The 57,671-nt window shown below is 37.9% G+C and carries 49 protein-coding genes and 1 pseudogene; 41 read left to right on the top strand and 9 right to left on the bottom strand.

What is annotated here, in order from left to right; translation table 11 throughout:
- Nucleotides 1-220: 220 nt before the first annotated feature.
- The 3 genes and pseudogenes from AB7942_RS18255 to AB7942_RS18245 all read left to right on the top strand — a co-directional run bounded on the left by AB7942_RS18255 (nucleotide 221) and on the right by AB7942_RS18245 (nucleotide 1,009).
- Nucleotides 221-490: a hypothetical protein gene (locus tag AB7942_RS18255; protein ID WP_098932227.1), complete on the top strand. Its 270-nt coding sequence runs from the start codon at nucleotides 221-223 to the stop codon at nucleotides 488-490.
- Between the two features lie 84 nt (nucleotides 491-574).
- Nucleotides 575-802: pseudogene (locus AB7942_RS18250) on the top strand (4-oxalocrotonate decarboxylase); the annotation flags it as partial.
- 24 nt (nucleotides 803-826) lie between these two features.
- The gene (locus AB7942_RS18245; protein ID WP_214716441.1) at nucleotides 827-1,009 is read left to right on the top strand and encodes a 4-oxalocrotonate tautomerase; all 183 of its coding nucleotides are present in this window, start codon (nucleotides 827-829) and stop codon (nucleotides 1,007-1,009) included.
- A gap of 175 nt (nucleotides 1,010-1,184) precedes the next feature.
- Here the strand turns inward: AB7942_RS18245 and AB7942_RS18240 are convergent, their stop codons facing one another.
- Complete coding sequence (locus tag AB7942_RS18240) at nucleotides 1,185-3,005, bottom strand: helix-turn-helix domain-containing protein (RefSeq protein WP_369447979.1); 1,821 nt, start codon at nucleotides 3,003-3,005, stop codon at nucleotides 1,185-1,187.
- 246 nt (nucleotides 3,006-3,251) lie between these two features.
- Between AB7942_RS18240 and AB7942_RS18235 the strand changes: the two genes are divergently transcribed.
- The 9 genes from AB7942_RS18235 to AB7942_RS18195 all read left to right on the top strand — a co-directional run bounded on the left by AB7942_RS18235 (nucleotide 3,252) and on the right by AB7942_RS18195 (nucleotide 13,068).
- Nucleotides 3,252-4,391 carry an acyl-CoA dehydrogenase gene (locus AB7942_RS18235; protein WP_369447978.1) on the top strand — a complete coding sequence of 380 codons (1,140 nt, stop codon included), beginning with the start codon at nucleotides 3,252-3,254 and terminating at the stop codon, nucleotides 4,389-4,391.
- A gap of 144 nt (nucleotides 4,392-4,535) precedes the next feature.
- Nucleotides 4,536-6,503, top strand: coding sequence for an acetate--CoA ligase (locus tag AB7942_RS18230; RefSeq protein WP_369447977.1), 1,968 nt, complete (start codon nucleotides 4,536-4,538; stop codon nucleotides 6,501-6,503).
- Between the two features lie 212 nt (nucleotides 6,504-6,715).
- Nucleotides 6,716-8,077 (top strand): acetyl-CoA carboxylase biotin carboxylase subunit, encoded by a 1,362-nt coding sequence (gene accC / locus AB7942_RS18225; RefSeq protein ID WP_369447976.1) that lies wholly within the window; start codon nucleotides 6,716-6,718, stop codon nucleotides 8,075-8,077.
- 11 nt (nucleotides 8,078-8,088) lie between these two features.
- A complete protein-coding gene (locus tag AB7942_RS18220) occupies nucleotides 8,089-8,301 on the top strand; it encodes an acetyl-CoA carboxylase biotin carboxyl carrier protein subunit (protein WP_369447975.1) in 213 nt (70 codons plus the stop codon).
- Between the two features lie 32 nt (nucleotides 8,302-8,333).
- Complete coding sequence (locus AB7942_RS18215; RefSeq protein ID WP_369447974.1) at nucleotides 8,334-9,260, top strand: hydroxymethylglutaryl-CoA lyase; 927 nt, start codon at nucleotides 8,334-8,336, stop codon at nucleotides 9,258-9,260.
- A gap of 13 nt (nucleotides 9,261-9,273) precedes the next feature.
- Nucleotides 9,274-10,056: an enoyl-CoA hydratase gene (locus AB7942_RS18210; RefSeq protein WP_369447973.1), complete on the top strand. Its 783-nt coding sequence runs from the start codon at nucleotides 9,274-9,276 to the stop codon at nucleotides 10,054-10,056.
- A gap of 28 nt (nucleotides 10,057-10,084) precedes the next feature.
- The gene (locus AB7942_RS18205; protein ID WP_369447972.1) at nucleotides 10,085-11,629 is read left to right on the top strand and encodes an acyl-CoA carboxylase subunit beta; all 1,545 of its coding nucleotides are present in this window, start codon (nucleotides 10,085-10,087) and stop codon (nucleotides 11,627-11,629) included.
- A gap of 57 nt (nucleotides 11,630-11,686) precedes the next feature.
- Complete coding sequence (locus tag AB7942_RS18200; RefSeq protein ID WP_369447971.1) at nucleotides 11,687-12,388, top strand: CoA transferase subunit A; 702 nt, start codon at nucleotides 11,687-11,689, stop codon at nucleotides 12,386-12,388.
- A gap of 29 nt (nucleotides 12,389-12,417) precedes the next feature.
- The gene (locus tag AB7942_RS18195) at nucleotides 12,418-13,068 is read left to right on the top strand and encodes a 3-oxoacid CoA-transferase subunit B (RefSeq protein ID WP_369447970.1); all 651 of its coding nucleotides are present in this window, start codon (nucleotides 12,418-12,420) and stop codon (nucleotides 13,066-13,068) included.
- Nucleotides 13,069-13,297: 229 nt separating this feature from the next.
- On the opposite strand, the gene AB7942_RS18190 is transcribed toward AB7942_RS18195, so the two are convergent.
- A complete protein-coding gene (locus tag AB7942_RS18190) occupies nucleotides 13,298-13,843 on the bottom strand; it encodes a TetR/AcrR family transcriptional regulator (protein WP_369447969.1) in 546 nt (181 codons plus the stop codon).
- 240 nt (nucleotides 13,844-14,083) lie between these two features.
- On the opposite strand from AB7942_RS18190, the gene AB7942_RS18185 reads away from it, so the two are divergent.
- Nucleotides 14,084-17,167, top strand: a complete 3,084-nt coding sequence (locus AB7942_RS18185; RefSeq protein WP_369447968.1) for an MMPL family transporter — start codon at nucleotides 14,084-14,086, stop codon at nucleotides 17,165-17,167.
- A gap of 238 nt (nucleotides 17,168-17,405) precedes the next feature.
- Here AB7942_RS18185 and AB7942_RS18180 read toward each other — a convergent pair whose 3' ends face one another.
- Entirely contained in the window at nucleotides 17,406-18,104 is a 699-nt protein-coding gene (locus tag AB7942_RS18180; protein WP_369447967.1) for a hypothetical protein, read from the bottom strand.
- A 496-nt stretch (nucleotides 18,105-18,600) separates the two neighbouring features.
- On the opposite strand from AB7942_RS18180, the gene AB7942_RS18175 reads away from it, so the two are divergent.
- Both AB7942_RS18175 and ftsZ read left to right on the top strand, forming a co-directional pair.
- Nucleotides 18,601-18,771, top strand: a complete 171-nt coding sequence (locus AB7942_RS18175) for a YuzK family famiily protein (RefSeq protein ID WP_369447966.1) — start codon at nucleotides 18,601-18,603, stop codon at nucleotides 18,769-18,771.
- Between the two features lie 368 nt (nucleotides 18,772-19,139).
- The gene (ftsZ, locus tag AB7942_RS18170; RefSeq protein ID WP_369447965.1) at nucleotides 19,140-20,291 is read left to right on the top strand and encodes a cell division protein FtsZ; all 1,152 of its coding nucleotides are present in this window, start codon (nucleotides 19,140-19,142) and stop codon (nucleotides 20,289-20,291) included.
- Nucleotides 20,292-20,798: 507 nt separating this feature from the next.
- Here ftsZ and AB7942_RS18165 read toward each other — a convergent pair.
- Entirely contained in the window at nucleotides 20,799-21,905 is a 1,107-nt protein-coding gene (locus AB7942_RS18165; RefSeq protein WP_369447964.1) for a GntR family transcriptional regulator, read from the bottom strand.
- A 297-nt stretch (nucleotides 21,906-22,202) separates the two neighbouring features.
- On the opposite strand from AB7942_RS18165, the gene AB7942_RS18160 reads away from it, so the two are divergent.
- The 5 genes from AB7942_RS18160 to ystJ all read left to right on the top strand — a co-directional run bounded on the left by AB7942_RS18160 (nucleotide 22,203) and on the right by ystJ (nucleotide 27,516).
- Nucleotides 22,203-22,490, top strand: a complete 288-nt coding sequence (locus tag AB7942_RS18160) for a putative quinol monooxygenase (RefSeq protein ID WP_088086698.1) — start codon at nucleotides 22,203-22,205, stop codon at nucleotides 22,488-22,490.
- Between the two features lie 304 nt (nucleotides 22,491-22,794).
- Entirely contained in the window at nucleotides 22,795-24,198 is a 1,404-nt protein-coding gene (thrC, locus tag AB7942_RS18155) for a threonine synthase (protein ID WP_369447963.1), read from the top strand.
- Between the two features lie 463 nt (nucleotides 24,199-24,661).
- On the top strand, nucleotides 24,662-25,942 hold the full coding sequence (locus AB7942_RS18150) for an MFS transporter (protein ID WP_369447962.1): 1,281 nt from the start codon (nucleotides 24,662-24,664) through the stop codon (nucleotides 25,940-25,942).
- 42 nt (nucleotides 25,943-25,984) lie between these two features.
- Nucleotides 25,985-26,143, top strand: a complete 159-nt coding sequence (locus AB7942_RS18145) for a hypothetical protein (RefSeq protein ID WP_179195767.1) — start codon at nucleotides 25,985-25,987, stop codon at nucleotides 26,141-26,143.
- Nucleotides 26,144-26,268: 125 nt separating this feature from the next.
- Nucleotides 26,269-27,516, top strand: a complete 1,248-nt coding sequence (ystJ, locus tag AB7942_RS18140) for an NADP-dependent malic enzyme (RefSeq protein ID WP_098932217.1) — start codon at nucleotides 26,269-26,271, stop codon at nucleotides 27,514-27,516.
- Between the two features lie 151 nt (nucleotides 27,517-27,667).
- Here the strand turns inward: ystJ and AB7942_RS18135 are convergent, their stop codons facing one another.
- Nucleotides 27,668-28,957: an MFS transporter gene (locus tag AB7942_RS18135; RefSeq protein ID WP_369447961.1), complete on the bottom strand. Its 1,290-nt coding sequence runs from the start codon at nucleotides 28,955-28,957 to the stop codon at nucleotides 27,668-27,670.
- A 275-nt stretch (nucleotides 28,958-29,232) separates the two neighbouring features.
- On the opposite strand from AB7942_RS18135, the gene AB7942_RS18130 reads away from it, so the two are divergent.
- The 14 genes from AB7942_RS18130 to AB7942_RS18065 all read left to right on the top strand — a co-directional run bounded on the left by AB7942_RS18130 (nucleotide 29,233) and on the right by AB7942_RS18065 (nucleotide 43,060).
- The gene (locus AB7942_RS18130) at nucleotides 29,233-30,048 is read left to right on the top strand and encodes an IclR family transcriptional regulator (protein ID WP_098932215.1); all 816 of its coding nucleotides are present in this window, start codon (nucleotides 29,233-29,235) and stop codon (nucleotides 30,046-30,048) included.
- 361 nt (nucleotides 30,049-30,409) lie between these two features.
- The gene (locus tag AB7942_RS18125) at nucleotides 30,410-30,943 is read left to right on the top strand and encodes a cupin domain-containing protein (protein ID WP_369447960.1); all 534 of its coding nucleotides are present in this window, start codon (nucleotides 30,410-30,412) and stop codon (nucleotides 30,941-30,943) included.
- 121 nt (nucleotides 30,944-31,064) lie between these two features.
- Nucleotides 31,065-31,988 (top strand): VOC family protein, encoded by a 924-nt coding sequence (locus tag AB7942_RS18120; RefSeq protein ID WP_369447959.1) that lies wholly within the window; start codon nucleotides 31,065-31,067, stop codon nucleotides 31,986-31,988.
- Between the two features lie 41 nt (nucleotides 31,989-32,029).
- Nucleotides 32,030-32,821, top strand: a complete 792-nt coding sequence (locus AB7942_RS18115) for an SDR family oxidoreductase (RefSeq protein ID WP_369447958.1) — start codon at nucleotides 32,030-32,032, stop codon at nucleotides 32,819-32,821.
- Nucleotides 32,822-32,851: 30 nt separating this feature from the next.
- Nucleotides 32,852-34,540: a thiamine pyrophosphate-binding protein gene (locus AB7942_RS18110; RefSeq protein WP_369447957.1), complete on the top strand. Its 1,689-nt coding sequence runs from the start codon at nucleotides 32,852-32,854 to the stop codon at nucleotides 34,538-34,540.
- Between the two features lie 13 nt (nucleotides 34,541-34,553).
- Entirely contained in the window at nucleotides 34,554-35,999 is a 1,446-nt protein-coding gene (locus AB7942_RS18105; RefSeq protein WP_369447956.1) for an aldehyde dehydrogenase family protein, read from the top strand.
- Nucleotides 36,000-36,014: 15 nt separating this feature from the next.
- Nucleotides 36,015-36,800 (top strand): aspartate dehydrogenase, encoded by a 786-nt coding sequence (gene nadX, locus AB7942_RS18100; protein WP_369447955.1) that lies wholly within the window; start codon nucleotides 36,015-36,017, stop codon nucleotides 36,798-36,800.
- Nucleotides 36,801-36,837: 37 nt separating this feature from the next.
- On the top strand, nucleotides 36,838-38,139 hold the full coding sequence (locus tag AB7942_RS18095; protein ID WP_369447954.1) for an aromatic ring-hydroxylating oxygenase subunit alpha: 1,302 nt from the start codon (nucleotides 36,838-36,840) through the stop codon (nucleotides 38,137-38,139).
- 21 nt (nucleotides 38,140-38,160) lie between these two features.
- Complete coding sequence (locus tag AB7942_RS18090) at nucleotides 38,161-38,670, top strand: aromatic-ring-hydroxylating dioxygenase subunit beta (RefSeq protein ID WP_088086710.1); 510 nt, start codon at nucleotides 38,161-38,163, stop codon at nucleotides 38,668-38,670.
- Nucleotides 38,671-38,716: 46 nt separating this feature from the next.
- A complete protein-coding gene (locus tag AB7942_RS18085) occupies nucleotides 38,717-39,499 on the top strand; it encodes an SDR family NAD(P)-dependent oxidoreductase (protein ID WP_369447953.1) in 783 nt (260 codons plus the stop codon).
- Nucleotides 39,500-39,672: 173 nt separating this feature from the next.
- Nucleotides 39,673-40,488, top strand: coding sequence for an alpha/beta fold hydrolase (locus AB7942_RS18080; RefSeq protein WP_369447952.1), 816 nt, complete (start codon nucleotides 39,673-39,675; stop codon nucleotides 40,486-40,488).
- Nucleotides 40,481-41,914 (top strand): aspartate ammonia-lyase, encoded by a 1,434-nt coding sequence (gene aspA / locus AB7942_RS18075; protein WP_369448060.1) that lies wholly within the window; start codon nucleotides 40,481-40,483, stop codon nucleotides 41,912-41,914. Before AB7942_RS18080 ends, aspA begins: the two co-directional genes overlap by 8 nt.
- 610 nt (nucleotides 41,915-42,524) lie before the next feature.
- Entirely contained in the window at nucleotides 42,525-42,788 is a 264-nt protein-coding gene (locus AB7942_RS18070) for a pyridoxamine 5'-phosphate oxidase family protein (RefSeq protein WP_369447951.1), read from the top strand.
- Nucleotides 42,785-43,060 carry a reverse transcriptase domain-containing protein gene (locus tag AB7942_RS18065; protein ID WP_369447950.1) on the top strand — a complete coding sequence of 92 codons (276 nt, stop codon included), beginning with the start codon at nucleotides 42,785-42,787 and terminating at the stop codon, nucleotides 43,058-43,060. The genes AB7942_RS18070 and AB7942_RS18065 overlap by 4 nt, the downstream gene beginning before the upstream one ends.
- A gap of 379 nt (nucleotides 43,061-43,439) precedes the next feature.
- Here the strand turns inward: AB7942_RS18065 and AB7942_RS18060 are convergent, their stop codons facing one another.
- Genes AB7942_RS18060 through AB7942_RS18050 form a run of 3 tightly spaced genes read right to left on the bottom strand, consistent with a single transcriptional unit; the run spans nucleotide 43,440 to nucleotide 47,156 of the window.
- Nucleotides 43,440-44,528 carry a GerAB/ArcD/ProY family transporter gene (locus tag AB7942_RS18060; RefSeq protein WP_369447949.1) on the bottom strand — a complete coding sequence of 363 codons (1,089 nt, stop codon included), beginning with the start codon at nucleotides 44,526-44,528 and terminating at the stop codon, nucleotides 43,440-43,442.
- A complete protein-coding gene (locus tag AB7942_RS18055) occupies nucleotides 44,525-45,616 on the bottom strand; it encodes a Ger(x)C family spore germination protein (protein ID WP_369447948.1) in 1,092 nt (363 codons plus the stop codon). Before AB7942_RS18055 ends, AB7942_RS18060 begins: the two co-directional genes overlap by 4 nt.
- Nucleotides 45,609-47,156 carry a spore germination protein gene (locus tag AB7942_RS18050; RefSeq protein WP_483310886.1) on the bottom strand — a complete coding sequence of 516 codons (1,548 nt, stop codon included), beginning with the start codon at nucleotides 47,154-47,156 and terminating at the stop codon, nucleotides 45,609-45,611. Before AB7942_RS18050 ends, AB7942_RS18055 begins: the two co-directional genes overlap by 8 nt.
- A 249-nt stretch (nucleotides 47,157-47,405) precedes the next feature.
- On the opposite strand from AB7942_RS18050, the gene AB7942_RS18045 reads away from it, so the two are divergent.
- Together AB7942_RS18045 and AB7942_RS18040 are read left to right on the top strand one after the other, a co-directional pair.
- On the top strand, nucleotides 47,406-47,540 hold the full coding sequence (locus AB7942_RS18045; RefSeq protein ID WP_369447946.1) for a TetR/AcrR family transcriptional regulator: 135 nt from the start codon (nucleotides 47,406-47,408) through the stop codon (nucleotides 47,538-47,540).
- 4 nt (nucleotides 47,541-47,544) lie between these two features.
- Entirely contained in the window at nucleotides 47,545-47,898 is a 354-nt protein-coding gene (locus tag AB7942_RS18040; RefSeq protein ID WP_369447945.1) for a DUF3231 family protein, read from the top strand.
- A gap of 690 nt (nucleotides 47,899-48,588) precedes the next feature.
- On the opposite strand, the gene AB7942_RS18035 is transcribed toward AB7942_RS18040, so the two are convergent.
- Nucleotides 48,589-49,269: an NAD(P)H-dependent oxidoreductase gene (locus AB7942_RS18035; protein WP_369447944.1), complete on the bottom strand. Its 681-nt coding sequence runs from the start codon at nucleotides 49,267-49,269 to the stop codon at nucleotides 48,589-48,591.
- Between the two features lie 295 nt (nucleotides 49,270-49,564).
- On the opposite strand from AB7942_RS18035, the gene AB7942_RS18030 reads away from it, so the two are divergent.
- From AB7942_RS18030 to AB7942_RS18010, 5 genes are all read left to right on the top strand, one after another.
- A complete protein-coding gene (locus AB7942_RS18030; RefSeq protein ID WP_369447943.1) occupies nucleotides 49,565-50,149 on the top strand; it encodes a TetR/AcrR family transcriptional regulator in 585 nt (194 codons plus the stop codon).
- A 581-nt stretch (nucleotides 50,150-50,730) separates the two neighbouring features.
- Entirely contained in the window at nucleotides 50,731-51,648 is a 918-nt protein-coding gene (locus tag AB7942_RS18025; RefSeq protein WP_483310885.1) for a tyrosine-type recombinase/integrase, read from the top strand.
- Between the two features lie 164 nt (nucleotides 51,649-51,812).
- Nucleotides 51,813-52,604 (top strand): IclR family transcriptional regulator, encoded by a 792-nt coding sequence (locus AB7942_RS18020; RefSeq protein ID WP_369447942.1) that lies wholly within the window; start codon nucleotides 51,813-51,815, stop codon nucleotides 52,602-52,604.
- 2,282 nt (nucleotides 52,605-54,886) lie between these two features.
- Nucleotides 54,887-55,450, top strand: a complete 564-nt coding sequence (locus tag AB7942_RS18015; protein ID WP_369448058.1) for an ABC transporter substrate-binding protein — start codon at nucleotides 54,887-54,889, stop codon at nucleotides 55,448-55,450.
- A gap of 481 nt (nucleotides 55,451-55,931) precedes the next feature.
- The gene (locus AB7942_RS18010; protein ID WP_369447941.1) at nucleotides 55,932-57,215 is read left to right on the top strand and encodes an MFS transporter; all 1,284 of its coding nucleotides are present in this window, start codon (nucleotides 55,932-55,934) and stop codon (nucleotides 57,213-57,215) included.
- Nucleotides 57,216-57,671 lie beyond the last annotated feature (456 nt).

The raw sequence follows: 57,671 nt of genomic DNA, 5'->3' as shown, positions 1-57,671 counted from the left end.
TACTATAACATTCATTTCGGCAAATCCATTTCAGTTATGTTATAATACTATCAAATCAATGATAAGCGCTCGAATTTTAATTTTTTTCATAATATATTTCTAGCAAAGATATTTTGAAATTCACTTTTCAATTAATACCCAAGCAGCTAATAGTCATTTCCTCACAAGAAACAACGGTATAGGAGCGGTAATCAAATAATTTTATCAAGGAGTGAATTAAATGGTTATTCGAAGTAAAGCCGATGTTGAGTTCTTTTGTGAGAGGTTTGGTGATTTGGCCATCTGGGATGGTTCGAAGCACTACATTGCCCTACAAGATGATCAAAACAACGGAACAGTTACATTTATGCGTTATCCAGATGGCACGCTTACTGCTCATAGGAAGTATCAAACCTTTTGGGATATAAATGAGCTTCCGGTTGATAATAAAGATATATGGCGGTATAGAAAAGTGCTAAACAGTTACTTGAAAAATTTCAATAATTATTAAAGGTGACTTCATTTGGTGGAGTCGCTTTCTTCATTTTCGAGTTACGAGAGGTACAAAGAATTAACCAAAATTAAAAAGTCATAAATAAAAAAAGAGAGCAAGGAATTGGGCGCAGGGGCTGCTGTTCTTGGCCACCCAGCCCACTCTGTGGCGATGCTTGCCAATATGCTGGCAAGAAAGGGTGAAAAGGTTCGTAAGGGTGACGTGATTTTAACTGGCGGCATTACTGCTGCCATTAAGTTTAACTTTGGCGATGTTGTAAGTGGGAAATTTGATGGTTTTGGCGAAGTGTCTTTTACCGTGACAGATTAATAATTGTAGAGAGCAGGGATTTTAATGCCTATTATTCATGTGCAGATGATGGAAGGTAGACCGAAAGAAAAAGTGGCTGAATTAATTCGCAATGTCACGGCCACCGTATCCGAAACATTGGATTCACCAAAGGAGAATATAAGAGTCCTCGTAACCGAGATTCCTAAAACACATTGGGGAAAAGCTGGGGAGCCGGTTGAAAAATAGAAAATGACTTGAGCATGGTGGTAACACCACCATGCTTAAGTTTAATAATGTAAGTTTAAAAATGAGGGGAAATGGCTTGTGCTCGAAAATAAGAAAGATAATTAGAGTACAAAAAACCGACTTCCATTAGGAGATCGGTATTTTACGTTATCGGTAAGTAACCTATAGTTTGAAATTAAATTAAGGCAACACTAGTATTATCTTTTATATATTGATATATATTGATTGCTAAATGAATATTAAATAAAGGTTGACTATCATTCAAGTCCGTTAATAGAATTTCCTCAATTCGTTTTAAACGATAGCTTAAGGTATTTGTGTGAATATGTAAAGAATCAGCCGTTTTCTTTATGTTTTGATTTTGGTCTAAATAAACAATCAAAGTGCTTAACAGTTCGCCTTTTCTAGATTGTTCATATTCAATGAGGGGACCTAATACTTCATGGATAAAATCAATCAATTCTTCCTTTGAATTTTGTAAAATAAACCTCTGAACGCCAAGGTCTGTATAACAAAGGACTCTATGATCAAAACGATAGTTTTTGAGAAACTTTATGCACTTTGTCGCTTCTACAAATGACTCGTGGACAAAGATAAGCCCCTGCTTAATTCTTCCAATCCCAATTGATACGTCTATCTCTCTATATTTATTTTTAATCTCATGATGTAAAATTTTTGCAAGTTCTTTTAATTCAGCAATAATATTGGACGAAGAAACTCTTGAATGCAAAGATAGAAGGGCAACGATTTGATTTTCATCCCTTACTGCCATTACTTGCGAGTTCCTCCCAAGTAATGTATTGGCCATATGGAGTAAATTCCTTATGAAGTGATCGCCGATCACCTTTTGCTCGTTTAACTTATCCTCAAAATTAATAAGTATGGCAACATAGTTTCGGTTAGGGTCAAAATTTAAATTTTTTGCTTTCTGAATAAGTGCTTCATCGATCTGTCCTGAAAAAAGCTTGGTCACGAATTCACCTCTTAAACGCTGCTGTGTTTCAAAAACGGCTTGCTCTTTTCCCAGTTCAAGTGAAATGACTGTACAAGCATGTTCAAGAGCAGCGATATCCACCTCATTCATTTTTTGTTTTGAAAGGATGATTAGCCCGCCTAGAGACTTTAATTTGGACCCAAGTGGCAATACAACTAATTGATACGTTTCATCATTTAATGTTATTTCGGAAACGGTATGTGAGTTTTCAAGTGTTAGGATAATTTGTTTTGCATACGCTTTCATATACTCGGTCATTTCAATTGAAAAGGAGGAATAGCAGGCAGAAGCCCTAAGTTCACCTATTTCATCAAAGAGAAACATATGTTGTCCTATTGTTTTATGTATAAAATTCATAATCGATTGAATTCCTTCTCCATTTACAACGAGATTGGCCAGGTTCCTATGTATTTCGATTGAATGGGAAAGCTTCTGAACCATTTTTTCTTTCTCATAATAAAGATTGGATTTTTCCAAGGCAACTGCTACTTGGTGGCCAATCGCTTCTAATAGATTAATATCCTCTTGCTTAAACTGCAAAGATTGTTCAAAAGAGTCCAATGTAATCACGCCAATACATTTTCCGTTTTGTAAAATAGGTGAAGAAATGACAGATGTAAAATGAAAATTACTCGGAATAGACTGATCCAATAAATCTCCGTTATATGGCGTTAATGTTGACAACGCCTGTTTAATTTCTATCTCATCCCAAAAAATGAGACATTTTTTGGCAGCAAAAGACATCCCAGTCATGGATTCACCGCTAACTAGTTTAATTTGCCTAAAAATATGTGGATAAAATAATCCTTGAGCTGATTTTGCGATGAGTCGATTCTGGCTTTTGTCAAAAATCCATATAGAGCCTCCTCCTGCCGCTTCAACGACAGATATCGTTTCAGTCATGATTGAATCAAAGATCGTATCAATATCTAATTTGGAATTGATAACGTTGGACACATGGATTAAGGACTTTAGTTGCCGATGGGTTAATGTATCTTGCATCTGTCATCATCCTTTCTCTAAGATTTTTTACATTTCATCCATTTTCGTGTTTTTGTGTAAAAGACACAAATTTTTCATATTAATATTCATGAAATTGTACATAGCATAATATTCATAATGATTATATTCTTATTATAAGAAAGTTATGAAAATAATGAAAGGAGTTCAGCGTAAAAAGATAGGTAGTGGAGGCTTAATTTTTTTTGCTTGAAACAATCGGAATATTTAGAAAGGGGTTGAAGATAAATGAATTTTGATTTAACGAAAGAACAAGAGATGATACGCAAGTTAGTTCGAGATTTTGCTGATGCAGAAGTTGCTCCTGGAGCGGATGAACGTGATCGAACGGGGGAATTCCCTAAGGGAATTTTTGCAAAATTAGCAGAGTTAGGGATCATGGGTCTGCCTTTTCCTGAACAATACGGTGGAGGTGAGGCTGACACGATCAGCTTTGCAATTGTCGTTGAAGAACTTAGTCGTGTTTGTGCATCAACAGGAATTACATATTCAGCACATATTTCATTAGGAGGAGCTCCTCTTAATTTATTTGGTACACATGAGCAAAAAGAGAAATACTTAACACCAATTTGTACGGGAGAGTCTTTTGGAGCATTTGGATTGACTGAGCCGAATGCAGGCTCCGATGCAGGGGGAACCCAAACAACAGCAGTTCTTGATGGAGATGAGTGGGTCATTAATGGCTCGAAATGTTTTATTACAAATGCAAGCTATGCTAATCACCTTGCAGTGACAGCGGTAACAGACCGCTCAAAAGGAATTAACGGAATCAGCGCATTTATTGTTCCTACAAATGCTCCAGGATTCACTGTAATCGACAACTACGAAAAAATGGGTCTGCATGCCTCAAATACCACAGAACTTATCTTAGAGAATGTAAGGGTTCCAAAAGAAAATCTGCTGGGAACAGATGGAAACGGTTACAAACAATTTTTAGCTACGCTTGATGGCGGAAGAATTGGAATCGGTGCCATGGCTGTAGGTATTGCTCAAGGAGCCTATGAAAAAGCTCTTCAATATGCAAAAGAAAGAAAACAGTTTGGAAAGAGTTTAGCCAACTTCCAGGCAATCCAATTTAAATTAGCTGACATGGCAATGAATATTGAATTAGCCCGGAATATGGTTTTTAAAGCAGCTTGGTTAAAGGATCAAGGAAGAGCCTTTAAAAAGGAAGCGGCATTTGCGAAATTATTTGCTTCGGAAATATGCATGAGAGCATGTGATCAAGCCGTTCAAATTCATGGCGGATATGGATATATGAAGGAATATCAAGTGGAGCGATTCTTCCGTGATGCGAAACTCTTGGAAATTGGTGAAGGAACATCTGAAGTTCAACGAATGGTTATTGCCAAACAAATTGGATGTTAATGAATTATTTTATTTTAGGATGGCTGTGTTAAAGGTGATGGTTGATCTTAAGACTACGTTGATTGGAGCGAAGCGTCTGGAGCGGAAATCAACAGACTAGTAGAGACATAGTGATTAAATAAAAATTGTTAAAGGAGCCATTACATGGATATCAGTGGAATTTTACAAGTAGTATCAAATAGCAAACTCATTTATCCAGAAGAAGAAAAAGTCCGTTCAACCTCCATTGGGAGCAGCGAAGCATTTCAAGAACTTCTTAAACAATCACAAGAAGATCCTGCTAAATTTTGGGATCGTGCAGCCCGTGAACTTGTTTGGTATGAACCATGGAATGAGACCATTAGTGGACAACTACCCGATTTTCGCTTTTTTTCCGGCGGCATTAGTAACCCAAGTGTAAATTTACTTGATCGGCATGTAGAAAATGGTGGAGGAAACCGGACCGCTCTCATTTGGGAGGGTGAAAACGGGGACACCAAATTTTACACGTATAATATGCTTCTTGCTGAAGTAAATCGTTTTGCGAATGTTCTTAAATCATTTGGTGTAAAAAAAGGTGATTGTGTTGCTATTTTTCTTCCCAATCTGGCAGAAGCCTTTATTTCCGTTTTAGCTTGTTTTCGAATTGGTGCTATTTACAATACAATTTTCTCAGGATATTCGGAAAAATCATTGACAGACCGTCTCATCAATTTTGAGCCAAAAGTATTGATCACTGCGGATGCAACAGAACGTCGTGGTAAATTCATTCCTTTAAAAGAAAAAGTTGATCATGTTGTACCATTTATCCCATCGATCGAAGCAGTCATTGTTGTCGACCGATTAGGTTCTGAGGTTCAAATGAAAGAAGGGCGAGATTACTGGTGGCATGAGCAGACAAAAGCGGCAAGTATCGTTTGTGAACCAGAGAGAATTGAAGCGAATGAGAGCGGTATTGTGTTTTATACAAGTGGTACGACAGGTAAACCAAAAGGCGTCGTGCATTCCGGCATGGCTTTTGTCACACAGAATTACACATATGCCAAGTATCATATGGATCACCATCAAGACGATGTTTTCTGGTGTACCGCGGATATCGGCTGGTTAACCATGCATATTTGGGGAATTACAGGTGCCTTAGCGAATGGTGTAACAACCGTTGTCTTTGAAGGGGCTGTTGATTATCCAACAAAAGATCGTTTTTATCAAATCATTGAAAAATACAGGGTGAATAAACTGTTTACTGCCCCAACAGCATTAAGAATGTTAAAAAGTATGGGAGAAAAGGCAATAGAGAAATTTGATTTATCGTGCCTCGATGTCATTTCCCTTGTTGGAGAACCTTTCGATCCGGAAACCTGGCATTGGACATATGAAGTTTTAGGAAAGAAGAAGGTATATATCAATAATACTTGGGGTCAAACCGAAACCGCGGGATCGCCTATAGCTGGAGCAGCTTGGCTGACGCCGATGAAACCGGGTTCCTCAGGTACTGCCTTTTTAGGTGCGGTTATGGATATCGTTGATGTAGAGGGCAATCCAGTTAAACCTGGTGTCTTAGGAAATCTGGTTATTAGAAAACCATTTCCTATGCTATGCCGGACACTTTGGAAAGAACCAGAACGATATTACGCATCCTATTATAGCCAAGTGGATGGCTGCTATTATGCTAGCGACCTAGCATTAATAGATGATGATGGATATTTATGGGTAGTTGGCCGTTCAGATGACGCATTTAATGTAGCCGGACACCGTTTAAGTACAATGGAGATGGAGAGTGCTGTACTTGAATGTGAGGGTGTCTCTGAAAGCGCAATCATTGGGATCCCAGATGAAATTAAAGGAGAAGTTCCGCTCGCATTTGTCCGTTTGGCCGATGGTTATGAAGGAACAGAGGAATTAAAACAACTAATAAATAATCGCATCATTCAACAAATTGGTAAGATTGCAATCCCAAAATCAATTATTTTTACAGATATGTTGCCGAAAACAGTCAGCGGAAAAATCATGCGCCGCTTATTAAAGGAAATTGTTGTATCAGGAAAGGTTTCCGGCGACATTACAGGACTAGAAGACCCGACGACGGTTGTACAAATCCAAAAAATAGTTGCTGAAAAGTCATCAGTTAAATAGTTATTAATTAGAGACAGTCATTTGTCAGGAAAATCACCGGCAAATGACTGGTTCCATATTACTAGATTAAGAGTTAAAGATAAACGTAAAGAATGTTGCAAAATGAATAATTAGACTTTTACATATCTCCTTAATCATCAAAGTTTAAACTTTGTAATGATGCTGACGAGTTTTGAACCTTCTTAGATAAAAGATAGAAAGGGTGGAAAGGCATGTTCAAAAAAGTTTTAATTGCTAATCGTGGCGAAATTGCTGTCCGTGTAATCCGTACATGCAAGGCCTTAGGGATTACCACAATTGGAGTTTACTCAGAGGCTGATGCGGATGCTCCACATGTAAAAATGGCAGATGAGGCCTATTTAATCGGAGGTTCCCGTGTAGCAGAAAGCTATTTAAATATCAATAAAATTCTAGAGGTCGCTCAGCTTTCAGGAGCGGAGGCTATTCACCCGGGATATGGCTTGCTGTCTGAAAATACGGACTTTGCCCGCCGCTGTGAGGAAGCAGGACTTGTATTCATCGGGCCTTCACCAGAAGTTATTTCTAAAATGGGAAGTAAGATTGAATCACGCAAAGCGATGGAGGGAGCGGGTGTTCCTGTCGTTCCAGGGATTACCTACCCACTGGCAGATGAAGAGGAAGCGGTAGAAGCGGCGGGCCGCATCGGTTATCCCGTTATGCTAAAAGCCTCCGCTGGGGGTGGCGGAATTGGAATGCAGGTGGTCCATAACGGGGATGAAATCCGAAAAGCATTTGCGGGGAACCAAAAGCGGGCTACTGATTTCTTTGGCGATGGAGCAATGTATATTGAAAAATTTGTTGAAAATCCAAGACATATTGAGATTCAAATCTTGGCAGACAGTTTTGGAAATACCGTTTACCTTTGGGAACGTGAATGTTCGATCCAACGCCGTCATCAAAAAGTCGTAGAGGAAGCCCCATCATCGTTTATTACTGAAAAAACTCGTACCAAGATGGGGGAGGCTGCAGTAAAAGCGGCTCAATCAATTGGGTATAAAAATGCAGGAACAATCGAGTTCTTAGTTGATGAAGAGCAAAACTTCTACTTTCTTGAAATGAATACCCGTTTACAAGTAGAGCATCCTGTTACGGAAGAAATTACAGGTTTGGATTTAGTTGAAGAACAATTACAAATTGCTGCAGGTGAAGCTCTGAAATTTTCTCAAGAAGACGTAAAACGTGAGGGTCATGCCATTGAGGTTAGAATCTATGCGGAAGATCCCAAAACATTTTTCCCTTCACCTGGAAAAATAACAAAATTAGAGTTGCCGAACGGTCCTGGAGTTCGACATGAATTAGCCATTCACGGTCAATCCGCAGTCACTCCTTTTTATGATCCAATGATTGCTAAGCTTGTCGTCAAAGGCAGCAATCGTGAAGAGGCAATAAATCGTCTGCAAGCTGCATTAGCTGATTATCATATTGAAGGTATTAAAACAAATATCCCAATGCTGCAAGAGGTTATTGCCCACTCGGCATTCCATTCAGGTGATACGACAACAGACTTTGTTAACAAGTATTTAAAGACTAAAAAAGAAAATAAAGTAAAATAGGAGGAATTATCATGAGTGAAGTAATTGCAGTCATGGCAGGAAATGTATGGAAGGTATTAGTTAAAACTGGAGATCAGGTAGAAGAGGGCCAAGATGTTGTGATTTTAGAATCGATGAAAATGGAAATTCCAATTGCCGCTGAATTCGATGGAACGGTGAAAGAAGTGAAAGTGAACGAAGGCGACTTTGTTAATGAAGGCGACGTCATTGTAGTAGTTGAATAAAGCCTGGATAAAGGTTGAAAGGAGATGAAACAATGAAGTGGCCGGAAGGTGTAACGATTAAAGAGGTTGGTCCTCGTGATGGATTGCAAAACGAAAAGGCATTTATATCAACAGAAGATAAAATTGCTTGGATTAATCAATTGTCAAATAGTGGACTAAAACATCTTGAGATTACCTCTTTTGTTAATCCCAAATGGATTCCTGCACTTTCAGATGCAGTTGCCGTTGCTACTGGCATTACCAAAGTGCCTGGTGTCACCTATACAGCACTCGTTCCTAACCTTCAAGGTTTGGAACGGGCATTTAAAGCGAACATTGATGAAGTAGCAGTTTTTATGTCAGCAAGCGAAACACATAACCTAAAAAATATCAATAAAACGATTGGCGAGACTTTCCCTGTGTTACGGGATTTGGTCAGAGAAACCATTTCAGCAGGAAAATTAAGCAGAGGTTATGTTTCTACTGTTTTTGGCTGTCCGTATGAAGGTGATGTTGATATCGATGCGGTCATAAGAGTGACCGAAACATTATTTGAAATGGGTATTGCAGAGTTGTCTCTCGGGGACACAATCGGTGTGGCAAATCCAAGGCAAGTTCAAAATGTGTTGGAAGTTTTATTAAAAAGATTTCCAGCAGATAAATTAGCAATGCATTTTCATGATACACGTGGAACGGCTTTGGCCAACATCTTAGTATCGTTAGAAATGGGAATTACCATTTTTGATTCTTCGCTTGGCGGCCTAGGAGGTTGTCCTTATGCGCCTGGAGCATCCGGAAACGTGGCAACAGACGATTTACTCTATATGCTTCACGGGATGGGAATTTACACTGGTGCTGATCAGCAAAAGCTGCTTCATGCATCCCAATTCATTCAGGAGAAACTTGGCAGACCTTTACCAAGTAAAAGTTTTCAAGCCGCGAGTTCCAAGCTGAGTGGAAAGCTTGGAAATGCTTTGTGAGAAAGGTGAGATCATGAGTAAAACCATATTAGTTAACAAGATGGAAAACGGAATCGTGATGATTACTTTAAATAGGCCGGAAGCTGCTAATGCTTTATCCTTACAGATGTTAGAGGGGCTTAAGGGCGCCATTCTTACCTGTAAATATGATCGATTAGTCCGCTGTATCGTCATTACAGGGGCTGGGGAGAAAGCTTTTTGTGCGGGAGCTGATTTAAAGGAACGAGCTGGAATGGATCCAGTTGAGGTGAGGAAGACGGTTTCTTTGATCCGTGAAACTATCAACTCTTTAGAATCATTACCACAACCGGTCATAGCGGCAGTGAACGGCGTTGCTTTTGGCGGAGGAACTGAACTAGCGCTCGCTTGTGATATTCGTATTGCCTCTGAAACTGCGAAACTTGGACTGACGGAAACATCATTGGGAATTATTCCTGGTGCAGGCGGAACACAGCGTTTACCAAGATTAGTAGGAAAGGGACGTGCTAAAGAGCTGATTTTCACAGCAAGACGAATTGATGCAAAAGAAGCCCTTGAGATTGGATTAGTAGAGTATACGGTCCCTGTTGAAAGCTTAATTGATAAAGCATTAGAAATTGCAGGACAAATTGTTCGGAATGGTCCGATTGCCGTTGCACAAGCAAAGTTCGCAATCGATAAAGGCTATGATGTTGATATAAACACCGGTCTTGCCATTGAGCAAAATGCCTATGAAGTGACGATGCCAACAAAAGATCGTTTAGAAGGATTACAGGCTTTTAAGGAGAAACGCGCCCCAATCTACAATGGTGAATAAGAAAACTAGATTAATAGGAGGAAAAATAATGACAGTGGATATGAAACCTTTACAACAAACTCTGAATGATCGAGTCGAACAAATCAAAAAGGGCGGAGCTCCCAAATATCACGAAAAAAACCAAGAGCAGGGAAAACTGTTCGTCCGCGAGCGTTTATCATTATTATTCGATCCTGGCTTTGAACTGGAGGATGCGCTATTTGCAAACTGCATGGCGGGGGATCTTCCTGCAGATGGTGTTGTGACAGGGATGGGCAAGATTAATGGCCAGCTTGTCTGTGTGATGGCTAACGATTCAACGATCAAAGCTGGTTCTTGGGGAGCTCGGACGGTTGAGAAAATCATTCGAATCCAAGAAACAGCTGAAAAACTTCGGGTACCATTATTATACCTGGTAGATTCTGCTGGAGCGCGGATAACGGATCAGGTGGAAATGTTCCCTGGGCGTCGTGGGGCAGGAAGAATCTTTTACAATCAAGTAAAACATTCAGGTAAAGTTCCTCAGATCTGTATTCTGTTTGGACCATCTGCTGCTGGTGGAGCCTATATTCCAGCTTTTTGTGACATTGTTATTATGGTTGATAAAAATGCATCGATGTACCTGGGATCACCGAGAATGGCCGAAATGGTTATTGGTGAAAAAGTAACCTTGGAGGAAATGGGCGGCGCGCGCATGCACTGTTCTGTTTCAGGCTGTGGTGATGTTCTTGCAAAAAATGAAGAAGAAGCCATTTCAATGGCAAGAAACTATCTTTCTTATTTCCCTGCTAATTTTTCAGAGAAACCGCCAGTTCGTGAGTCTGTGGCTCCTAAACCATTGAAAAAACCATTAGATGAGCTGATTCCGGCTAATCAGAATGCACCATTTAATATGCATGATCTAATAAACGGGATTATTGATGAAGACTCCTTTTTTGAAATCAAAAAACTTTTTGCTGGCGAACTTATTACAGGACTTGCCCGCATGGATGGGAAACCTGTCGGAATCATTGCCAATCAGCCGCGTGTTAAAGGCGGGGTATTATTCCACGATTCAGCAGATAAAGCCGCAAAATTTATTAATCTTTGTGATGCCTACCATATTCCCCTTTTGTTTTTAGTTGATGTGCCTGGATTTATGATAGGTACAAAGGTAGAACGGGCAGGAATCATTCGTCATGGTGCGAAAATGATTTCAGCAATGGCTGAAGCAAGTGTTCCAAAAATCTCTGTTATTGTACGTAAAGCATATGGAGCTGGTCTTTATGCAATGGCTGGCCCTGCATTTGAACCGGATGCTTGTCTTGCATTGCCTTCTGCTCAAATTGCGGTTATGGGACCAGAAGCAGCAGTTAATGCCGTTTATGCTAATAAAATTGCAGAGCTTCCTGAAGAGGAGCGAACCGCATTCATAGAACAAAAACGTGAGGAATATAAAGAGGACATTGATATTTACCATCTAGCTTCCGAAATGGTGATCGACGGTATTATTCCAGCAAACTCATTGCGTAAAGAGCTTGTTAATCGTTATGAGGCATACTCTTCAAAATATCTCATTTTTTCAGAACGAAAACATTCTGTATATCCGGTCTAATTTTTAACAGTTAATTTCAAATGTAAGAGACTTTATCTTAATAAGGAGGCGGATCCTGTGAAGAATGGAAAAATTGTAAACTCCTTTGTGGAAGCAATACAAGATATTTCAGATGGCGATACAATCATCGTCGGTGGTTTCGGACTGTGCGGAATTCCGGAAAAAGCAATTCTTGCCTTAAGAGATCAAGGAACGAAGGATTTAACAATCGTTAGCAATAATTGTGGTGTTGATGATTGGGGGCTTGGTCTGCTGCTTGCAAATAAGCAAATTAAGAAAATGGTTTCATCGTATGTCGGTGAAAATAAAATTTTTGAAAAGCAGTTTTTAAGCGGTGAGCTTGAGGTCGAACTAGTCCCTCAAGGAACGCTTGCTGAACGAATTCGTGCCGGCGGCGCCGGAATACCTGGTTTTTATACGGCTACTGGGGTGGGAACTCCAATTGCAGAAGGAAAAGAGCACAAGGAGTTTAAAGGAAGAACCTATTTATTAGAAGAGGGAATTATCGGCGATTTTGCCCTGGTGAAAGCCTGGAAGGCCGACCCGCTTGGAAACCTTGTTTTCCGAAAAACATCACGCAACTTTAATCCATTGGCTGCAATGGCCGGGAAAATTACAATTGCAGAAGTCGAGGAAATCGTTGGGGTAGGAGATTTAAATCCAGAAGAAATCCATACGCCAGGAATCTACGTTCAACGTGTGCTGCTCGGAACAAACTATGAAAAACGGATAGAAAGACGTACAGTAGTACAAGCCTAATAGTTTAAAAGAGACAAGGAGTGAGTGGATTGAAGGATGCGCGGTTAACCATTGTAAAACGAGCGGTTCAAGAAATTCAGGATGGAATGAACGTAAATTTAGGGATTGGGATCCCTACCCTTATTGCCAATGAAATTCCAAGCGAATACAACGTCTTGCTTCAATCAGAAAATGGCTTATTGGGCATTGGACCTTATCCTGTTGAAGGTACAGAAGACCCCGACCTAATAAATGCGGGAAAAGAAACGGTAACTGCTGTACCTGGTGCTTCTTTTTTCGACAGTGCAGAATCATTTGCAATGATTCGTGGCGGTCATATCGACCTTGCTATCTTAGGGGGAATGGAAGTTTCTGAAACAGGAGATTTGGCTAATTGGATGATTCCAGGGAAGATGGTCAAAGGAATGGGCGGAGCCATGGACTTAGTAAACGGTGCAAAACGTGTTGTGGTTATTATGGAACATGTTAATAAGCACGGAGAATCAAAGGTCAAAAAAGAGTGTTCACTTCCCCTTACTGGAAAAGAAGTGGTCCACCGTTTAATAACAGATTTGGCTGTATTTGATTTCACTCCGGAAGGAATGGTTCTCGTGGAAACCCAGGACGGAGTATCGGTTGAGGAAGTTATTGAAAAAACGGAGGCTTCATTTAAAATTGGTGTCGAATTACTAGTGAAGTAAAAGATTGGACTGGTCCCAGTGATAGGATAAATTTTATTAGGGGTTTCTCACACAGTTCCATCAAAAATATCATAAATTAACCGCACTGGATTTTATCACTCGTGCGGTTTTTTGATATTATTTCAAGAACTTATGAAGCCGGTCATTATAAGTTATGTATTTTGAGCTTCAAAATATGGTTTCAAGTTTTTGCATTTTCAATCTTATAATCATTTAAAAAGTATTGAGACTAGGTCTCATACAAACTTTCTAAGATACGTATAACTTCTCCAGTAGGAATTTTCATATCATCATTAATCCATTTTCGTATGATTTCAATTGTTCCTCCAGTTATATAGGTGAAATAATATTCTAATTGAGTCTCATTAGCATTTGGAAACTGTTTTTTTATATCTTCGATTTTTTTTTCATAAGCAGAATTCAAAATGGTGCTTAGCACATGAGAGCTAGTTTTTTCATTAAAAATAATTTTACAATGCTCTTTATTTTCAAGTATCAAATTAAATATTTCATTAAGCATATTTTGAAGAGATTCGTCTCCAGAAATATTAATGGTACTCATCAACTTCTCTATCATTTCTTCCTCGATACTTCTCATTAAATCAAACGGATCATTGTAATAAGAATAAAAAGTTCCACGATTAATATCTGCTTCTTTGCAAATATCGGTAACCGTAATTTTGTTTAGGTTTTTTTCTTGAAGCAGCATTAATAAAGCATCGATAATGACTTTTTTACTATACAATGTTCTCCGGTTTCCTTTTACGCCAACCATATTATGCTCCTCCTCTTTAAAAACCAAATCTATTTCAATAGGGATTTTATTGAACAAAATACAAAAGATTTGTCCGTTTAATAACATAAGTTTTCAAATTGCTTATTGTTACCTTCCATTAGATTTAATATACTTTTTTCATGCCATTAAATCAACGGAGTGTTTAAATAATAACTAGTTGTTTTTATGTGTTGTATGAAAAATAAATATTTTAAACGAAATTATCTGGGAGGGTAAAAGGTGAGAAAGATTATAAAAGGCCGTTGGGCTATTTTCTCTTTATGGCTAATCGTGACGATCGTGCTTACAGTTATTCAGCCAGACATCAATGCAATATTAAGACAACAAGGGCAGCAAGGTGCAAATAGTAACAGCCCCTCAGTGGTCGCAGATAATATTCTAAAGAAGATCGATACGGCTAAAGGTACCAACGATCTTATCGTTTTTTATGATAAAGATAAAATTTCAGATGAAGAAATGGACAAAATCGGTGATGCTGTCAAGGACATTAGCGATAGCAGCACAGTGCTAGGGATTACAGATATGATTGATCCTTTTAGTATGCCGGATGCCAAAAGCTCTTTAGTTTCTAAGGATGGCACCACTCTTATGGTCAGCTTTAAGCTTGATAAGAAATCAAGGGAAGTAGATGATATAAAAAAAGAACTGGATAGCAAACTCAATCAAGTACCTGTGGAATACTACCTAAGTGGTGAAGACTTTATCAATAATGATTATCTGAAGGCATCTCAAGGTGGAGTAGAGAAAAGTGCTGCATTGACAGTTATCTTTATTTTAGTCGTACTTGTCATTGCGTTTAGGTCTGTAGTTACTCCTTTGATATCCTTAGTGGCTGTAGCCTTTTCCTATCTTTGTTCCATGGGAATTGCAGCTCAATTAATTGATAAAGCAGGATTTCCGATTACAAGTCTTACGCAAATGCTCCTAGTCCTGATTCTCTTTGGGATAGGTACAGATTACAACATACTACTTTTTAATCGATTTAGGGAGGAGCTATCCCTAGGCCACTCGATCGATGAATCCATCGTAAATACCTATAAAACGGCAGGGAAAACAATTGCTTATAGTATTCTCACTGTTTTTATTGCTTTCCTTGCTCTCGTTTTTGCTGAATCGCCTATTTATAAATCCGGTGTTGTTGTGGTAATCGGTGTAACGATTCTATTGCTGGAAATTTTGACCCTAACACCTTTCATCATGAAAGTATTAGGTCAAAAACTTTTCTGGCCTTCCAAAAATGTTGGTGGACATAAGGAAAACAAATTCTGGGGTAAAACATCCTCCTATGCAACAAAGCATCCTCTTCTACCAGTGGTCTTAATTCTTTTGATCATCGGACCGATGGTGTATTTACATGAGGAAAAGCTTAACTTTGATACCATTGGAGAACTTGGAAATAAATATCCTTCCACTAAAGGCTTTAATTTAATTGCGGAGCATTTTGGTAAAGGCCAGGCCATGCCTGCTACTGTTGCTATTGAACATATGGAAGCCCTGGATACTAATGAATCTCTTGTCGTAATCGATAACTTAACCGAAAGACTGAAGAGTATTAAAGGTGTGGATCAGGTTTCTTCGGTAACACAACCTCAGGGAAAGCAAATTGAAGATTTCTACATCGATAGTCAAATGGGGTCCGTTACGGATGGTATTTCAAAAACTCAAAATGGTGTGGATCAAATAAATGATGGATTAAAGCTGGCTCAAGAAAAACTTGGATCAGCAGACTTTTCAAAGGTTAGCCAAATGGTGGATGGTACGGCAAAGCTTCAAGATGGTGTGGCTGCCTTAACCAATGGATTAAAGCAAATCCAGGCTGGTATCGATGATGGGGCAAGTAATTCACAAACGATAAGTAATGGTATAGCGGCCATAGAAACGAATCTCTCAAAGATGAGTAATGGAGTAGCAGTATTAGCTGATAATTATGGGAAAATGCAGGCTGGTTACAAAGAGATGGGAACTCACTACCAAGATGCGGCAAGGGCTCTTCTTGGTGTAAAAGGTGCAATTTCTCAAATGCAACTAATGGTGGCTGCTCTAGGAAATAGTTATTCAGATTCTGAGAAAGATGCTAATTACCAAGCATTAAAGCAAACAATAGATCAGTTATCTTCATCTTTAAACCAAATTACACCGGAAGGAATAAGAGCATTAAATGAAAATTATAATGGAGTAACTTCTGGTTTTGGTACAGCCAATAAAAATCTTGTAAGAATAAGCAGTGGTCTCTCCCAAATGACCGATGGTTTGAAAAAACTCGAAAGCGGCCTTGGGAAAGCATCTTCAGGAATAGGCACAATCGTTACAAATATGAATAGTGTAACCGATGGGCTGGGGCAGATGAAATCAGGTCAGCAGCAACTTGTAGACGGTCTTAATGGATTCAGTACTTTTGGTCAAAAGCTGTCCGATGTTAACGGCGGATTGGAGCAAATTTCTGACGGATTAGGACAAACGAATGGTTTCTTAACGCAATTTAAAACAAATAAAACATTCTTTATTCCAAAGGAAGCCTTGACGGACAAGAACTTCAAAAAATCATTAGACGCGTTTATGTCCAATGATCGAAAAATTACTAAGATGATTATTGTTTTAAAAGCTGATCCTTATTCAAAAGAAGCTTTAAGTACGATTAATAAAATAAATTCAACAGTTTCTGATGGACTTAAAGGCACAGTCCTTTCACAGGCAAAGTTTGGTGTCTCAGGACCAAGTGCCACTACAAATGATATGAATAATATATTGAGCCGGGACCTGAATAAAACAACAGCTATAGTAATTATTGGAGTATTACTTGTGCTGTTCTTTGTGATAAGATCTTTCTGGATACCGGTTTTCATAACTGGGTCTCTTATTGGAGCATACTATTCAGCCATGTTCATGATAAATTATATTTTCATAGATTTACTGGGATTTGAAGGAATATCTTCGTTCGTTCCATTTTTCTCATTCATTATCATTGTTGCCTTGGGAGTGGACTATAGTATATTCCTGATGATGCGCTTTAAGGAATATCCACAATTGTCGCCAAAAGAGGCAATCGTGGTGGCTTCCAGGCAGACAGGTGGGGTAATCATATCCGCAGTTATCATACTTGGCGGTACTTTTGCTACACTAATGCCTTCCGGAATCCTTCTTTTGTTTGAATTGGCGATTGCTGTCATTACAGGCCTCGTAGTGCTTTGTTTTGTACTACTTCCTGTCTTTTTGCCGGCGATGATTGCCATGCCAGATGCTCTTGCCAATTTATTTTCAAGAAAAAAGGCAGATGACTTAAGTTTGGAGGAAAAAGTACTATAAGTACTATGTTTCACGGCATCAAAAGTCTGAGTATGTAATTGTCTGAACAGTAAAAAGGACTTAACTCGTTGGTTAAGTCCTTATATAAAATGGATTCGTTAGTTTTCCTTAGTAATTATTAGGCTTAAGCCAATAATTCATTCCTTTCCTAAAGTTTATTTATCGAAAAGGATTATCCATTTAATCCTTTTGTTTCGATTTTACTAGTATGAAGTTTTTTCCGAAAGGACAATCCTAATCACCACCTCCTCGACATTAAATTGGATGGGTTCTGATCACCTGGACCGATGAAATCTAATGCGGCAGGAGAAAATACTTTAACTTTTCTTTTAACGTCCTCCAAAGCAATTCGGATCGGCTCAAGAACTACATGATTCTGAAAGACATTACCTCCCATGATTATCCTCTTTTTCTTCCTCCTTACGATGGCATTCATATTTTTCTTGCTATCTGTGTTAACAGTGACACTCTGTTTCACTTTCTCATTAAGTACTAATAGTCCTTTCTCGGTTTGGAAAACTTCTTCTTCAATCGAAGCGACTATTCCGATTTCTCGTTTGTTTACGACCAAGATGAAGTTATATCCTGTTTCAGTTTTCTTTTGTAAAATGTTTACTTCATCTGTGATAAACGTGACGAATTCTTCGGGTTCTTTCGTGTGTGAGTCTTGAGAGTTTTCTTTTTGCTTAATGACTCGATAATATGCTTTTGCTCCAATTCCTTCATCTGTAAAATCAAAAGGTTTTATACTCTGGGTGCGTACAAAGAATAATTGATTTACCTTCTCTTTACTGTTTAATTGGACACATAAAGCAACATCTTCTTTCATCACCGTTCCTTCTTCGTCAGAAAGCATAGGGACATTCATTTTCATCCCTGGAAATTGAACGAAGATATAACTGAAGTTTTTCTTAGGCTGCACATTCGAAAGTCTCATAAACTCACAACCTTTCCGATTTGTTACAAGATTATTTTCCTTGTAGGTGTATAATTCAATATCGTTCTTCACATTCCTGTATGATTAGAAAGAGTTTTCATCGTCACTTTCTTATGAAATGCGATGGATCCTCCTAAATTATGAGTAAATCTACTATCGAAACATGTAAATGATAAAATTCTGCTTTCTAAAACGACAATTTACAGCCTATTATTGAGTATATTTTATAAATCCTGTCAGATCCTTTTTTTTTGGAATTTTTTTAGGTTGTGCACTATATGGAAGGATATGGCTAAAAAAGTAAGGATGTCAGTGCTATATTCTCGAGTTTGAATGACATTCCTGTATACAGCAAAATACACCGTTTTTTTGACTTTGTGTGACTTAGAATTCAATGATAAGATGAAACCTACGTAAAAGAACAATTCGCCCAGGGGAAAAGAACTGAAAGGAATGATTTGTTATCAATCATTTACAATTAAGTTATACGAGCGAAATGGAAAAAGCGATGTATAGTTCACATGGTGTAGGTTATGAAGATTACAGAAGACATCATACAGTGAGAATGAGAGTCGAAAAACGCCGTAAAAAGGATTATATTAATTGTCGTAGAATGGTTGCAGAGTTAGACCGGCTTGTTCATTTTAATAATCGATTAAAGGCATGAATTAAAGTGGAAACCAATGTGAATGAACACTGGTTTCCTTATTTTGATTAAAAGCAAAAATAAATAAGAAAAATTCCCCATCCTTGTCTAATTTAAGGGTGGTTTTTTCCCATTTATTTAACTTATAAATAGGTTAATCTTAACTGGACAAGAAAATTTAGGTTCAGTAGACTAAAAACTAGTTCATAATAAATACCTTTATTATCATAAGAGGTCATACAAGCAACTTTAATTAGAGGGGAAGAACCTAACCTGTCCAATATCTTTTTCCTTCAGGATTTTATAAGGATTAAGGTTTTGCTCTGAAATAATTAGAAAGCAATAGTAAAATTTCCTGTCACCTAATCTACTATAGCGGAGGAATGAAAATGTTAGAATTTGATACAAATATGGACCAACTCGCCAAGATAAAAGTTATCGGTGTTGGGGGCGGAGGAAACAACGCCGTGAATCGAATGATCGACGAAGGAGTTGAGGGTGTAGAATTTATTGCCGTTAATACAGATGCACAAGCTCTTAATCAATCAAAAGCAGCGGTCACGATGCAAATCGGTACTGCATTGACAAGAGGTTTGGGAGCAGGGGCAAACCCGGAAATAGGTAGAAGAGCTGTGGAAGAAAGCAAACAGCAAATAAAAGAAGTGTTAGCAGGCGCAGACATGGTTTTCGTTACAGCCGGTATGGGCGGTGGTACAGGCACAGGGGCAGCGCCAGCCATAGCAGAAATTGCTCGCAATCTTGGTGCACTGACTATTGGTGTTGTAACACGTCCGTTTAAGTTTGAAGGCAAAAAGCGTGCATCTAACGCAGAAAGTGGAATTAACGAAATGAGGGAAGCAGTAGATACCTTAATTATTATTCCCAACGATCGATTATTAGAGATTGTAGATAAAAAAACACCCATGATTGAAGCTTTCCGTGAAGCGGATAATGTACTACGCCAGGGTGTTCAAGGGATTTCCGATTTAATTGCTGTGCCAGGTTTAATCAACCTTGATTTTGCTGACGTGAAAACGGTCATGTCCCATAAGGGAACTGCCTTAATGGGAATTGGTATTGCAAAAGGTAAAGATCGTGCTGTTGAGGCTGCGCAGAAAGCCTTAAATAGTCCCTTACTTGAAACTTCCATCAATGGAGCTCATGGTGTGATCATGAACATAACTGGTGGAATTAATTTAAGTCTTTTTGAAGTACAGGAGGCAGCCGATATAGTTGCTTCTGCTTCTCATGAGGAATTAAATATGATTTTTGGTTCGGTCATTAACGAAAACTTAGAAGAAGAAATTATCGTAACTGTTATTGCCACTGGATTCACTGAGCAAGAGGAGATATTAGCACAACCGCTTTCCCAGCCATTAATGGAAGAAATGTCTAATCCATATCAAAGGGAACAACGTAAACAGCGTGAACCAATAAACCGAGGCGAACCAGTTCAAGATTATGAAAGACACTCAGAACAATCAGAAGAATCTCTGAATATACCAGCGTTCTTGCGCAATCGAAAAAAACGATTTTTATAAATATAACATCTGCATTTTCATAGGTTGGTAGATAAATACAAAGTACTTAGACCCAAATTCTTGAAGAAATAAAAGGCTTTGCGCCTATTAGATAGTCCTACTAAATTTGGGATTGTGGCAGAAGAATTCATTGAACTTTATCGAAGATTAAGAGGTAATTGAACTGGGGTGTAATCCCGTGATCCATTAATCACAGAAACCCTGCATGTTATAGGTTGTTAAAGAGGTTGCTAACATTAGCAACCTTTTTTAAATGTTTCAAAATATAGTACTGGCCAATATGGAGCCATCTTAGGGATCATGGGGATAGGGATGTGGACAGCCGTTGTTTTCTTCTTGTTATCCTTCTTACTTAAAGAAACTCACCGGTAAAAGTATCTCGTGATATTTCAGAAAATTCCGGAATTAATATATCTCTTAAAATAAATAAAGGACGCTTTCATAATGTGTTGGAAAATACATTACGAAAGCGTCTTCGTGTTACCTTTAAAATAATTTCTACACTTGTTATTTTTTCAATGTAGTGGTTGAACTTCTAATCACAAGTTCTGGCTCGTATACGATGGATGGAGGAATGTTATCCTTCTTTTCGACAGCAGCAACAATCCATTTTGCAGCATCAATCCCCATTTGCATTTTTGGATGGGTTACTGATGTTAGTTTTACATCTGATGCCTCTGCTAAAAAGGAGTCATCGTAGCCAACAATCGAAACATCATCAGGAATACTTAATCCAAGATCTCTTAACATATTTAATATTTGTAAGGCCAGTTGGTCATTGTAACAAACAATTCCTGAAGGGATTGAATCTGCATTGAAAAATTTTTCTAATCGTTCTAATAATCTGCTATCTTTTTCTTCGGTGGTAAAGGTAATCACCATCTCCGGGAAAAATGTGATGCCATGCTCTCTGAAAGCGCGGATAAAGCCCTGCATACGATTTACCCCTTGGAGGTCATCCGTTTTAAAAAGTCCAACTATCTTTTCATGTCCTAATTTAATTAAATGTTCAGTAGCCGCAAATCCGCCGTGTTCATCATTCACAACGATATGAGGAGGCATAAGCTGGGGATAGAATTGGTTAATCATTAAGTATGGGATATGGTTCTGTTCTAATTCCAGATAGTAATGAATGTTAGGATTGTAATTGCTGCTTTTAGTAGGCTCAACAATAAGACCGTCAATGTTCCTGCTTAACATCGTTTGTAAACATTGTTTTTCTTTCTCAACATCATTATCCGTACAAGCAAAGGTTAAAGAATATCCCTCAGCTGTTAGATATGATTCAATGCCTTTGATAATGGAAGGGAAAATATAGTCAGAAATGTAGGTGGTTATAACTCCGATATTCTTTCCATTACTCGATTGATGCTGGATTTGAGGCTTTTCATTCCACAACTTATTGGAACAAAAGGTACCAGCACCTTGTTCTCTGTATAGCCATCCCTCATGAACCAAATCCCCGATAGCTTGACGAATCGTATGTCTGCTTACACCAAACATTTTGACAAGTTCATTTTCAGAATAAATCTTATCCCCAGGTTTTACCTGACCGCTAGTTATCCATTCTGTTATCTTTTCTTTTACCATATTATATTTAGTTTGTTGAGCCAATTGGATTACACCACTTTCAACTTGGAAGCAAGTTTATTTACTTGTGCGTACAACATGTTTAATAAAATAATATTAACAAAAAAACAAGAGATTGACCATGAGATAATTTACTAGCATTATTCGTATAAGTTGCGGCTGACCTATTATTTGTGATGCTTCTGGAATTTGTATAGATCAAGCTTTTGAATATGTAATCTTAGAGTGCACAGTGTAAAGCTATATCGAAAATCATGTTATTATAAAGTTGAGCTATGTTCCGTAATAAGGCAATAATAAAAAAGAGAAGGAGTTAATAAAATGATTAAAGTTGTATGTAAAGCAAAACTTAAACCAGGTGTAAAGGTAGAAGAATATTTTATTTTGGCAAGAGAAGTTGTGTCAGAAACCAGAAAAGAAAAAGGCTGTATAACCTACACACTTCATCAAGATATCAATGATCCGACCATCCTTACTATGCTCGAAGAATGGGTGGATGAAGAGGCTTTAAATCAACATAATAAAAGTGAACATGTTATGAAAATTGTTCCAGAGCTTAGAAAACTTCGAGAAAGTACAGAAATCAACCTTTATAGAGAAGTAAAATAACCCCCGATGGAAATTGAATCAAGTTTATGGAGAGGAATCCTGAATCTCCACTTAGGAGAGGTTAAAAAGGAAAGTACTTACATATTCTTCTTGCCCCGGGCATCTTCCTCCCATGAGGATGGTGCCTGATTTAGAATAAATGAGAAAAAATATGCTTTCTAAAACGACAATTTATAGACTATTCGCTAAATTATGTATTAAAATGAATTTTATATATTATAGCTTCACGAAAATAATATAGGAAACTCTCGTTAGCAAATTTTATCGGATAGTAAAAACTTTTAATATAACCTTGGAGGATGCTATGAACTTTGTTAGTACACGCGGAAATGTAAATAAAATTGGTTTTATTGATACAGTCTTAATGGGATTAGCTAATGATGGGGGACTTTTAGTCCCTGAGAAAATCCCACAAATTCCTGCAGATAAGTTAGAAGCAATGTCCCAGTTAACTTATCAGGAACTAGCATACGAAATCTTTTCCTATTATGTTGATGGTGAAATTCCAGACAATGAGCTAAAGGCTTTAATCGAGAAAAGCTATGCAACCTTTCGCCACCCAGAAGTAACGCCTGTTCAAAAGCTGAAGGATAACATGTATGTGCTAGAACTGTTCCATGGTCCGACCTTTGCTTTTAAAGATATTGCTCTGCAATTCTTAGGGAATTTATATTCCTATGTATCAAAGAAAACAGGTGAATCAATTCATATTCTCGGCGCTACTTCAGGGGATACGGGTGCCTCAGCGATTGAGGGTGTCAGAGGAAAAGAAGGCATTCGCATTTGCATTTTGCACCCACATGGCAAAGTAAGTAAGGTACAAGAATTACAAATGACAACTGTTGATGATAAAAGTGTTTTGAATTTAGCCATCAAAGGGACGTTTGATGATGGTCAAAGAATCATCAAAGAATTGTTCGCAGATGTGGATTTTAAAAACAAATACCATATGCGTGCGATCAATTCCATTAACTTTGTTCGTATAATGGCTCAAACAGTTTATTATTTCTATGCGTATTTCCAAGTAACAAAAGAGACAGGTTCACAGAGCGTTAACTTCAGTGTGCCGACTGGAAATTTTGGAGATATTTTTGCTGGTTATCTTGCAAAGAAAATGGGACTGCCGGTTGGTAAACTCATCGTTGCGACCAACGAGAATAACATTTTAGAAGATTTTATCTCTGATGGGGTGTACATGCCTGGTGAGTTCCGCAGTACGTATAGCCCTTCTATGGATATTCAAGTAGCTAGCAATTTTGAGCGTTATTTGTACTACTTGCTTGGTGAAAATCCAAACGACGTATCTGCCTTAATGGAGAAATTCAAGTCAGAAGGAAAAATTGTTGTGAACGAGGAACTGCTCCGAAAGGTAAAAGAGGATTTTGCAGCACATGGAGTTGAAGGGGAAGAATGCTTACAAACAATTACGAAGTACCATGCTGAAACTAGTTATTTATTAGATCCACACACGGCTTGTGGGGTCGCTGCATACGAAAGTTGTAATAAGCCTAGTGAGATTTGTGTCACACTTGCAACAGCTCACCCAGCAAAATTTAATGAATCCATTGAACGTTGTGATATTAAGCAGACATTCCCTGAACAAATAAGTCAACTGTTTAATAAACCGCAGCATCTAGAAGTTGTTGAGGCGGATAAAGATGAAATTGTACGTAAATTAGAAAAGCTTTTTAGTTTTTCTGCTAAGTAAATATTAAAATTAGGTTCATGGTATTGAATCAAGAACTATAGTTTACTTTAATAGTCCACAAAGATGAAGAATGATAATGAAAAGGGATTTTTAATCGGCTGAATGAAGGCACGTGAAATTTCAGATTCTTTATCCGGTTTTATGGGATATACAGGGAAAAGTATTGATGAAAAAGAAAAAAGTATTGTTTCATTGTTGACTTCAATGAAACAATACTTTTTTTGTTTTGTATATAAAACTATTTTACTTTATCGAAACAAATTATCTGAATATTATTGACTATTATTAAAATACAATATAATATTATAATTAATAGTAACATTGTTTTATATATAAAACAAATGGTTTACTCTATTAATTATTAAAGGGGAGTTGATGGTGTTTAATAGTGTGAGTGATATTATTTTTATCGCAAATTATGAAAGCGTATTCGTGTAGGACTATATTGAAGGGGGATACTAACATGTTACAAGGTCAAAAAAGATGGTTGTATATTGCCGTTCCAATTTTTTTCTTTTGGTTTTTCGGTCAGATTGATAAAGTAGGCATTTCGGTTATCCAAACAGATCCGGGATTTTTAAGTGATCTTGGTATAACTGGCCCAGATAAAAATGCCAAAATTGGCTTAATCTCCTTTATATTCATGATTTCATACTCGTGTTCCAACGTTTTTTGGGGAATTATTATCGACAAGTTAGGGGCAAGGAAAACAGCTGTTTTGGGTCTACTGGTATGGACAGCGACCATGGTAATTGGAGGGCTGTCTACTTCATATGAAATGTTTCTAATTAGTAGAATCATCCTTGGAATCGGGGAAGGTATGATGATTCCAATATCGGGTAAATTTATTTCGAATTGGTTTAATAAACGAGAGCTTGGCCGTGCACAATCATCTTGGATTATTGGCAACTATCTTGGTCCAGCAGTGGGTGCGGTAATCCTCATACTAGTTATTTCCACTTTTCATTGGCAGGCCGCATTCTTTGTTCTCGCCGGCTTTAACTTATTTATTAATATTCCAATGTTCCTTTTTCTGACACGTAATACGCCAGAAGAACATCCACGTCTCAGTAAAGAAGAGGTCTCCTATATTCGCCAAAAAGACGAAGCAGTTGATGCAGAGACGAAGCAATTCTTCGCTAAGGATTTTCGTTATTGGATTGTCTGGTTTGGCAATTTGATGTCGTCCTTTCTTTTCTTTGGAATCAGTATTTGGCTGCCTACATATCTCGTTGAAGCCAAAGGCTTTGAAAGAGAAGCAATGACGGGGATTACTTCATTATCGTGGCTATTCGCACTTGGATTTGTACTGGTTGGTGGATTCCTAGCAGACAAAACGAAACGCCCGAGTATACAGGCGGCGATTCTTTTCATACTTACAGCTTCATTTTTGACAATTGCAGTTATTGCACCAAATCCTATCGTGGCAGGCGTTTCAATGGGACTCGCAATGGGATCTCAGGGAGGAATGTTTCATCTAACCAATTTATTCATCATCAAATTTTCAACACCTAAAACAGCGGGCCGCGCAGCCGGTTTAATGGGGTTCACGAATATTATGGGTGGTTTTTCGAGCTATATTATGGGGTGGGCACGCGATTCGTCCGGCGGAGATTTTGGTCCATCCATTATCATGTTGATTGTGGCAGCTATTATTGGATTTGTGGCGTACCTGTTTATGATTAAAAAAGAGGCTGCTGGAAATCATCTAAGCAATACATCAGGAAATAAAGTAATTGTATAAATGGAATTGAAATGAAGTCAAATTTAATTGGGGGAAATGTTAATGTGGGTCATCACGCTCTATTCAAATTCAAATATAAAAATGTTTGAGTATGACACAGCGGAAGAAGCAAAAGAAGCTTTCGAAAACATTGAAGGCTGTAAGATTCTTTCCGAGATTGCTTATTATAATGATTATGGTGTTGATTTAGTTGCTGTTTAAGATCTTTACCATGATAACTAAGAATAAAATGGGCTGAAGCCCAAAGTTTTGTATCCTTTTCACATAGCCCTTTTCTCTAGATTTTCCTATAACCATAACATATTAAACAAAGGGAGAGACATTGTATGTCAACTTTACGTGAAGAAGCATTAAAGATGCACAAAGAAAATCGAGGAAAGCTTGGTGTTTACTCAAAAGTCGCAGTACGCAATGCAAACGATTTAAGTCTTGCTTATTCACCAGGCGTTGCAGAACCCTGCCTAGACATTCATGAGAATGAGAGCAAGGTATATGACTATACCATGAAGGGTAATCTAGTTGCCGTTGTTTCAAACGGTACAGCTGTACTCGGACTTGGAAATATTGGCCCAAAAGCTGCCATGCCGGTTATGGAGGGAAAAGCATTGTTATTCAAATCATTTGCCGATGTAGATGCATTCCCTCTTTGCTTAGATACAACTGATTGTGACAAAATTATCGAGGTTGTCAAATTGCTTGAGCCTACATTTGGCGGGATTAACTTAGAAGACATTTCTGCACCTCAATGTTTTGAAATTGAAGATCGCTTACGAAAAGTCTGCAATATTCCCATTTTCCATGATGATCAACACGGTACTGCAATCGTAACAGCTGCCGGATTAATCAACGCTCTTAAATTGGCTGACAAGAAAATTGAAGATATTCGCGTAGTCGCAAACGGTGCGGGTGCCGCAGGAGTGGCGATTATTAAGCTGTTGCTTCATATGGGTGTAAAAGATGTTATTTTATGTGATACAAAAGGAATCATCTATAAAGGCCGTCCTGAGGGAATGAATTCATTTAAAGAAGAAATGGCCCGTATGACTAATAAAGAACAACAACAAGGGTCATTAGCGGATGCGCTGGAGGGAGCAGATGTGTTTGTCGGAGTATCAGCTGCAGGTGCTGTCACGAAAGAGATGGTTCGTTCCATGAATCAAAATCCAATCATTTTTGCGATGGCCAATCCGGTACCTGAAATTATGCCGGAGGATGCAAAAGAAGCGGGAGCACTCGTAGTTGGGACGGGCCGCTCTGATTACCCGAATCAGGTGAATAATGTACTTGCATTCCCAGGCATCTTCCGCGGTGCTTTAGACGTTCACGCAAAAGAAATCAATGAAGAAATGAAACTGGCAGCTGTTTATGCCATTGCTGGATTGATTTCAGAGGAAGACCTCCATACTGACTATGTGATCCCCAATCCATTTGACCGTCGGGTTGCTGCCCATGTAGCATCGGCAGTGGCTAAAGTTGCGATGGAAACGGGTGTTTCACGAAAAATTGTAAATGTAGAAGAGATCAAAGAGCGTCTATTAACACTTGAAGAAGAAAAACTACCTGCTTTTGTATAAATCCAGGGCAACTATGTCTATCTAAAAATCCCCTGCCAGAAGACTTCAAAGATTTAACTTTGGTCGGTCTAATGGCAGGGGATTTATCAATTTGTAATTTTACGTTTTTTTTATTTTTGATTCAATACATATTTTCGAAAAACGCATTCTATTAGGCGTGCCTATTTTGCGTAGGGAGAGGAGCTGAATGAAGTTCAGCTGCCTCTTTTTTAACCGTAAATACATAAGCGCCCAAACCTAAAATAGATGCAAAAATTAACATAGCAATGGATGTACTGAAGTCCCCGTTTGATATGTCACGAAGCCAGCCCATAATATAGCTTGAAATGCCGCCCATAATATTTGTGAATCCCATCAAGCCTGCTGCCCGACCGGCTGTTTCTGGTGTTGAGTATTTTACCATAAGCATATTACTCAGATGGAACACACCGCCCTGGCATCCCATTGCAAGACCCATACAAATCCCCGCTATAATTGGATTTGGGATAAAAACTGCCACTATCAAAAAGATGGTTGTCATTAAAAATAAAATCGATGCCATTAAACCTGGCCGTCTTGTCTTATCGGCAAGAAAACCGCATGACAGGACAAATCCAAGCGCAAATAACCAGGAGAGGGAAGTGATGCTTGACATCCCTTTTTGTTCGAAGCCTTTTGCTTCCAAAAGATATGTTGGGAGCCAAATACTGATTCCGAAGAAAAGGAAAGAACATACGAGCATACCAAACCAGACAATCCAGAAACGGTAATCCTGAGCAAAACTCTTATTCTCAGACGTGATTCCCTCTTTTTCATCATCATCCAAATGACGGATAAAAGCCAGTTCTTCTTTACTAACATGCGGGTGCTCTTCTGGTTTATTTCTTGTCAGGAAGATAAACATTGGGATATTAATAAATAAGTTAAGCGCCGCTAGAATAAAAAAAGCTGACTGCCAGTGGAGTGATGAAATAATGAGAGTCAAAACAACGGCTCCGATCGCCGGTCCTAAATAGTTTCCAGTAAGCCCAGATGCCTGAGCACGTCCTATTTCGCGATTATTAAACCAGGAAGAAATAAATTTACCGGATACAGGAATCATCATCCCTTCGCCAAAACCGAGAATAATTCGGCTTACTAAAAATATTTCATATGAAGTAGTGAGACCTGACGAAAACATGGTAAGCGTCCAAATGGATAATCCAGCAATAGCTGTTTTTCGCGCACCAAATTTGTCAATAATGAAGCCCCAAAAAAGATTTGAAACCCCATAAGCAATAGTAAAAACAAACGAAAGAAGACCAATTTTTGTATTTTTGTCTTCACCTGTTATTCCGAACGTATTCAAGAAATCCGGATCTGTTTGAATGATGGAAATACCCACCTTATCAATTTGTCCAAAGAACCAAAAGAAAAAAATCGGTACGGCAATATATAACCATCTTTTTTGTCCTTGAAGCATAATATCTTCTCCTTGTTAAAACTTAATCAATAATTAAAGCGTTTACAATTGAAAAATATGTTTTGTTGATAAAACATTTTTAATATATATACGATAAAATAAGTACAATTGTTTGTCAATTTAATATTTTAACATATTGAATTTAATTTCAGACAAATATATAATTTATTTATTAACGATGTTTTATATATGAAATAATAAATTATTAGATAATGATCAGTTTCTCCTATATATTAAGGGGCTCTGAAAGAGTAAACAACGGGAGGAATACTCGAATGGTAAGCGAAGAAAAAGAAAAGTATAGTGCCAATTCATTAGTAAGAGGATTGGAAATAATAAAGCTTTTTAATGAAGAACAGCCGAGCTTGTCACTTTCAGAAATAGCGAAACAGCTGGGCGTTAGCAGAACGGTACCATATCGTTTATTATTTACACTTCAAAATATGGGTTACCTGTCTCAGGATGAAAATACAAAACATTATAAATTATCTCCAAAAGTGCTTGAATTGGGTTTTAGTTATTTAAACAGCTTGAAATTCCCAGAAATTGCCCAACCTTATATGGAAAAGCTGCGTGATGAAATCGGTGCATCTTGTCATTTGTCTATTTTGGATGGACAGGAAGTGGTATACGTAGGAAGTGCTCCGGTCAGGGGTGTATCCGCCATCAATGTGAACATTGGCATGAGGCTCCCAGCTCATGCAACAGCCAATGGAAAATTATTGCTTGCTTATCAGTCTAAAGAAAGTCTGAGGCAAATGTTTCATGTCTCAAACCTAACTCCTTATACAGATAAGACACTCATAACACCGAGTGAGTTTCAACAGCAATTAGAAACAATACGGCAAAAAGGATATTCAATGACTAGTGGAGAATTCCATCCGGGTATTCGTTCTGTTGCAGCGCCGATTTTTGATAGAACTGGAGAAATTTTGGCGGCTTTGAATGTCGTAGCAACAGAATCGGCTTACCAGGAAGATTTTATGGATAAAATTTCCTTGCCAAAAGTACTGGAAGTTTCCCATTTACTATCGAATTATATGGGATACAGTGGAGGAATTCCAAAAGCGCTTAATCAAAAAGATATCTGAAAAAACAATTGATCTTAACTATAAAAAGAATCATCTTTTTTCAAAAGTGTGGATACCCGATCTTTAAGGGTAACCACACTTTTTTGTCGTTTAGAAAATAAATTTATAAACTGCGGGTAAGCGTTTCGACATAAAGTTCCAAGTTTTATATGTTCCTTCCGCTTTTGTTCATAGTTTTAGATAAAGCCTTGGATTGTTCAAAAAAAAGGGGGTTTTAAAATAAAAACACTTTTAAATTTTCTAAAAACTAATCTTGACAATATAATGATTCCATTTTAGAATTAGTTTATAAATAAAACATTGTTTTATATATAAAACATAATGCAAGTAAAGAACAATGAATAAAGGGAGGATTTATAAAATGACAAAAGAAACGTTTTCGGTTAAAGAATTTGAAAAAAAATATGTGGCTCGCTTGGAAGACCGTACACTTGATTGGAATGTCTTAAAGTTCCAGGAGGAAATTGACCCAGCTTATAGACGTGCACAATTGCGGTATATTGGACGAGGTGCTACTGCGAATAATGATTCAAATGTAATTGCAGCGGAACATTTTACATTAAGTACAATGGTGCTTCCTCCAGGATGTATCGGGCCGTTGCACCTCCACGATGATGTAGAAGAAGTATTTTTTATTCTTGAGGGAGAAGTTACAGCGTTAATTCAGGAAGACAGCAACAGTGAAGTTCATGATATTAAACTGAATGCGAGAGACTGTATCAGCAGCCCTCCAGGAGTATATCGCGGGATCAGAAATGATGGGAAAGAAGAGGCGCGTATGCTCGTTATGCTTGGAGCAGTTAAGCCTAATTTGCCAACCTATCCAGAAGGTAGCGCACTTGAAGAACTGCGTAAACAACGTGCTAAAGAAAGAGAAGCAATCATTAAAGGTTGATTAATAAAATAGAAAAGTCACAGCTGCATTATGAAAAATAATGCAGTTGCCTTTTCTAGAGGATCTCCAAAGAAAACGCTTTCTAACGAGAGGGATATCTGTTTAATGGGAGGTATAAAAAGTGCTTGGAATTACTCATTTACGACATATTAGTTTGATTACGTCGAATTTTGACGAACAAGCCGAGTTTTATGAAAAGGTTTGGGGTTTAGATAGAGTGAATGTTCCAAAAGAAGAAAATACAGTTTATTTTCGCGGGGCTGGACCAGAACACCATATTGTAAGCCTTCACAAAGGAGAAAAGCGTGGTTTGCACCACATCTCATTTGGGATGGTCGATAAAAACGCAGTGGATCGTGCAGCTGAAATATTACAGTCAAAAGGTGTACGTATTATCCAACATCCAGGTTATTTGGATGAAGCAGGAGCTGGATATGGACTTCGGTTTGTGGATCCAGAAAATCGTGTGATAGAGCTTTCGGCTTGGGTGGAAGTCCAAACGTCCATTTGGAACAAGAAAAACGTTGATCCTGTGAAATTGAATCATGTTGTCATGAACACAAAAGACTTAGATATGATTGTAGAGTTTTATACAGATGTACTTGGCTTTAAAGTAACGGATTGGAGCGAGCACCAAATGTCTTTCTTGCGGTGCAACCGAAAACACCACTCAATCGCATTCAATCAAGATACACATGCTTCAGTCAATCACATTGCTTACGAGGTTGATTCAGTCGATGAACTAATGCGTGGCATAAGCAATGTTCGAAAAGCTGGCTATAGTAAATTATGGGGGCCTGGACGTCATGGACCAGGAGACAATATTTTCTGTTATTTTCAGGACCCAGGCGGTTTCGTTATGGAGTATACGTGCTATCTCGAAACGATTGAAGATGAGTCTGAGTGGAGAGCACGTGTATGGAAACGTGTGCCTCATTTAATGGATCAATGGGGTATTGCAGGGCCACCGAGACCTGAAGCTCGAAAAGCAATGGGTGGAGATCCCGATCCAGGCTGGGTAGATGGAGCAGTTAACGTTCGTTAATGCGGCGAATCGAGAAGCTACATATTTAAAGGAGTGACGAGATGGACTTAGGTTTGAAAGGAAAAGTTGCTGTTATTATGGGAGGCACATCAGGTGTCGGATTAAAAACAGCAGAAATGTTTTTAGGAGAGGGCGCAAAAGTAGCTATTTGTGGAAGAAGCGAAGAGCGCATGGAAAATGCCCAACATCAATTGCAATCATTTGGGAACAAAGAAGATATTTTTGCATCAACTTGTGACGTTACATCGAAATCAGATGTTGAATCGTTTATTATCAGCACATCAGAAAAGTTAGGCGGAATTGATATATTAGTAAATGCTGCTGGACAAAGCGTGATGGGTTATTTTTTTGACATTACAGATGAACAGTGGCAAGAACAAATTCAATTAAAGTATTTTGCTATCATTTATGCGGTTCGTTCTGCTCATCCACACCTTGTTAAAAGAGGTGGCGGGCGGATTATTAATATTAATGCAACGCTTGCTAAAGAGCCTGAGCGTCACATGGTAGCGACTGCAGCTACACGGGCTGGTCTTTTAAATTTAAGCAAAACTTTGTCTCAAGAACTGGCCTTAGACAATATATTAGTGAATTCAGTTAGCCTCGGGTTGATTCGGACTGATCAATGGGAGCGCAGAAGATTGAAAAATGCCCCTGATATGGATCCGGAAGAATATTATAGAGATCTTGCGAAAAAACGGAATATTCCACTTGGCCGTGTAGGTGAAGTGGAAGAAGTTGCTAGTGTTATTGTATTTCTCGCTTCAGACAAAGCGAGTTATGTAGCTGGCTCGACGATTGAAACTGCAGGAGCGATAGGTAAAGCGCTTTAATAATATTACTAAACAAAGGTGGATATCACAATGAAAAAACAAGAAGAGATAGAGTTTACAACAGCTGATGCCATTGTAAAAGAGCTAGTACGTGCAGGCGTAGAAACCGCTTTCGGTATTGTCAGTATTCATAATATGCCTATTTATGATGCCATTCTTAGAGAGGGAAGCATTAAGCTTATCTGTTCGCGTGGTGAGAGCGGTGCAGTCAATATGGCAGATGGTTATGCGCGTGCGACTGGAAAATTAGGTGTAGTTATTACAAGTACGGGAACAGGAGCAGGAAATGCAGCTGGTTCATTAGTTGAAGCTTGGGCTGCCGGCGTTCCACTTCTTCATCTTACCGGAGAAGTCGCATCTCCATATCTTGGAACAGGTAGAGGATACATACATGAATGCAAAGATCAGCTCTCGATAATGAGCGGCGCATGTAAACATGCTGTACGGCTTAGAAGGCCGGAACAAACAGCTGCAGTAGTAAGAAAGGCGATTCAAGAAGCATTAACTGCGCCGACTGGACCGGTATCACTGGAAATTCCGATTGACTTTCAATCGGCGATTATAGAGGATCTTTCACTTGATGGTGTACAAGTTGCAGAGTCTAAACAACAATCAACGGCATTTATTCCTGAACAAGCAGTGACAAAAATTATTGAAGCACGCCGTCCAGTAATTTGGGCAGGAGGCGGTGTCATCACTGCTAATGCTTCACATGAGCTGCAACAATTAGCGGAAATTCTTGGCGCAGCAGTTATTACAAGTCAAACAGGAAAAGGTTCGATTCCAGAAGACCACGAACAATGCATCGGACATTTTGCAGCATATGAGTCCACAAAAGAGTTTTTGCGAAATGCGGATTTATTGATCAGCGTAGGTGTCCGTTTTAGAGGGAATGAAACGTCCAACTGGAAAGTACCTGTACCAGAAGAGCATATTGCAATTGATGCGGATTGGCAGGCAATTAACCGTAACTATAAAGCGACATTCGGTTTAGTTGGCGATGCAAAAGATTTGTTAGAGGCTCTCGTGCAAAAGCTCAAAGAAAAATCAGTTTCTGCAGTACCATCTTATATAGAAGAAGTACGTAACCTCAGAGATGAAGTGCGCGCTCAACTCCGTGAAACGCTCGGACCATATGAGCAATTTTTAGATGGAATGAGAGAAATATTGCCGCGCGATACCATTTTAGTTCGAGATGTAACTGTTCAGGCAAACGTTTGGGGAAGCCGTTTATTTGAAATTTATGAACCGAGAACTTCCATTCATGCTTCAGGGGGCGGAATTGGTCAAGGCCTTCCAACAGCAATTGGTGCACAAATGGGCTGTAAAGATAAAACAGTTGTGCTGATGGCTGGAGACGGCGGGTTTATGGTCAATGTCGGGGAAATGGTTACGGCAGCTGAAGAAAATTTACCTATCATCATTGTATTGTTTGATGACTCAGGCTACGGGGTTCTTCGCAATATCCAAGACGCTGCATATGGACGCCAAGTAGCTGTGGATTTATTGAGTCCTGATTTTGTAAAGCTTGCTGAGTCAATGCACTTTGCTGCTGTACGGATTGGTTCTGGAGATGAATTTGTTAGCGAACTAAAAAAAGCAAAAGAAAGACGTAAACCGTCAATGATCGTTGTCGATATGGAAGCTGTTGGGCCAATGGCAAAACCGTTCGGCGGACCTCCAGGGGCAGCGGAAGCATTTAAACCAAAAAAAATATAAAGGAGGATTGAAAATGATTTCGACCTATCCAGTTGTTTCAGGAAGATACCTCGTTAATGGAGAATGGAAAGAAATAAAAGAAACAGCCGATGTGATTAATCCTGCAAACACTTCAGAAGTAGTAGGCCAAGTGGCAATATGTACTGAGGACATTGTAAATGAAGTGATAGAAGTGGCAGATAAAGCTTATGAAACCTGGTCTCGTTCTGATATAGGAGAACGAGCAGCCCTCATGAACACAGCGGCAGAAGAACTGGCGACTATCATCGAGGAAAATGTCACACTATTTGTACGGGAAAATGGTAAAACACTTGTAGAAGCTAAAAAAGATTTACTACGCTGTGTTGAGGTCATGAAGGGCTGCGCAGCAGAGCTGCTTAACTGGTGGAAACCAGAAGTGCTTCCAGGAAATCAAAAAGTCCAAGTTAGAAGAAGAGCAAGAGGCGTCACAGCAGTGATTACACCATGGAATTCACCCATGATTTTAACATTTAAACGAGTCATCCCAGCCATTTTAGCAGGCAATACCGTCGTTGTAAAACCTGCTACAAATTGTCCGTTAACAATTATGACTTGTTTAAAAGTAGTCGCTGAACATTTTCCACCAGGCGTCATTAATATTGTGACAGGTTCAGGAAAAGTAATCGGTGACATACTTTGCTCTGATTCCCGCGTGCGTACCGTCGCATTTGTCGGCAGTACTGAAACAGGAAAAGATATTATGAAGAAGTCTGCAGGAAATCTCCAAAAAGTTTATATGGAACTCGGCGGCAATGATCCGGCAATTATTTTGGACGATGCAAACATGGATGAAGCAGCGATCAATCGTCTTAAAATGGGTATTTTACGAGCAGCAGGCCAAGTGTGCTCAGCTATTAAACGAGTGTATGTCCATGAATCACGTTATGAAGAAGTTGTGAAAAAATTAACGAAAGAGTTTGAACGGGTTGTTGTTGGTGATGGCATTCAGCCTGCTGTAACAATGGGGCCGTTAAATAATAAAGCGCAGTTTGATTATGTGAATGAGTTGATCAAACGTACAGTTAAGTCAGGTGCAACAGTAATCACTGCCGGCATTCAACTTAATCCGGAATCGTGGGATCAAGGTTATTATATGCTTCCTTCGATTGTTACAGGAATCGATCAGCAAAGCGAAGTAGTTCGCGTCGAGCAATTTGGACCAGTCATCCCTATTTTGCCTTTCTCTGATGTTGATGAAGCGGTAAAGTTAGCGAATGATAGTGAATTTGGTTTACGGGCGTCTGTTTGGACTGAGAATGAAGAATTAGCTATTGAGCTGGCCGATCGCCTCGAGGCAGGAGCTGTTTTCCATAATAATCATACCGTTTTCGGTGATTTAGCTCTCGACTTTCCGGGTTTAAAAGAAAGTGGTGTTTCCCGCGAAACGAGACATTGTGGACTGGAATTCTATGCAGATTCATACGGGTTTGCTGATTGAGAAAGGGTGAATGGCATGAAACTAGGGCTAATTGGGTGCGGTAATATCGGTACATTTCTGCTTCAGGCAATAAATAAGGACGGACTTCTTCCAGGTGGCAAAATCGTTTCGATTTATGCACGCCGCGAAGAAATCGCAGCTCAACTAGCTGAGGAATTTGGGACACAGTCGTATCGAGATGTTGGCTCACTCCTTCATTCTGATGTGGATCTAGTCATTGAAGCAGCGACCATTGAAGCTGCTGAAGAGTACTCATTGAAAGTGCTTGAAGGTGGAAAAGATTTATTATTAAGTAGCATAGGAGTAATGGCCGATGCTGCTTTTGAAAAAAGCGTACGCGAAATTTGCCGAAAAAATAATGTAAACGTTTTTCTTCCATCTGGTGCGATTGGAGGACTCGATGTACTAAAATCTGCAAAAGCCGTGAATGGACTTGAATCAGTGTCCATAACAACGAGAAAACCGACAAGCGCATTGCCAGCAGGTGCTTCATTAGAAAAAGAAACGGTTTTATTTGAAGGCTCTGCAGCTGAAGCAATTAAGCAGTTTCCGAGAAATATTAATGTTGCGATTGTGTTATCTTTAGCTGGTCTTGGTTCTGAAAAGACGAAAGTAAAAATTATTGCCGATCCAGATGCGTTGAAGAATAGCCATCTTATTGAAGCGTCAGGTTTGTTCGGAAAACTTAAGCTTGAAGTAGAAAATGATCCGATGCCAAACAATCCGAAAACGAGTTATTTAGCTGCGTTAAGTGTACTGGCTACGCTTCAAAACAAAGACAAGACTATTCTAGTTGGATAATGAATTAAGTGAAGCCCGTAGAGGGAGGAGTACAAGTATGCTTAAAACTGATCAATCATTAAAAGAAATGTCGAAAGAGCAAGTGGTTAATTATTTGAACGAAACGGTAAAACCAGAGGATGGGGTAATCCCTGCTTACCTTTTAGGCGATCAAACTGTTTACGATTTAGAGCATGAAAAAGTATTTTTGAAAACGTGGGTTTTTGTCGGCCATGAATCTGAAATCCCGAACACAGGGGACTTCATGACACGTGAACTTTCCGGATATTCACTCATAATTACACGTGATAAAGAAGGAGAAATTCGTGCTTTTTATAATATGTGTACCCATCGTGGAATGAAACTATGTCGGGCTGACAAAGGGAATAAGTCTTTATTTACGTGTCCATATCACGGATTTAACTATAAAAATACTGGTGAGCTTGTTGGTGTTCCGCTTCAAAAAGATATTTATGGCGAGACGCTTAACCGTTCAGAAATGGGTCTTCACCAAGTGAAGCTTCAATCTTATAAAGGTCTTTTATTTGGAACATGGAATCAAGATGCAGAGCCGCTTGAAGAGTTTCTCGGCGATTTCAAATGGTATTTAGATATAGTTGTAGGACGCGCAGAAATGGAAGTGATTGGGGCTCCTCAACGATTTATCGTGAACTCTAACTGGAAAGTCGGTTCTGATAACTTTGTTGGTGATTCCTATCATACGATGGTCACACATGGTTCAATTGCAAAACTAGGCATGGTGCCAAATGCAACGTATTCAAAGCGCGGTTTTCAAATTTACACAGAAAACGGACATGGGCTAAATCTCGGAACACCTAACCCTGACTTTGCTTTCCCGGAAGAATTGAAAGATGAATATAAAAATAATTTGTCTGAAGAACAATTTGAAGTGTTATCAAACTTGAAAAATATGATTGGTAACGTTTTTCCGAACCTATCATTTTTAATTTCCCATACAAAAATAAAAGACCAGTTAATCTCTAACACTTCCATAAGAATGTGGCGGCCAATTGGTCTTAATAAGATGGAAGTAATCGCTTGGATGCTCGTTGAAAAAAACGCCCCTCAAGATTGGAAGGATCGTTCGAGAGATTCGTTTATCTTGACGTTTAGCCCATCTGGTATTTTTGAACAAGATGATACTGAGGTATTTACGGACATTACGGAAGCAGCCCAAGGCCCAATGCCTTTTCAAAATAAGTTAAATTATAACTATACAATGGGTCTTCATCGCGAACCTGTTGAGTTTATCGGACCAGGTGTTGCCTTCAATGATAAATTCACAGAAGCGGCTCAGCGTAATTTCTACAAATATTGGCTGGAATTAATGACGAAGTGATGAGCAGTAGGGGGAAGAAAAATGAACGTAGAAAAAATGCTGACAAAATGTGAGTTTGAACAGTGGTTGTATGATGAAGCACAATTACTTGATGACATTGAATTTGATGATTGGTTTCATTTAATGCACTCGAGCTTGCGTTATCAAATGCCTGTACGTGTTAATAAAGAAGGAGTAGAACGTCCAGACTATTCAACTGATATGTTTACGTTTAATGATGATATTGAGTTGTTAAAGCTTCGCGTGGAGCGTTTGAAAACGGATTATGCATGGGCGGAAATTCCTCCTTCAAGAACGCGCCGCTTTGTCAGCAATGTGCGAGTGAAAGACTTTGTTGAGGGTGAAAAGGCAGTTGTAAAGAGCTATTTGCTGATTTACCGTAGCCGAAGCACAGATATTCATCATGATTTAATTTCGGGTGAACGAAATGATGAATTTCTATTTGAAGATGGAAAATGGAAACTTTCCAAACGGGTATTCATTGTAGATCAAACAACAATAAATACAAGAAATCTTGCCATCTTCGTGTAACTATAATCACGTATGAAAGATAACTAGAGAGGTGGAGACAATGGTAATGGACTTAAAAGATAAAGTAGTGTTGATTACAGGTGGCGCTTCAGGGATAGGAGAAGCTGTCACACGCCGTTTTATACAAGAAGGAGCAAAAGTGAGCATTATCGGCCGCTCTTTAGAAACGTTAGAGAAAATGAAAGAAGAATTTGGTGAAAACATCCTCACTTATCAGGGAGATGTAAGCAAATACGAAGACAATGAGCAAGCTGTTCAAGCTACTGTCAAAAAATTTGGAAAGTTAGATGTTTTTATCGCTAATGCTGGAGTATTCGATGGTTTTGCTAAATTTGCCGATGTGACTCCTGAAGCGCTTTCCGAAGCGTATGATTACCTTCTCAATATTAATGTAAAAGGTTCTTTTTTCGGCGCAAAAGCAGCTCTTGAAGAACTGCAAAAAACAAATGGTAATATTATTTTTACTGTTTCTGGTGCGAGTTTCTATCCTGATGGCGGTGGCGTGTGGTACACAGCGAGCAAGCACGCTCAAATAGGACTGATGCGCCAGCTTGCGTTCGAACTCGCGCCGTCTATCCGCGTAAATGCGGTAGCACCAGGGGGCACACTGACAGCACTCTCGGTTATCCCACCGCTGCGTCCATTTGTTAAAATCGTGGATAATGATACGAAAGCAAGTAGAATTAAAAAACGAAATGTACTTCAACTCGCCCAGATGCCAGAAGATCATGTTGCTGCGTATGTACTTTTAGCATCCGACCAAGCACGCGCGATCACCGGTGAAGTTATTTCCAGCGATGGCGGATTGTCAGTGCGAGGACTTGGCTAAATAAAAAAATGAAATAAATAGACCTTTAGAAAGAAGGTTCTAAAATTTGTCATTTATGCATCAGCAAAAATAGGGCCGTTCATGTGGCATTGTCTGAACAAATGGACCCTACTTATGAGAAGTAAAATCGGTGAAATATCAACTTTTTCATGGGAAGTCGGAGGACTGGTAGTATGCCTTACGTAAAAGTAGAAGACTTGAGTATCCATTATGAAATAGAAGGAAATGGAGAACCATTAGTATTGCTGCATGGTATGAGCAATAATTCACAGTCGTGGAAGGAACAAATACAGGACTTAAAAAAGCATTACACAGTTATTGCCTGGGATGCCCCGGGTTATGGGAAAAGTTCAGATCCAACTGAAGAATTTAGATATTTTAAAGAGTTTGCACATATTCTAAAAGGCATGCTGGATCAGCTGAAGTTGGAAAAGATCTATCTTCTCGGGCATTCAATGGGAGCAGCAATTGCAATAGAGTTTTGTAGACTTTACGCTCATAAGGTTCAAAAGCTTATAATAGCTGATCCAACAAGAGGAGCTGCTGCTCTGGATCCAGAAGAGAACGAGCTGAAATTAAAAAATCGATTATTTTCTATTGAAAATCTGTCTCCTGAGGAGATAGCGGAAAAAAGGATCAATGCCTTGCTATCTCCCTATGCTTCAAAAGAAGTATATCAGCGGGTAAAAGAGATTATGACACAGGTTAGACTGGCAGGATATCGTTCGGTAGCATATTCACTTTATCATCAAAATCAAATGAAGGTGTTATCTCAGATAGATGTTCCTGTTCTAGTTATTTGTGGTGAGTTGGATTCTGTTACTCCTGTAAAGGAATCGAAAGCGATTCATGAAGAATTGATAAACTCCCAGCTCGTTATTATTCCAGAAGGCGGTCATTTGTGTTATCAAGAAAATCCTGAAAAGTTTAATTCAAGCATCATAGAATTTCTTAACAAAGAGGAAGGTGCTTGTTTTGTCAATGATTAATACCATTCAATCAAATGTACGAATTGAAAAAGACTTTTTAGGTGAAAGAGAACTGCCTATTAATGCGTATTACGGTGTTCAAACAGTAAGGGCTATGGAAAATTTCCCGATTACGGGCTATCGCATTCATGAAGAATTGATTAAAGCGTTGGCCATCGTTAAAAAAGCAGCCGCGCTTGCAAATATGGATGTGAAATGTTTATATGAGGGACTTGGACAAGTGATTGTTCAAGCAACAGATGAAATCATCGAAGGAAAATGGCATGACCAATTTATGGTGGACCCGATTCAGGGCGGTGCTGGTACATCCATGAATATGAATGCCAACGAAGTCATTGCGAACCGCGCCCTTGAGCTGCTCGGCAAAGAAAAAGGCTCCTATTTTGAGTTAAGTCCAAATAGTCATGTCAATATGTCACAATCAACGAATGATGTGTTTCCAACCGCCATTCATATCGCAACCCTCCATTTGGTTGGAAAATTGTTAGACACGATGCAATATATGCTGGAAGTGTTTAAGAAAAAAGCACAGCAATTTGATCATGTCATTAAAATGGGGCGTACACATCTTCAAGACGCTGTACCGATCCGTCTTGGGCAAGAGTTTGAAGCATATAGCCGTGTGTTGGAGCGTGATATTAAACGTATTCAACAATCACGCCAGCATTTATATGAAGTCAATATGGGTGCGACAGCCGTTGGCACAGGCTTAAATGCAGACCCTCGCTATATTGAAAACGTGGTCAAACATTTGGCAGACATTAGCGGCCTTCCACTTATAGGCGCTGAGCATCTTGTTGATGCAACACAAAATACGGATGCGTATACAGAAGTATCTGCTGCCTTGAAAGTATGCATGATGAACATGTCGAAAATCGCCAATGATTTACGATTAATGGCCTCAGGCCCTCGTACGGGACTTGCGGAAATTAGCTTGCCGTCCCGTCAGCCCGGCTCATCCATTATGCCGGGAAAAGTCAATCCGGTTATGCCTGAAATGATTAACCAAGTAGCGTTCCAAGTTATCGGCAATGACCATACGATCTGCCTGGCATCTGAAGCGGGCCAGCTTGAATTGAACGTGATGGAACCTGTGCTTGTGTTCAACTTACTTCAATCCATCAGCATCATGAATAATGCCTTCCGCGCATTCACCGACTACTGTCTTGTAGGCATTGAAGCAAATGAAGACCGTTTAAAAGAATATGTAGAAAAAAGCGCAGGGATTATTACAGCAGTAAATCCGCATATTGGATACGAGGTGGCAGCACGTATAGCACGAGAAGCCATTTTAAATGGAAAATCAGTACGTGAGCTTTGCCTGCAAAATGATGTATTAACAGAAGAAGAGTTAGACCTAATATTAGATCCTTATGAAATGACACACCCCGGCATTGCAGGAGCAGTTCTTTTTAATCGAGAGTAAAAATATTAAATTATTGTTGTTTCATAGAAGGAACTTCCAAATTTTTATTAGGAGTACCACACATCCATCAAGTTAAAGAACCTACATAAAAGTCTTTTTCTGTCCAGAAAATAGGAAAGAAAGAGACTTTTTTAGTGCCTTTACACTTATCAAGGGAGGATTACCTTATTACAGAGACCAAAACATTACATTTTTGAGGTGAATAACTTTTGGAAGAGAATTTCTTAAAAACATATAGGGGTATTAAAAAAAAACTGTCGTAAACTCCGATTATTTTCGAATTTGTAGACAGGCTGAAACGCCCCTGTTTAAGGGGCGTTTAATAGATGCGTGCAGTGAATTCTTAAGGCATATTGTTTCAATTTTAGTCTGATCTGTGAGTGGATTGAATTTTTTTAGCTATTATGACTAGTATGATTTATTGTAATAATGTTCTAAAATCATACAACCAGCACCTTGAGCAACAGTATTATAAGAAGTGCTCGCTGCTTTTATTTGAATAATACGTGGATCTACTTTCATCTCTTCCATATTTATCCGTCTCTTTTCTATGAATAGTCAACAATTTAATTTGTTTGTTGTTTAGGCGATAAAACACCAAAACTGATGATTGAGAATAAATGAAATCCAACACTTTCTAGAGCATGTCGATACTGGATTTCTAGGCTTATCTTCAGAAGACGTCCCATATGTCATTCCACTCAATTTTGTTTGGCTGAACGACGCAATCTATTTTCATGGGGCAGAGGAAGGAAGAAAAGTGACTTACATTGATAAAAACCCTATGGCCTGTTTTACTGTAAACGCGATTTATGGGACAATTACTTGTCCGATTCCAGCAAAAACGGATACAACATATATGAGCGTTAATTGAATTATTATATTGAAAAGAAATCAGTAAATAATGTAGTAGATGTAGATATTAAAGGGTTCTTCGACAACGTTGACCACAGATGGATTATTGATTTCCTAAAACTTCGAATTGCTGACCCTAACTTACTAAGAATAATTGGTAGGTTTCTTAAAGGTGGGCACATGGAGGAAGGTAAGAAATACAAGACAGATAATGGAACACCGCAAGGTGGAGTTATATCTCCTGTACTAGCTAATGTTTACCTCCACTATGTCCCTCGACCTATGGTTTGAGAAAAGGGTTAGGAAACAGTGTAAGGGACAAGCATACATGGTAAGGTATGCAGATGATTTTGTATGCTGTTTTCAATATAAGAGCGATGCTCAAGATTTCTTTCACTCCTTAAAGATGAGATTAAAGAAGTTTAACTTAGAAATAGCTGAGGATAAAAAACCAAAATTATTCCCTTCGGGAGGTTTGCGGAGAAAAATGCAAATCAAACGGGAGAGTGTAAACCAGCAACCTTTGATCTTTTTTTTATCCAGATCAAACACCCCGATGCTAGGAGATCAAGTATATTTAAATACTTCAATGATTTGAGTACACCTTGAAAATTATGCATCGAGGAATTTTATTTTGATATTTCTTAAAGTTTATAGCGTATTGTAGTAATTATCTGTTAGTAAGTCTTCTTCTTATGGAAAACAAGAAAAAAAGGGCCGGTATGTATAGGAAAACAAAGTAAAAACTTATTTCGTTTGTTAGTTTCCCTAAGGTATCTACCATTGCACGATTCTCAATACAGATCGAGACAATGTATATGAATATCATAAGACAGGGTAAAGATAGTTTAGGTCTCATTTTATACATTTTCTTTAATAATCGTGTACATGACCAAATCGGAGTGCAAACAGTAGGGAGGATCACTAAAAACCAAGTGAAAATGAAGATATACTCAAACCTTTCTATCAAGGGTAATTCAATGATTTTTGTCATCGAAATTGTTGGCCAAAGTGTCTCCTGTAACTGTCCCTGGCTATAGTACACTAATGTAACGAGTGTGATTACTACATATAAAAACGTTGTATATAAAAGAGCGATATGAGCCCACTTTTTTGATTTTTCGGGATTCTTAATATAAGGAAGATAGACCACCAAAGTTTCAAAACCAACAAATACTAGGCTTGCTGATTTTGAAGACTTTAATATATCTATAAAAGAATGATTAAGTATTGGTATTAGGTTATCTAGGTGTGCATACCTGAGTGGAAAATAAAGAGTGAAAAATAAAAAACTTGGCAGTACTACACCAAAAAACGCTAACCCGGTTAATATACGAAATCCTCCAGACACAAAGTAATAAATAATAAACCCAATAAATAAGCCCAGCTCCCAAGTACTTATCCATGGAAATATCCAAACTTGGATAATTTCTATATAGGTTCTAAATACCACAACAGACAATAGAAGAAAATACAATAGGAGACCAGTTGAAATTACTTTACCAAGAATTCTACCCAAACATAGGTCATGAATAGCTAAAATATCATAGGAGGGTAACAACATCTTATAAATCATCCACACAATAAGATGTGTGCTTAAACCCATAATAATAACAGATATCCATGCGTCTTGTTCCGTATATTGGGCGACAACCCTTTGAAAGTTCAACATACCAATACCAGTTTGAGAAGCATGGATAAGGAAAAAAACATAAAAGGTTGATACTAAATATTTTTCATCTATCTTCGTGACATTCACTTTCCTACCCCCGATTGTAGTAAATTAACATGTACGTTAACTTTGAATTTAATGTCGGGATAAATCCTATAAAATTCTTTCTCGTTCCAATTTCGATCTCTTCCTCTAAATAAGTCTCCAAAACCAAAGGGGTCTGTATTTTTGGACTGTAAGCTTATAATTAAATCTTTCGTTTTTTTGGAAACCCTTTTTTCTATTTGGTTCTGAATAGATTTCATTCTTTTGGGGTCACTCAGGTTAATATCTTCAGGTGCATCTTTAATTAAGCAACTCAGTCTTAATGTAACATTAACTTTTGGTTGTTTGGATGTTTGATCACTTATTGTGAATTTTGATTTACCATTCACCGTTCGAATATCTAACATCCTTTTTTCACCGCTAGCTGAATAGGGGAACTCAAAATTCCCATTTTTCTTTTTACTTTTTAATAATTTGAAGAATATCGAGTCCTTTTGGCTAACTTTCATTTTCATTTTATCCTGTTTAAAAATAGCTAATCCATCCAATTCAACTATCTTATCCTTGTTTATCTGAATAAAAGGTATATAGACATCTTGTCCGGTTCCGTAATACTGATAAAAAACTGAATGGAGGTTTGTTGGAGGTGTATTGTTGTTTTCCTCATTCTGCTTTATTAGATTAGATAGATAAAATGGGGATTTATTAACTGATACAGACAAAATCTGATTAGCCTTATCTTTTGATATGACCATATAAGTATTACTTCCAATGATAGGGTCTCTCTTAAGGGTAGTAATTAAATCTCCGATTCCTTTTTGAGCTAGTCGTTCATTTATTACAATTATCCTTGTTTGACCAACCTCTATAGGAGAAGCGGCTTGGTTGTTAAAAGAAGTTAATATACCGGTATTAGTACTAGCAATACCATGAACAACATCTGGTCCCTTATGGCCTGGTATATCAAAACTTGGATAAGTTGCGCTTCCAAGAATTTTTCCGTCTTCTAAATCAAATCCCATATTATCGATAACTATAATTTCATCTATAACCTTGTCGCGTGTACATCCTGTTGATGGGAATAACAAAAGTATAATCAGAAAGCACACACAAAAATTAGTTTTATTCATCGTCAAATTCATCCTTACCCTCGTTAACCTGATACCTACGTTTCTTTTTGGGGCGTAAGAAACTAGGTCTTGTAGTTGTATATCGAAATGGAGATCTAATAAGGCCATCCCTGAAGTCAGTAATTCTAAAAGGGTATATTGGGGCTAAGTATGGTGTGCCAAATGATTTTAATCGCATTAAATGACCCAGCATCAATGTAAAACCAGCAATTATTCCGAATCCGCCCCACCCGGCTGCTAATAATACCAATGGAAATCTTAGTAGCCTAATAGTATTTGCCATTTTAAAAATGGGCGTGGTAAAAGAGGCTAAAGCTGAAAGTGCAACAATAATCAGAAGGACATTGCTTGACAATGCTGCTTCTACTGAAGCTTGTCCTATAACGATCCCACCAACTATCCCTAACGTTTGACCTACCTTAGTAGGTAATCTGGCCCCAGCCTCACGCAGTAATTCAATTGTTATTTCTAGAAATATCACCTCTAAAAAGGGAGGAAATGGTACATTTGCTCGAGACTCAATGATTGGACCGAGAAGATCCTTTGGAATAATAACGTAATGATGTGTGAGAACGGCGACATATAAAGGTGTAGCAAAGATCGAAAAAAACACTCCAAATAAACGAATGATTCGAAAAAAAGACCCCACAATCCAAGGTAAGTAGTAATCCTCTGGAGAGATAAAGAAATCAAAAATAGTGGAGGGACCTGTAATGACATAGGGAGAGCCATCACAGATAATAATCACTTGGCCTAAAAGTAAGGTATACGCCACCCTATCGACTCTTTCTGTGGATAAGAATAAAGGAAAAGGGGTATTCGTATAATCTGTGATCGTTTGCTCTATCAGGGCACTTTCGACAAAATCAAGATCTAGGTCACGTAGTCTTTGCCTAACAGTATTTACATGTTCTGAGTTTGTTATATCTTCTATATATCCAATAACAACCCGTGTGCTAGTCATGGAACCAATTGTCAATTCTTCAAATATTAATTTTGAGCCTGAAAATTGGTGTCTTAATAATTTCATATTCGTTTCGATATCTTCAATGAAGCCAAGTTTTGGTCCCACAACACTAAATTCATTCTCTGTATCGTTGTCTTCTCTAAGCCCACGTTTGCTGTTCTTTACATTTACAAGAGCAAAATTTGTTTTATCACTTTTTAACCGAATTAAAATGTGACCTTTGCGAATCTTTTCTCCCGCTTGTTCAGGGTTTTCTGAACATAGGTGAATTTCACTAATTGGTATATATTTAATTACATCATTTAGGTTCTCAAAAGGTGAATGCTCTTGTAGTGGTAGTAATAGAAAATGATTAAGTGTTTCTTCATCGATTAATGTGCTGAAAAAGAATAATTCAATATTAGGTTTATCTAAATGAAGTGTTTTGAAATCACTAGATTTTGATGCTTGTATCAAAAATCCATCTATATTTTTTATTAGTTTATTCTTATGATTTTGTTTTCTAAACAAATAAAACCACTCCAAGAAAAGCAATAATAATTTAGTTTTTGAGGGAAATAGAATATCATTCATAATTTAATTTTAATCGAACAGTCGTTTATTATTTTCTTAGTGCCTATATTTCATTCTAAAAAGCACTATGATTAAATTAATTTACCTTAATGTTATCTTTTGTAAGTTTCTAAATTATATACTCGCTTTGCCAATAATCGAATGGTCGTTAATTATTTTTTTCATGAGACATAAAGATGAAATAAAAATGAAAGTATATTTCAAGCAGCAATAGATCTTATAAATGAGATTGGTTTAGCTGAAACATCAATGTCAAAGATTGCCGAGAAATCAAATGTTTCGTCATCGACCATTTACGTTTATTTTGAAAATAAGGAGGATATGCTTAATAAACTGTACTTGACCTTTAAAAAGAAGATGAGTCAACGAATATTTAAAGGTTAAATTATTGGTTAACTTTACGTTTTTCCCTATAATTCATACAGTAGAGGATAAGGAAATTAAGCAGGTGGTCGAATACGCATACGATTTATCACTTAACTATACAGAGGAGATAAAGAGAATTTTTGAAAAAGAAAATTTCCCAATTCTTCAAGGTTTTACAGATGAAGATTTACATCGTAATACACCACGTTTATTTACGGATCTATTTATGATAAATTTCATCAAAAGCATGGCAAAAGTAGACTTGAGTACATATGCCATAAGTCGTTCTTTATCTAGCAAGATATACGAGCTATTTTTAAAACATGTATTGAAACTACCCAGGAATTGGATGACAAAGCAATCCAGGTTATGTTAAATAAAGGTGTTCCAGGATCCTGAAAAACTAGCAAACTTTGCACGACGCTCGATGAAAAAGAAGAAAGATGGACTAGAAATTACTCTTTTCACAGTAAGGTGGTACTTACGGTACAACTTGAGGATGGCGGAGGAAGAGAAAGGGATCGAATTCGAACACGGCAGCGTGAGGAAATTGATTTGGCTCTACAAAACAGCACAACTTTCGGTCGGCCTTTAAGCCACCATTACGGAAGAATTTAAACAAGTGTATGATCAATGGAAATCAGGAGATATGACAGCTGTGAAAGCCATGCAGGAGATTGGCGTAAGAAGACGACTTTTTATAAGTAGTCAGGGTGTATGAGGGACCTTTGAAATATCATATTATCATAGAAGAAACTCGTCAAAAAAGAAGCCTTTGCTCAACGAGAGCAAAGGCTTCTATCAATAGGGAATACTTTATCATTATCACAAGTTTTATAAATTTAGATACATCTATTATTAAAAATTCTGATTTACATAAAGCGTGTAGCCTATTTTCTTTTTTCAACAAACGGGCAATTTAATTAAAGAACGAAAAGAACTGTAGAATGGTTTCTACAGTTCTCAATAAATGTCCAAGGACAATAAAGTTTTTACAAAAACAGACAAGAATCAAAGGGAATCTGTTTTTTAAAAAAGAACTCTCTTTCCAACCTGTCTGAAATCATTAATTAATCCACTGCACAATATCCTTCATGTCTTTTCTTCCTCTAGGGAATTCAGGCTCATTTGCTCGGTATCCAAATGCGACCATAGCCGAAACAGCTAAGTGACCATCCTCTAGTAAGTTTTCTTCCGCAAGGAGTTTTTCTACCTTATCGATATAAAATCCTTCTATTGGACAAGAGTCAATTCCTAGTAACGCTCCTACAGTCATCATATTGGCAAAGGGAAGAAAGGTTTGTCTTTTAGCCCAATCCAACGCTTTTTGCTCACTTTCAAACACATTTTGTTGGTTTACTTGGAAATTTCTTATACCCTCTATCATTTGATCAGATATTTCATCTGGAACACCCATAACATTAAGCACTTGATTTTTTACATATTCTGAGTCGTACCTTGTATCCTCGCTTGTTCTTGAAAGAATGATAACGAAATGGCTCGCAGTTGGCAGATGACCTTGTGCGCCTGGAGAAATTTCTTTTAGCTTTTCTCTGAATTCCTGATTTTGTACAACGAGGAATTTCCAAGGTTCAATGCCACATGAGCTTGGTGAAAGTCGGGCTGCTTCTAAGATTACATTAAAGTCTTCCTCTGAGATTTTTTTTGTTGGATCAAAGGTTTTTATAGCACGTCTAAAATTAAACGCATCAAGAATTTCTTGTCTTTTTATCACTCTTTGTGTCATATTCAAACACTTCCTTCTTAGTTGTTTTAGATAAGCTAGCCTTTATTAGCACTCCCATCGATAAGAAAAAAATCGTAGGATTATATTTCCCTTATTTTTGAAGAGATTGACCTACTCATCCAGTTGTCAAATATTAAAAATGTAGAATCCAACATCTTTTGTTTAAACAATGGATGTTGTATACTCGATTCTAAAATAGAAATCATTTATTCTCAATCATCAGTTTTGGTGTTTTATCGCCTAAACAACAAACAAATTAAATTGTTGTCTATTCTTAGAAAAGAGAGGGATAAATATGGAAGAGATGAAAGTAGATCCTCGTATTATACGGACAAGAAAATTGTTAATGGATGCCTTTATAAAAATAGCTCAAAAAAAGGAGTTCAAAGACATTACAATAAAGGACATTACGGAGGAAGCAACCGTAAATCGTGCCACTTTTTATTCTCATTTTCAAGATAAATACGACTTAATGGATGCCTCCATTACAGAAGATATATTAGAAAGCATTGTGAAACACTTGAATCATTACGATAGGTTAAATGAAGAGACTATTGTAAAAATCTTTTTTACATTAACTAAGTTTCATACAAAAAAACGTACAGAATATAGCTCACAATGTAGAAGAAGTATGGAATCCTTTTATTCAATAATTGAACAAAAAATAAAAAAAGAACTGGGAGAATTATTTTATACCCTATTTTTAAAACAACAACTTAACTTGGATTCGGAAGCCTTAAAAATTGGTACTACTGTGTTGAGTTGGGGAATTTACGGAGCATCTGTGGATTGGGAAAATAATAGTTCTCTTTCAGCAGAACAATATATAAAAAAAGCCTTACCTTTTATAGTGACGGAAATAAATAATTTTAAAGGATGATTATTGATCATTTTTTTTCACAATATCCATTTATCTTACTAAGCGTTACTAAACAATCGGGCGCTTATGTTGAATAACGAAATTCTTATTTTATCGTAGTCAAATCTTAATGTTGTTGTAGTAAATGAGGTCATATGTAGTACAAAAAAGGATAGATAAAACTTATAAAGTTCTGCTTTTATCTATCCTTCTATTTTACCTTATATAATGTGTGACATTGTTAGGACTTCTTTGTTATCAAGTCATTTCATCATAACCTTGACTTTTTATAAAACTACAATGAAAGGCTTTTTTTCTTTTATACGGTATCGAAGAGCTTCTTTAGTAGGATGCCAGTTGTTGTTTTTACCTCGACAGAAATTTTTCGGAATCTGGACAATATATTAGGGTTAAAACTCCTGGTTGCTCTTCTATATAAATCACTTCAGACCTTACTCGTTAAACTAAGCATATAATATACATCATACATATTACAAACTAGAAAACTTATGTTATACTCGTCATATAATACAAATACCCTACCCGTTTTTATATCATTTTTAGCTACATATACTCAGCATATAAGTGAGGGGGTGCGTTTCATGATCTTGATCGACTATTTAACCTATCTTAACAAGAAAGGGAAGTCACGCCATACTGTTATTTCCTACATGAACGACCTTCATCAATTTTTTGATGCTACCGGAATTCATCCGGAGGATTATGTGACGGAAACGGATATCCGGAAGTGGGTGGCTCAGATGATGAGACCATCAGAGGGTAAACCGCTTGCTGTCTCTACAATCAACCGACGCCTCAACGCCTTACGCAGTTTTTACAGTTGGGGCCGACGGAACAAAGAATTTCATCATAATCCGATGGACGGAATCGAGGATCTGAAATCTGCTGATGAAGATCATGAAAACATTATGTGGCTAACCGAAGAGGAATTTGAGGATCTGCTGATTCGTATGCGAAAGACACCTGTGAATAGCCGAGGGGTCGATCCAGAGGAGAAGTATCGCCGGGATCGGGCGGTGGTATATCTTTTGACTTATGCTGGGCTCCGAGTGGAGGAATTGTCCAATTTGAAATTGACAGACCTTGATCTCGAGATGAAACGCATTCGTGTAGTGGGGAAGGGGAACAAGGTACGTACCATTCCCATTTCAAATATTCTCCTCCAAGAATTACACGATTGGTTGAAGTTCCGCTCTGAAATGGCCAATAAAAAAGAATATGTTGCGGATTCTCCTTATGTATTCTATAGCCAGCGGTCCCCACAGTTTTCGATCCGGGGGATTCAAACGATGATCGAATCTTATAGTACCCTCAAACGGAAACTAACCCCTCATCAATTTCGGCATACGTTCTGCAAGTGGATGCTGAAAGCGACGGGGAATGATATCGAGAAGGTCCGAAGACTGGCAGGGCACAGTAACATTGCGACGACTTCTCGGTATTTAAAGGATTCTTATCAGGATTTGGCCGATGCGATTGAATTATTACCTAAATTTTAAATAAGTTTTTAGTTTAAAAATCAACATAAATAATAAAACTTTTAATTGAGCATTTTGCAGATTTATAGATCTTAGAGCCACAAGGAGTTTTGGAGCTTAAAAAAGGACTTCACCCCGACTTGGAGAAGTTACAAAAGGGACAACAAATTTAAGGAGGTATACTAATGGAACGAAATGAAAATTCTACATTCCGATCGATGCATCGGATTTTCGAAATATTAGAGGTGTTATCTAAACATCCGAATGGTTTAACCATGATGAAGATTATGGATGAATTAGACAAAGCACCGAAAAGCAGCGTTTACACACTCTTACAGCAAATGCTTAAAAAACGTTATGTTACTTATTTAGAAAACGAAAAAAAATATAAAATAGGCCCAGCGTTAATAAAATTAGGTGCAGTGATTATGTCGGATCATACCATTCAAACACTAGCAAGAACGAGTATGGAGAAATTATCTAAATTAACGGGCGAGGACATCTATCTTGGAGTTTTGGAAGGCGGTCGGATGCTTATTATTGATAAGGTAGAGGGGGGGCAATCACTCCGATTGAATTTGTCTGTTGGAACGTATCTATCTATTCACAGTAATGCTATTGGGAGAATAATTCTAGCCTATAGGAATCCCAGTGAACAAAAAGAAATCATTCAACAAACTGGGTTGCCGGCCATGACAAAAAATACAGTTACGGATTACGATACATTCTTAAGAGAATTAGAACGTATTCGACAGGAAGAGTTGGCGATCGATTATGAGGAGAGTGTAGAGGGAGTTATGGGGATTGCTGCTCCTGTAAAAAATCACCTTGGTGAAGTGGTAGCAGGTATTTGCATATCCGCACCAGTATCACGTGTGACCCCGAAAAAAGATGTATTAATCGAACTAGTAAAGAATATTTCTGCCGAAATCAGTGCACAACTCGGATTTGAAAATAAATATAACCAATCATTTTGAAACAACCGATGTATGGAAAAAACAATCATTTTAACAAATAGCAGTGTTAGTATGCTAATTTTGGATAATTAGTTGAACATTTTTATCTATCATTAAACTGCAATCTTTTTGTTCTGGATTTCTTTATTGATCCATTTCTTTAAAAACATCGCTGGAGAATGGCCTTTGATAGTACCATGAAGTCTACAGTAATTGTAGAATACAGAATCAATTAACATCTTCAAAGGCTTCCTCGAAGGTCATAAAGAATTCTCGTTGGTAGCATTTCCGCTCTGTAATACTGTAGAAAGATGGTATTCTTCACAGGGATCCGCTTATAATGGAACTCGTCCCAGAAGTCTCTAAGAAGTCATAGTTTCTGAACTGATGAGGACCATTGTCCGTCCGTAGAACGGGGGCACAATCCAATAGTAGACGCTGTAAAAGGGCTTGTTTGGATGTTGGAATGATGGAAGTCTTGTCACAGTTTTTCCCTGGCTAGGTAGAAGTCACGATTCCTCTCGGGCACACACCCGTACTTGCCATCATTGATTAGGTTCTGTGATTTCACGGTTATTGGCTAAACGATGGGTGCTTCGCTTTCTTTTCTCGTTGTGGAAGAAGGATGTTATTTCTTTACAAAGACGATATATTCCCCTTTTATCAGCTAAAGGTAGCTCTTAAACTTTTGATCGGTACGCTTTTGTCAGGATTGAGTTTAAGAGTTCCCTTGGGAAGATGGTTGCTTTTCTGGATGCTGAAAACGGTAATAGTTTGTGGAAGGGCTCAACTGCACAACTTCGAAGAGCCCGACGAACAGGATGCTTTACACTCAAACCATGTTTAGGATACTTTGATACGACCGTCTAACTCTATTTCGTTTTTTAGTAGATCTTTGAGAATCTTATTCTCTACTTGGAGTTTCTCAATCAGATTTAAAGCCTGATCTAATTTCTTCTTTACTTCCTAATTCTCTTTAGAGAATAGACTGCATCTTTATCTTTTCTATTTACTTCTTCCCTGTAATCGTGGACCCATGAGTTACAATTTAGGAGAGAGTCCATTTTTTCTGCTACCAACAAAGCATAGCCCCCATCATACCTCTTTTTACTATGGGGTACTATGTTTCTCATATGGACGAACACTACCTTCCTCTTATTTCTAAATCTAATTTTTGGAAAGTGTCCAATCTTAGGGGCTTTAGTATATTTATTTCGAAATTATAGAAATTCTTGGTTAAGATTGAGCCACCTTTTAATCCCTATCTAATACCTTCTATATGAACCCTCCAGAAGAAGGCATATTAGTACGGAGAAAAAAGTGCTCAAAATATCATATGACGATGTCCTTTATTAATTTAAAGAATATCCAATAAGTATCATTATCATATTCGAATCAGAAAATATTTTATTGATTATATGTTAAACATCTGGATTTTTCTCTAGAATATTAGTGGTTATGTAAATTATTATTTGCATATTTTCATCACAACAACATAATCAAAAAACTATTAAAAATAATCAGAAAAATTAAAAAACTATTGATAATAATCAAAAAATAATATATTATATTATTAAGTTCAATGTTGAACTGAGGTTCATATATATGAAATTAGAAGAGCCTTTTATGTGTAAGATTACTCTTATTGAAAAGTATGGGAGGTGTGTGGATGTTTGAAATTTATCCCTTGCATGTGGCCACATTTAAACAAGTAGATAAACCGGTGCAAACTTCATTAAAGGATGCGGGAGAAAAATTGATTTAAATTGTGTATAGCATGGGTAATTCGTTCTAATAAAGCTGTATATGTAGTCGATCCAGGACATGATGTGATGCGAGCCAAAAATATCAACATCGAGAAATGAGTTTAGAGGGGTGCACTGACCTTCTAGTGGGAAGGAATATCTTATTGCCGGAGTCCAATTTGATTTATACGAAAATTATGAGTGTTGTCATACAGTAGGGTTATATGTAAATCTATTCGATTAGTATCAATCATATGAAAAAGTGAAACGAATGAACGTAGAAGTACTTCCTTCTCACGATCCTCTGTTAATGTCTAGAAAAGTTTATTAAAAACTGAATAGTTATGTTTTTTTATTCATATATATGAACTTATGTTTAAAAATATGAACTAGGTGTGCTAGTTTTGATTTTAAATGAAAATAATGTGCTTTGTTCCACAAAAAGAAGTCTTTATGAAAATTAGTTATACTCGCACTCGACGAATCAAACAATGCAGGTGGATTGCTAGGTAGAAACGTAGAAATAGTCGTTGAAGACTCGGAAGCTATGCCGAATGTATTATAAATACAACTGAGAAGCTTGCTTTGAATGATAAAATTAATCTTTTTATCGGTACAATAACTAGCGGCGAATCAATGGCACTTGCGGGTAAATTGAAGGAATGGAATAGTGTTTATGTTTCAACGACTTCAGAAAATAATGCGCTTACAAACCCAGTGAACCCATATTTATTTAGAGCAAACTATAGTGATAATACAGATATGATTATATGGAAGTATTGGTTGCAAAATACAGAGGAAGGAAAGAAGGCAAAGACATTCTATTCTGTCTGCGCTGATTATACGTGGGGGCATGATCAAACTAAAAACTTTAAGGGGATTATTGCCAAATATATACCTGGCGGTGAGTTTCTGAGTCAAGCTTTTTATCCGCTCGGCACGACCGATTATTCGGCACAATTAAATGAGGCTGGTGGTGATGTCGGCGGCACATGGTACTGGAATCGCTATCCCGGACTTCGTTGCGACTCAGAAAGTATCTATTTCAATTATTTTTTCTCTGAGGAGCTTTACCAGGAATGGACCTGGTCTTCTAGAACCCTGCACAGGAGGAAGTCTTAAGTTACCTCAATTATGTAGCAGATAAGTTTGGACTTGCGTAAGGACATCCAGTTTAAGACACGTGTCACTGCCGCGCATTACGATAAGACGAATAACATTGGACAATGTGTACCTTTGCATGAATGGCTTTTAGATGAAAATATTGTTTATAAAATTTGATCTCAACCTTTGGACGTCTCAGACAGGAGAATAAATCGGCCAATTCCAAATGTTAATTCTTTAAAATCGAAATAAATTCTCAATAAAGCACAGCGGTGTTATGTCAAGAGGGTGCAACACTTATTGGGCTTTCGCCCCTCCGACTTCCGCTCCTCGCCCTTTGGGCTCCGGTGCGGGTTCGGCTACATCCTCTACCATTTTGAAAAGAACGTAAAACACAGAATCGATTCTGAAAATTCGCTTTACCTATTTTCTGTTGTCCGGATCAACTGGAAAAACAGATAAATTGAAGTTCTACTAATATCATACGAGGTGGTGCTTTATGAAAAAAAATTATGGCTGGATTATTGTTGCATTACTATTCGTTCTTGGAGTATTAAACTTTGCAGACAAGGCGATTATTGGGTTCGCTGCGGTTCCTATAATCAATGAATTGCATTTAAGTCCATCTCAATGGGGGCTTATTGGAAGTTGTTTCTTTTGGTTCTTCGCAATATCCTCGATCATCGTTACTTCCTTGTCCGATCGGTTTGGTGCAAAAAGAATTATTACAGGGATGGTAAGTTTATGGACTGTCATTCAGTTCGCTTCGATATTTGTATTTAATCTTCCTTCCTTAATGGCGACTCGAACAATACTAGGAGCGGGTGAAGGGCCTTCCGCGTCACTTTCATATCATTTAACAGCAAAATGGTTTCCACCAAAAAGAAGAGCTTTTGCTTCAGCAATTATGATAAGTGGAAATTATGTAGGACCGGCCCTCTTTGCACCATTGTTAATTGAAATAATAGTGTCTTACGGATGGCGTACAGCATTCGGATTCTTGGGGGTTTGTAGTGCATTGTGGATCCCTATTTGGCTTTGGTTAGGTAAAGAAAGCCCTGAAGATATCGGATTGCCCGTAGAGAAAACTCAGGTTTCTCATGAAAAAGTTCGGTGGTCAGCCTTATTTCCGGTACTCTTTTCACGCAATTTTATTTTCACTACATTGGCCGGTTTTGCAGCGTATTGGTCATTGAGTGTCATGATTGTTTGGAATCCTCCTTTTTTAGCAACTGTTCATCATCTTGGAGAAAGTGGCCTTAAATGGATAGCGGGTCTGCCTTGGATTACAATAGCTTTGGGACATCCTATTATAGGCTATTTATCTGACAGGTTGTTGCAATGGACAGGAGACAGCAGGAAAGCAAGAGTGTATGTCATTGGTCCGTTATTTGTCATTTCAGCTGTTTGTTTTTATTTTTCGACGATTGTTTCATCAACACCTGCAGTAATTATTTTACTGACTTTAGCTCCGTCATTAATAAATATGACATTTGTTCTTGGTTCAGCGATTGTCTCTGAATCAACTCATCCTAGTCTTCGTGGGTCTGCACAGGGATTCTATATTGGAACTTCGTCAGTAGCAGGTCTTATTGCACCAGTTGTTTTTGGGGAATTTATCGAGAATGCGGGGGAACATAGTGTAATTGGTTATAATCATGCATTTCTATTAACTTCTGGTTTAGTTTTCGTTTTCGGGTTATGTCAATGGATATTTGTAGATCCCAAACGGGCTAAAACATCAACCAATGATGAAGGGGTCATGCTGGCGATAAATGATTAATAAAATTGATAAAACATGGCCGTAACGGGCTTACCATATGCGATTGGGCTAGTGATGGAGTGTTTGGCAATTACGAGTAGTGGTTCCTCAATATGATTGACTTATCTGAAATAATATTGGAAATCAGAAAATATTTTACTGATAATGTTAGACATCTAGATCTTATTCTAGAATGTACTAGAAATAGTGCTTATTTAAATTATTGCTTAAATATTTTTATCGCAACAAACATAACCAAAAAACTATTGATAATAATCAGAAAATAATATATTATATTTTTAAGGTTAATGTTGAACTGAAGTTTATATATATGAAATCAGAAGAGTCTTTTATGTGTAAGATTACTCTTATTGAAAAGTATGGGAGGTGTGTAGATGTTTGAAATTTATCCCTTGCATGTGGCCACATTAAAACAAGTGGATAAATCGGTGCTAACTTCATTAAAGGATGCGGGGG

It is taken from the genome of Neobacillus sp. BF23-41 (assembly GCF_041106275.1).
The sequence above is the reverse complement of the archived record's forward strand: the minus strand, read 5'-3'. Positions and strand labels throughout refer to the sequence as shown.

Excerpts from the sequence above, each read along its gene's own strand:
- AB7942_RS18010 (WP_369447941.1), top strand. The coding sequence starts at position 55,932 with ATGAAAAAAAATTATGGCTGGATTATTGTTGCATTACTATTCGTTCTT.
- AB7942_RS18050 (WP_483310886.1), bottom strand. The coding sequence starts at position 47,156 with ATGAATGATATTCTATTTCCCTCAAAAACTAAATTATTATTGCTTTTC.
- AB7942_RS18125 (WP_369447960.1), top strand. The coding sequence starts at position 30,410 with ATGACAAAAGAAACGTTTTCGGTTAAAGAATTTGAAAAAAAATATGTG.
- thrC (WP_369447963.1), top strand. The coding sequence starts at position 22,795 with ATGAACTTTGTTAGTACACGCGGAAATGTAAATAAAATTGGTTTTATT.
- AB7942_RS18090 (WP_088086710.1), top strand. The coding sequence starts at position 38,161 with ATGAACGTAGAAAAAATGCTGACAAAATGTGAGTTTGAACAGTGGTTG.
- AB7942_RS18160 (WP_088086698.1), top strand. The coding sequence starts at position 22,203 with ATGATTAAAGTTGTATGTAAAGCAAAACTTAAACCAGGTGTAAAGGTA.
- AB7942_RS18245 (WP_214716441.1), top strand. The coding sequence starts at position 827 with ATGCCTATTATTCATGTGCAGATGATGGAAGGTAGACCGAAAGAAAAA.
- AB7942_RS18110 (WP_369447957.1), top strand. The coding sequence starts at position 32,852 with ATGAAAAAACAAGAAGAGATAGAGTTTACAACAGCTGATGCCATTGTA.
- AB7942_RS18145 (WP_179195767.1), top strand. The coding sequence starts at position 25,985 with ATGTGGGTCATCACGCTCTATTCAAATTCAAATATAAAAATGTTTGAG.
- AB7942_RS18190 (WP_369447969.1), bottom strand. The coding sequence starts at position 13,843 with ATGGTTGGCGTAAAAGGAAACCGGAGAACATTGTATAGTAAAAAAGTC.
- AB7942_RS18025 (WP_483310885.1), top strand. The coding sequence starts at position 50,731 with ATGATCTTGATCGACTATTTAACCTATCTTAACAAGAAAGGGAAGTCA.
- AB7942_RS18115 (WP_369447958.1), top strand. The coding sequence starts at position 32,030 with ATGGACTTAGGTTTGAAAGGAAAAGTTGCTGTTATTATGGGAGGCACA.
- AB7942_RS18255 (WP_098932227.1), top strand. The coding sequence starts at position 221 with ATGGTTATTCGAAGTAAAGCCGATGTTGAGTTCTTTTGTGAGAGGTTT.
- AB7942_RS18045 (WP_369447946.1), top strand. The coding sequence starts at position 47,406 with ATGTCAAAGATTGCCGAGAAATCAAATGTTTCGTCATCGACCATTTAC.
- AB7942_RS18205 (WP_369447972.1), top strand. The coding sequence starts at position 10,085 with ATGACAGTGGATATGAAACCTTTACAACAAACTCTGAATGATCGAGTC.
- AB7942_RS18210 (WP_369447973.1), top strand. The coding sequence starts at position 9,274 with ATGAGTAAAACCATATTAGTTAACAAGATGGAAAACGGAATCGTGATG.
- AB7942_RS18095 (WP_369447954.1), top strand. The coding sequence starts at position 36,838 with ATGCTTAAAACTGATCAATCATTAAAAGAAATGTCGAAAGAGCAAGTG.
- AB7942_RS18035 (WP_369447944.1), bottom strand. The coding sequence starts at position 49,269 with ATGACACAAAGAGTGATAAAAAGACAAGAAATTCTTGATGCGTTTAAT.
- AB7942_RS18220 (WP_369447975.1), top strand. The coding sequence starts at position 8,089 with ATGAGTGAAGTAATTGCAGTCATGGCAGGAAATGTATGGAAGGTATTA.
- accC (WP_369447976.1), top strand. The coding sequence starts at position 6,716 with ATGTTCAAAAAAGTTTTAATTGCTAATCGTGGCGAAATTGCTGTCCGT.
- AB7942_RS18030 (WP_369447943.1), top strand. The coding sequence starts at position 49,565 with ATGGAAGAGATGAAAGTAGATCCTCGTATTATACGGACAAGAAAATTG.
- AB7942_RS18105 (WP_369447956.1), top strand. The coding sequence starts at position 34,554 with ATGATTTCGACCTATCCAGTTGTTTCAGGAAGATACCTCGTTAATGGA.
- AB7942_RS18230 (WP_369447977.1), top strand. The coding sequence starts at position 4,536 with ATGGATATCAGTGGAATTTTACAAGTAGTATCAAATAGCAAACTCATT.
- AB7942_RS18150 (WP_369447962.1), top strand. The coding sequence starts at position 24,662 with ATGTTACAAGGTCAAAAAAGATGGTTGTATATTGCCGTTCCAATTTTT.
- AB7942_RS18175 (WP_369447966.1), top strand. The coding sequence starts at position 18,601 with ATGGAAAAAGCGATGTATAGTTCACATGGTGTAGGTTATGAAGATTAC.
- ystJ (WP_098932217.1), top strand. The coding sequence starts at position 26,269 with ATGTCAACTTTACGTGAAGAAGCATTAAAGATGCACAAAGAAAATCGA.
- ftsZ (WP_369447965.1), top strand. The coding sequence starts at position 19,140 with ATGTTAGAATTTGATACAAATATGGACCAACTCGCCAAGATAAAAGTT.
- AB7942_RS18215 (WP_369447974.1), top strand. The coding sequence starts at position 8,334 with ATGAAGTGGCCGGAAGGTGTAACGATTAAAGAGGTTGGTCCTCGTGAT.
- AB7942_RS18085 (WP_369447953.1), top strand. The coding sequence starts at position 38,717 with ATGGACTTAAAAGATAAAGTAGTGTTGATTACAGGTGGCGCTTCAGGG.
- aspA (WP_369448060.1), top strand. The coding sequence starts at position 40,481 with ATGATTAATACCATTCAATCAAATGTACGAATTGAAAAAGACTTTTTA.
- AB7942_RS18240 (WP_369447979.1), bottom strand. The coding sequence starts at position 3,005 with ATGCAAGATACATTAACCCATCGGCAACTAAAGTCCTTAATCCATGTG.
- AB7942_RS18020 (WP_369447942.1), top strand. The coding sequence starts at position 51,813 with ATGGAACGAAATGAAAATTCTACATTCCGATCGATGCATCGGATTTTC.
- nadX (WP_369447955.1), top strand. The coding sequence starts at position 36,015 with ATGAAACTAGGGCTAATTGGGTGCGGTAATATCGGTACATTTCTGCTT.
- AB7942_RS18080 (WP_369447952.1), top strand. The coding sequence starts at position 39,673 with ATGCCTTACGTAAAAGTAGAAGACTTGAGTATCCATTATGAAATAGAA.
- AB7942_RS18135 (WP_369447961.1), bottom strand. The coding sequence starts at position 28,957 with ATGCTTCAAGGACAAAAAAGATGGTTATATATTGCCGTACCGATTTTT.
- AB7942_RS18180 (WP_369447967.1), bottom strand. The coding sequence starts at position 18,104 with ATGAGACTTTCGAATGTGCAGCCTAAGAAAAACTTCAGTTATATCTTC.
- AB7942_RS18130 (WP_098932215.1), top strand. The coding sequence starts at position 29,233 with ATGGTAAGCGAAGAAAAAGAAAAGTATAGTGCCAATTCATTAGTAAGA.
- AB7942_RS18235 (WP_369447978.1), top strand. The coding sequence starts at position 3,252 with ATGAATTTTGATTTAACGAAAGAACAAGAGATGATACGCAAGTTAGTT.
- AB7942_RS18055 (WP_369447948.1), bottom strand. The coding sequence starts at position 45,616 with ATGAATAAAACTAATTTTTGTGTGTGCTTTCTGATTATACTTTTGTTA.